At 48.0% G+C, this 57423-nt stretch carries 57 protein-coding genes and 1 pseudogene (1 of these 58 only partly in view); 25 read left to right on the top strand and 33 right to left on the bottom strand.

The window, feature by feature from the left end:
* Positions 1 to 168, bottom strand: partial view of a radical SAM protein gene (locus tag JRI46_00590; protein MBW2038088.1) — the beginning only. 933 nt of this gene lie to the left of the window's left edge; only the first 168 of its 1101 coding nucleotides appear in the window; its start codon is at positions 166 to 168; its stop codon lies off the left edge, out of view.
* Between the two features lie 305 nt (positions 169 to 473).
* Between JRI46_00590 and JRI46_00585 the strand changes: the two genes are divergently transcribed.
* The 10 genes and pseudogenes from JRI46_00585 (at position 474) to JRI46_00540 (ending at position 10657) form a co-directional block, all read left to right on the top strand.
* Positions 474 to 1619: a 2-oxoacid:acceptor oxidoreductase subunit alpha gene (locus tag JRI46_00585; protein MBW2038087.1), complete on the top strand. Its 1146-nt coding sequence runs from the start codon at positions 474 to 476 to the stop codon at positions 1617 to 1619.
* The gene (locus JRI46_00580) at positions 1619 to 2386 is read left to right on the top strand and encodes a 2-oxoacid:ferredoxin oxidoreductase subunit beta (GenBank protein MBW2038086.1); all 768 of its coding nucleotides are present in this window, start codon (positions 1619 to 1621) and stop codon (positions 2384 to 2386) included. Before JRI46_00585 ends, JRI46_00580 begins: the two co-directional genes overlap by 1 nt.
* Positions 2373 to 2945, top strand: a complete 573-nt coding sequence (locus JRI46_00575) for a 2-oxoacid:acceptor oxidoreductase family protein (protein MBW2038085.1) — start codon at positions 2373 to 2375, stop codon at positions 2943 to 2945. The genes JRI46_00580 and JRI46_00575 overlap by 14 nt, the downstream gene beginning before the upstream one ends.
* Positions 2909 to 4303, top strand: coding sequence for an FAD-dependent oxidoreductase (locus JRI46_00570; GenBank protein MBW2038084.1), 1395 nt, complete (start codon positions 2909 to 2911; stop codon positions 4301 to 4303). The genes JRI46_00575 and JRI46_00570 overlap by 37 nt, the downstream gene beginning before the upstream one ends.
* Positions 4304 to 4308: 5 nt before the next feature.
* Positions 4309 to 4620: a 4Fe-4S binding protein gene (locus JRI46_00565; protein ID MBW2038083.1), complete on the top strand. Its 312-nt coding sequence runs from the start codon at positions 4309 to 4311 to the stop codon at positions 4618 to 4620.
* A gap of 111 nt (positions 4621 to 4731) precedes the next feature.
* On the top strand, positions 4732 to 5712 hold the full coding sequence (locus JRI46_00560) for a tripartite tricarboxylate transporter substrate binding protein (protein ID MBW2038082.1): 981 nt from the start codon (positions 4732 to 4734) through the stop codon (positions 5710 to 5712).
* A gap of 79 nt (positions 5713 to 5791) precedes the next feature.
* On the top strand, positions 5792 to 6253 hold the full coding sequence (locus tag JRI46_00555; protein MBW2038081.1) for a tripartite tricarboxylate transporter TctB family protein: 462 nt from the start codon (positions 5792 to 5794) through the stop codon (positions 6251 to 6253).
* A 23-nt stretch (positions 6254 to 6276) separates the two neighbouring features.
* On the top strand, positions 6277 to 7779 hold the full coding sequence (locus JRI46_00550; protein ID MBW2038080.1) for a tripartite tricarboxylate transporter permease: 1503 nt from the start codon (positions 6277 to 6279) through the stop codon (positions 7777 to 7779).
* Between the two features lie 74 nt (positions 7780 to 7853).
* Positions 7854 to 9227, top strand: coding sequence for an FAD-binding protein (locus JRI46_00545; GenBank protein ID MBW2038079.1), 1374 nt, complete (start codon positions 7854 to 7856; stop codon positions 9225 to 9227).
* A gap of 227 nt (positions 9228 to 9454) precedes the next feature.
* Positions 9455 to 10657: pseudogene (locus tag JRI46_00540) on the top strand (aminopeptidase).
* Between the two features lie 55 nt (positions 10658 to 10712).
* On the opposite strand, the gene JRI46_00535 reads toward JRI46_00540, so the two are convergent.
* A complete protein-coding gene (locus tag JRI46_00535) occupies positions 10713 to 12974 on the bottom strand; it encodes a VWA domain-containing protein (GenBank protein MBW2038078.1) in 2262 nt (753 codons plus the stop codon).
* On the opposite strand from JRI46_00535, the gene JRI46_00530 reads away from it, so the two are divergent.
* The 5 genes from JRI46_00530 (at position 12952) to JRI46_00510 (ending at position 17938) form a co-directional block, all read left to right on the top strand.
* Positions 12952 to 13158, top strand: a complete 207-nt coding sequence (locus tag JRI46_00530; protein ID MBW2038077.1) for a hypothetical protein — start codon at positions 12952 to 12954, stop codon at positions 13156 to 13158. The genes JRI46_00535 and JRI46_00530 overlap by 23 nt on opposite strands.
* A 389-nt stretch (positions 13159 to 13547) precedes the next feature.
* The gene (locus JRI46_00525) at positions 13548 to 15212 is read left to right on the top strand and encodes a hypothetical protein (GenBank protein ID MBW2038076.1); all 1665 of its coding nucleotides are present in this window, start codon (positions 13548 to 13550) and stop codon (positions 15210 to 15212) included.
* Positions 15213 to 15599: 387 nt separating this feature from the next.
* Entirely contained in the window at positions 15600 to 15887 is a 288-nt protein-coding gene (locus tag JRI46_00520; GenBank protein ID MBW2038075.1) for a hypothetical protein, read from the top strand.
* Positions 15888 to 15974: 87 nt separating this feature from the next.
* Positions 15975 to 16958: a TRC40/GET3/ArsA family transport-energizing ATPase gene (locus tag JRI46_00515; GenBank protein ID MBW2038074.1), complete on the top strand. Its 984-nt coding sequence runs from the start codon at positions 15975 to 15977 to the stop codon at positions 16956 to 16958.
* Positions 16955 to 17938: a TRC40/GET3/ArsA family transport-energizing ATPase gene (locus JRI46_00510; protein MBW2038073.1), complete on the top strand. Its 984-nt coding sequence runs from the start codon at positions 16955 to 16957 to the stop codon at positions 17936 to 17938. The genes JRI46_00515 and JRI46_00510 overlap by 4 nt, the downstream gene beginning before the upstream one ends.
* 386 nt (positions 17939 to 18324) lie before the next feature.
* Here JRI46_00510 and JRI46_00505 read toward each other — a convergent pair whose 3' ends face one another.
* The 5 genes from JRI46_00505 to JRI46_00485 form a co-directional block, all read right to left on the bottom strand.
* Entirely contained in the window at positions 18325 to 18585 is a 261-nt protein-coding gene (locus JRI46_00505) for a transcriptional regulator (protein ID MBW2038072.1), read from the bottom strand.
* Positions 18586 to 18760: 175 nt separating this feature from the next.
* The gene (locus tag JRI46_00500; GenBank protein MBW2038071.1) at positions 18761 to 19033 is read right to left on the bottom strand and encodes a hypothetical protein; all 273 of its coding nucleotides are present in this window, start codon (positions 19031 to 19033) and stop codon (positions 18761 to 18763) included.
* Between the two features lie 266 nt (positions 19034 to 19299).
* Positions 19300 to 20496: a DUF4388 domain-containing protein gene (locus JRI46_00495; GenBank protein MBW2038070.1), complete on the bottom strand. Its 1197-nt coding sequence runs from the start codon at positions 20494 to 20496 to the stop codon at positions 19300 to 19302.
* 236 nt (positions 20497 to 20732) lie between these two features.
* Positions 20733 to 22136, bottom strand: a complete 1404-nt coding sequence (locus tag JRI46_00490; protein MBW2038069.1) for an MATE family efflux transporter — start codon at positions 22134 to 22136, stop codon at positions 20733 to 20735.
* A 373-nt stretch (positions 22137 to 22509) separates the two neighbouring features.
* Positions 22510 to 22968 carry a DnaJ domain-containing protein gene (locus JRI46_00485; protein MBW2038068.1) on the bottom strand — a complete coding sequence of 153 codons (459 nt, stop codon included), beginning with the start codon at positions 22966 to 22968 and terminating at the stop codon, positions 22510 to 22512.
* Between the two features lie 112 nt (positions 22969 to 23080).
* Between JRI46_00485 and JRI46_00480 the strand changes: the two genes are divergently transcribed.
* Positions 23081 to 23560 (top strand): hypothetical protein, encoded by a 480-nt coding sequence (locus JRI46_00480; protein ID MBW2038067.1) that lies wholly within the window; start codon positions 23081 to 23083, stop codon positions 23558 to 23560.
* Between the two features lie 273 nt (positions 23561 to 23833).
* Here JRI46_00480 and JRI46_00475 read toward each other — a convergent pair whose 3' ends face one another.
* From JRI46_00475 to JRI46_00465, 3 genes are all read right to left on the bottom strand, one after another.
* Positions 23834 to 24190 carry a hypothetical protein gene (locus JRI46_00475; protein MBW2038066.1) on the bottom strand — a complete coding sequence of 119 codons (357 nt, stop codon included), beginning with the start codon at positions 24188 to 24190 and terminating at the stop codon, positions 23834 to 23836.
* Positions 24191 to 24213: 23 nt separating this feature from the next.
* Positions 24214 to 25026 (bottom strand): hypothetical protein, encoded by an 813-nt coding sequence (locus tag JRI46_00470; GenBank protein ID MBW2038065.1) that lies wholly within the window; start codon positions 25024 to 25026, stop codon positions 24214 to 24216.
* Between the two features lie 480 nt (positions 25027 to 25506).
* Complete coding sequence (locus tag JRI46_00465) at positions 25507 to 25713, bottom strand: cold-shock protein (GenBank protein MBW2038064.1); 207 nt, start codon at positions 25711 to 25713, stop codon at positions 25507 to 25509.
* Between the two features lie 245 nt (positions 25714 to 25958).
* On the opposite strand from JRI46_00465, the gene JRI46_00460 reads away from it, so the two are divergent.
* Positions 25959 to 26153: a hypothetical protein gene (locus tag JRI46_00460; protein MBW2038063.1), complete on the top strand. Its 195-nt coding sequence runs from the start codon at positions 25959 to 25961 to the stop codon at positions 26151 to 26153.
* A 283-nt stretch (positions 26154 to 26436) separates the two neighbouring features.
* Here the strand turns inward: JRI46_00460 and JRI46_00455 are convergent, their stop codons facing one another.
* From JRI46_00455 to JRI46_00415, 9 genes are all read right to left on the bottom strand, one after another.
* Positions 26437 to 26646 (bottom strand): DUF2281 domain-containing protein, encoded by a 210-nt coding sequence (locus JRI46_00455; protein ID MBW2038062.1) that lies wholly within the window; start codon positions 26644 to 26646, stop codon positions 26437 to 26439.
* 216 nt (positions 26647 to 26862) lie between these two features.
* Complete coding sequence (locus tag JRI46_00450; GenBank protein ID MBW2038061.1) at positions 26863 to 27804, bottom strand: site-specific DNA-methyltransferase; 942 nt, start codon at positions 27802 to 27804, stop codon at positions 26863 to 26865.
* Positions 27801 to 28694: a hypothetical protein gene (locus JRI46_00445; GenBank protein ID MBW2038060.1), complete on the bottom strand. Its 894-nt coding sequence runs from the start codon at positions 28692 to 28694 to the stop codon at positions 27801 to 27803. Before JRI46_00445 ends, JRI46_00450 begins: the two co-directional genes overlap by 4 nt.
* Positions 28695 to 28963: 269 nt before the next feature.
* Complete coding sequence (locus JRI46_00440) at positions 28964 to 29458, bottom strand: hypothetical protein (protein MBW2038059.1); 495 nt, start codon at positions 29456 to 29458, stop codon at positions 28964 to 28966.
* 20 nt (positions 29459 to 29478) lie between these two features.
* Complete coding sequence (locus JRI46_00435) at positions 29479 to 30753, bottom strand: AAA family ATPase (GenBank protein ID MBW2038058.1); 1275 nt, start codon at positions 30751 to 30753, stop codon at positions 29479 to 29481.
* 80 nt (positions 30754 to 30833) lie between these two features.
* Positions 30834 to 31376 carry a hypothetical protein gene (locus tag JRI46_00430; GenBank protein MBW2038057.1) on the bottom strand — a complete coding sequence of 181 codons (543 nt, stop codon included), beginning with the start codon at positions 31374 to 31376 and terminating at the stop codon, positions 30834 to 30836.
* A gap of 8 nt (positions 31377 to 31384) precedes the next feature.
* The gene (locus tag JRI46_00425; protein ID MBW2038056.1) at positions 31385 to 33529 is read right to left on the bottom strand and encodes a hypothetical protein; all 2145 of its coding nucleotides are present in this window, start codon (positions 33527 to 33529) and stop codon (positions 31385 to 31387) included.
* A gap of 14 nt (positions 33530 to 33543) precedes the next feature.
* Complete coding sequence (locus JRI46_00420) at positions 33544 to 33765, bottom strand: hypothetical protein (protein MBW2038055.1); 222 nt, start codon at positions 33763 to 33765, stop codon at positions 33544 to 33546.
* A 492-nt stretch (positions 33766 to 34257) separates the two neighbouring features.
* Positions 34258 to 36273, bottom strand: a complete 2016-nt coding sequence (locus JRI46_00415) for an ATP-dependent endonuclease (protein ID MBW2038054.1) — start codon at positions 36271 to 36273, stop codon at positions 34258 to 34260.
* 416 nt (positions 36274 to 36689) lie between these two features.
* Between JRI46_00415 and JRI46_00410 the strand changes: the two genes are divergently transcribed.
* Both JRI46_00410 and JRI46_00405 read left to right on the top strand, forming a co-directional pair.
* On the top strand, positions 36690 to 36935 hold the full coding sequence (locus tag JRI46_00410; GenBank protein MBW2038053.1) for a CopG family transcriptional regulator: 246 nt from the start codon (positions 36690 to 36692) through the stop codon (positions 36933 to 36935).
* Positions 36932 to 37333 (top strand): putative toxin-antitoxin system toxin component, PIN family, encoded by a 402-nt coding sequence (locus tag JRI46_00405; GenBank protein MBW2038052.1) that lies wholly within the window; start codon positions 36932 to 36934, stop codon positions 37331 to 37333. Before JRI46_00410 ends, JRI46_00405 begins: the two co-directional genes overlap by 4 nt.
* Positions 37334 to 37407: 74 nt before the next feature.
* Here the strand turns inward: JRI46_00405 and JRI46_00400 are convergent, their stop codons facing one another.
* From JRI46_00400 to JRI46_00350, 11 genes are all read right to left on the bottom strand, one after another.
* Complete coding sequence (locus JRI46_00400; GenBank protein MBW2038051.1) at positions 37408 to 38139, bottom strand: DUF4197 domain-containing protein; 732 nt, start codon at positions 38137 to 38139, stop codon at positions 37408 to 37410.
* 20 nt (positions 38140 to 38159) lie between these two features.
* Entirely contained in the window at positions 38160 to 38627 is a 468-nt protein-coding gene (gene sixA, locus JRI46_00395; GenBank protein MBW2038050.1) for a phosphohistidine phosphatase SixA, read from the bottom strand.
* A 305-nt stretch (positions 38628 to 38932) separates the two neighbouring features.
* Positions 38933 to 39418, bottom strand: coding sequence for a tRNA (N6-threonylcarbamoyladenosine(37)-N6)-methyltransferase TrmO (tsaA, locus tag JRI46_00390; GenBank protein ID MBW2038049.1), 486 nt, complete (start codon positions 39416 to 39418; stop codon positions 38933 to 38935).
* A gap of 91 nt (positions 39419 to 39509) precedes the next feature.
* Complete coding sequence (gene rsmB / locus JRI46_00385) at positions 39510 to 40856, bottom strand: 16S rRNA (cytosine(967)-C(5))-methyltransferase RsmB (GenBank protein MBW2038048.1); 1347 nt, start codon at positions 40854 to 40856, stop codon at positions 39510 to 39512.
* Positions 40856 to 41707 carry a zinc metalloprotease HtpX gene (gene htpX, locus JRI46_00380; protein ID MBW2038047.1) on the bottom strand — a complete coding sequence of 284 codons (852 nt, stop codon included), beginning with the start codon at positions 41705 to 41707 and terminating at the stop codon, positions 40856 to 40858. The genes rsmB and htpX overlap by 1 nt, the downstream gene beginning before the upstream one ends.
* 159 nt (positions 41708 to 41866) lie before the next feature.
* Entirely contained in the window at positions 41867 to 42805 is a 939-nt protein-coding gene (locus JRI46_00375) for a methionyl-tRNA formyltransferase (protein MBW2038046.1), read from the bottom strand.
* Between the two features lie 5 nt (positions 42806 to 42810).
* Entirely contained in the window at positions 42811 to 43350 is a 540-nt protein-coding gene (gene def / locus JRI46_00370; GenBank protein ID MBW2038045.1) for a peptide deformylase, read from the bottom strand.
* Positions 43351 to 43354: 4 nt separating this feature from the next.
* Positions 43355 to 44116, bottom strand: a complete 762-nt coding sequence (gene lgt / locus JRI46_00365; protein ID MBW2038044.1) for a prolipoprotein diacylglyceryl transferase — start codon at positions 44114 to 44116, stop codon at positions 43355 to 43357.
* A 1-nt stretch (position 44117) separates the two neighbouring features.
* Positions 44118 to 44612, bottom strand: coding sequence for a signal peptidase II (lspA, locus tag JRI46_00360; GenBank protein ID MBW2038043.1), 495 nt, complete (start codon positions 44610 to 44612; stop codon positions 44118 to 44120).
* Positions 44609 to 47377 carry an isoleucine--tRNA ligase gene (gene ileS, locus JRI46_00355; GenBank protein MBW2038042.1) on the bottom strand — a complete coding sequence of 923 codons (2769 nt, stop codon included), beginning with the start codon at positions 47375 to 47377 and terminating at the stop codon, positions 44609 to 44611. The genes lspA and ileS overlap by 4 nt, the downstream gene beginning before the upstream one ends.
* 179 nt (positions 47378 to 47556) lie before the next feature.
* On the bottom strand, positions 47557 to 48387 hold the full coding sequence (locus JRI46_00350) for a thermonuclease family protein (protein ID MBW2038041.1): 831 nt from the start codon (positions 48385 to 48387) through the stop codon (positions 47557 to 47559).
* A 168-nt stretch (positions 48388 to 48555) separates the two neighbouring features.
* Here JRI46_00350 and JRI46_00345 point away from each other — a divergent pair, with 168 nt between their 5' ends.
* From JRI46_00345 to JRI46_00330, 4 genes are all read left to right on the top strand, one after another.
* Positions 48556 to 48843, top strand: coding sequence for a hypothetical protein (locus JRI46_00345; protein ID MBW2038040.1), 288 nt, complete (start codon positions 48556 to 48558; stop codon positions 48841 to 48843).
* A 104-nt stretch (positions 48844 to 48947) separates the two neighbouring features.
* Positions 48948 to 49472 (top strand): hypothetical protein, encoded by a 525-nt coding sequence (locus JRI46_00340; GenBank protein MBW2038039.1) that lies wholly within the window; start codon positions 48948 to 48950, stop codon positions 49470 to 49472.
* A gap of 7 nt (positions 49473 to 49479) precedes the next feature.
* The gene (gene thrC, locus JRI46_00335; GenBank protein ID MBW2038038.1) at positions 49480 to 50679 is read left to right on the top strand and encodes a threonine synthase; all 1200 of its coding nucleotides are present in this window, start codon (positions 49480 to 49482) and stop codon (positions 50677 to 50679) included.
* A gap of 18 nt (positions 50680 to 50697) precedes the next feature.
* The gene (locus JRI46_00330) at positions 50698 to 52104 is read left to right on the top strand and encodes a radical SAM protein (protein MBW2038037.1); all 1407 of its coding nucleotides are present in this window, start codon (positions 50698 to 50700) and stop codon (positions 52102 to 52104) included.
* A gap of 65 nt (positions 52105 to 52169) precedes the next feature.
* Here JRI46_00330 and JRI46_00325 read toward each other — a convergent pair whose 3' ends face one another.
* Positions 52170 to 54161, bottom strand: a complete 1992-nt coding sequence (locus JRI46_00325; protein ID MBW2038036.1) for a chloride channel protein — start codon at positions 54159 to 54161, stop codon at positions 52170 to 52172.
* Between the two features lie 239 nt (positions 54162 to 54400).
* On the opposite strand from JRI46_00325, the gene JRI46_00320 reads away from it, so the two are divergent.
* A complete protein-coding gene (locus tag JRI46_00320; GenBank protein ID MBW2038035.1) occupies positions 54401 to 54742 on the top strand; it encodes a phage holin family protein in 342 nt (113 codons plus the stop codon).
* A gap of 223 nt (positions 54743 to 54965) precedes the next feature.
* Here the strand turns inward: JRI46_00320 and JRI46_00315 are convergent, their stop codons facing one another.
* Both JRI46_00315 and xth read right to left on the bottom strand, forming a co-directional pair.
* A complete protein-coding gene (locus tag JRI46_00315) occupies positions 54966 to 55508 on the bottom strand; it encodes a hypothetical protein (GenBank protein MBW2038034.1) in 543 nt (180 codons plus the stop codon).
* Between the two features lie 68 nt (positions 55509 to 55576).
* The gene (gene xth / locus JRI46_00310; protein ID MBW2038033.1) at positions 55577 to 56362 is read right to left on the bottom strand and encodes an exodeoxyribonuclease III; all 786 of its coding nucleotides are present in this window, start codon (positions 56360 to 56362) and stop codon (positions 55577 to 55579) included.
* A gap of 536 nt (positions 56363 to 56898) precedes the next feature.
* On the opposite strand from xth, the gene JRI46_00305 reads away from it, so the two are divergent.
* A partial coding sequence (locus JRI46_00305; protein ID MBW2038032.1) for a class II glutamine amidotransferase occupies positions 56899 to 57423 on the top strand: 525 nt, incomplete at its 3' end.

Genomic DNA, 57423 nt, shown 5'->3' with positions numbered 1-57423 from the left:
AGAGGATCGAGGCGGCTCCGTAGGCAGGTGGTCTTTTAATCGGTTGCGGATGTGGATCTCTCTGATATCCTGCTCAAGCTCGGCAAAATGGGACCTGATGCAATCAACGCAGTACCCGATGGTTTGAGAGATCAGGTGGGAATCCTTCTGGCAGAGGTGACATATCATCTACGAACCCCTTCTCCCATTTTTAAACAATTTTAGCATAAAATTTTTATATTTTCCTATCTTTAACAATGTATTTGTTACAGATGGGGTAGTTTGACAGATCTCGGGAAAAGAATTATTGTATTTAAAAGGTTAACTTCCAGTTGTTGCTTGCCCTTAGTATTTGGGAATGTTTGAAGATGCCTCCAAAGCGATAATTCTCAACAATAAGGGGCTTATCCTGAGGGATATCAGTGAATTGCTGCTAGAAGTTCTTTAACTGTGACGTTTGATGAACTAAGTGAAATTTCTTAAGGAGCTGCGCGATGAGGTATAGGGTTGTACAGAGTATTTTTCCTCCTGGCAATTACTATTTTTCTGGGAATGAGGCGGTAGCAGAAGGGGCGATTGCTGCAGGTTGCAGGTACTATGCGGGGTATCCGATAACACCTTCTAGTGAGATTATGGAGCGGATTTCGGTGCGGTTTCAGAAGGGTGGTGGGGTGTTCATACAGATGGAGGATGAGATAGGGTCTATTTGTTCTGTGATCGGGGCCTCTTGGGCAGGGGCGAAGGCCATGACTGCTACCTCAGGTCCTGGATTTAGCCTCATGATGGAAGCCATTGGATATGCGGCCTTTACGGAGACTCCAATCGTTGTGGTAGATATCCAGAGGGCAGGGCCGGGGACAGGTCAGGCCACTCGGGTGGGAAGTGGAGACGTCATGCAGACCAAGTGGGGTTCTCATGGGGATTATCAGGTTATTGCTCACTCACCATGGTCAGTGCAGGAGATGTACGATTTCATAATCAAGGCGTTTAACATGGCAGAGCAATATCGGGTCCCCAGTTTTGTGCTTGCTGATGAGGCTGTGGGACACTTGAGGGAGAAGATTGTTATTAAGGAGACAGTTGAGGTATGTGATCGTGTGAAGCGGCCCGGAGCTGCTCCTTTTGATACGGAGGAAGAGGGTGGGATTCCACCCATGCCGTCGTTTGGTGAGGGGGAGAGGCTTTTGGTGACAGGTTCCACGCATGATGCATATGGTTTCCGAAAGACAGATGATCCTAATGTGCATGCGCGGCTGGTGAGCAGACTTCACAAAAAGGTTATGGACCACCGGGATGAGATTGTGGATGTAGAGGGGTACTATCTTGATGATGATCTTGAGGGATTGGTTGTCAGTTACGGGTTTACTGCGCGCAGTGCCCTTTTTGCAGTGCAGCGGTTGCGGTCGGATGGTGTGCGGGTTGGGATGATGCGGCTTAAGACCCTGTGGCCTTTTGCTGACAGGGTGGTAGCGGAGGTGAGTAAGCGGACAAAAAAGATCTTTGTTCCCGAGATGAACATGGGGCAGGTAGCTGGTGAGGTGATGAAATATGCCTGCTGTGAGGTGATCACCTACAATCAGACCAATGGAGAGGTCATCCACCCCCATACCATCCTAGAGGAGATGAGGAGGATTCTCTGATGGCGAGAGATCTTGAGGAGTACCTGCGTCCTGAGGTGCAGACAACCCCTTTCTGTCCCGGCTGCGGTCATGGAATCCTTATGGGGTTACTCTTGAGGGCTGTGGATGAGCTGGCTTTGGATATGGATAGAGTGCTTTTTGTTTCGGGTATTGGTTGCGCTGCCTGGATACCCAGCCCTCATTTCAATGCCGATACCCTCCATACGCTTCACGGCAGGGCCATACCCTTTGCTACTGGTGCAAAGCTCTTTAACCCTGAGTTGACCACCATCGTGGTCAGTGGTGATGGGGATTTGACCTCCATTGGGGGCAACCATCTCATCCATGCCGCACGTCGGAATATAGATCTAACTGTGATCTGTGCCAACAATATGATCTACGGCATGACCGGTGGCCAGGTAGCCTCCACCTCCCCCTTGGGCGCTTTAACCTCCACGACCATGGAGGGCAATATATATCGTCCCTTTGATCTCTGTAAGCTGGTGAAGGCAGCTGGGGCGGCCTATGTGGCCAGGTTTTCCGTAACTCAGCCCCTTTCTGTAATTTCCGCTATCAAAAAGGGCATCAACACTGAGGGGTTTTCCTTCATAGAGGTCTTATCACCCTGCCCGATCCAGTTCGGCAGGAGAAACCGTTTGGATACTCCGGCAGCGATTGTGGAGAGGTTGCACGAGCAGTGCATCAGTTTGGAGGAGGCCGGTGTACTCAGTCCGGAAGAGTTGGAAGATCGGATTATAACAGGGGAGTTCGTCCATGGTGGAGCTTAAGCAGGTGCGTTTGTGTGGGTTTGGGGGCCAGGGGATCATCTTGGCCGGAGTAATTTTGGGCTATGCCGCTATCAGTGACGGCAAGTGGGTTGCAGGGTCGAGCTCCTATGGAGCTCAGGCCAGAGGGGGATATGCCCGGTCTGATGTGGTTATATCAGAGGAGCCAATTGTGTTTCCCCATGTCATAGAGGCCGATATCCTGATTGCCATGGCTCAGACAGCCTATGAGAGATATATAGAGGATTCGACTACAGATGCGGTGGTCCTCTTTGACGAAGGGATGGTTTCACCCCGAACATTGGACGGTGTGAAGCAGGTAGGGATTTCTGCGACCTCCTGTGCTATTGAGGAACTGGATCAGAAACAGGTAGCCAACATAGTAATATTGGGTGCTGCGGTAGCAATAACTGGTGTGGTTAGCAAGGAGGCCTTGGTTTCGGCCATCAAAGAGAATGTGGATGAGAGATTTCGCGATCTAAACCTCAAAACTGTTGAGGCGGGTTTCGCTTTAGGGGGGGAGCGATGGCGGTTGTTGGAAGGACGCACAGGCCAGTCGTAGACAGACAGCGGTGTCAGCGGTGCAGTGTGTGTGAGAGGGCATGTCCTGCTGAGTTTTTGCCTGATCTCAGGACCGATGAGGATACCATACGGGGTTATGTCTACACGAATACTGATTTAGTGAGCAGGGAGGTCCTTCCTCCATGTGTTGGTGCATGTCCTATTGGTCAGCAGGTGCGAGATTATGTACAGTTGCTCGAGGCAGGGAAGGTGAAGGAGGCCCTGTTAGTGATACGTCAGGACAACCCGCTTCCGGCAGTTTGTGGTTATGTGTGTCATCACCCCTGTGAGCAGGCCTGTATTGGTGGCAGTTGGGACGATCCGGTATCTATAAGGGAATTAAAGCGGTATGCGGTGCATTATGAGATGGATCATCGTGACGAGATTTTGGAGATGCTTAACGAGCGCAAGCAACCTGCTCGGGGGAAGAAGGTGGTTGTTGTGGGGGCTGGTCCTGCGGGGCTTGCGTGTGGGTTTGAGCTAGTTATGCATGGGTATATAGTAACTATTATGGACGACCTTGAGCAACCTGGGGGCATGTTGAGAGTGGGTATTCCGCCTTTTCGTCTACCGAGGGATGTAATCGATCACGACGTTGGTGTTATAAGATCGCTAGGGGTTCAATTTATCAACTCGGTTCGTATTGGCAAGGGTATACCCTTAGAGACCTTGAAGAGTGAAGGTGCAGATGCTGTAATATTGGCCGTGGGAGCTCACAAAGCGGTCACACTCGGCATACATGGGGAAGGGGGTGAGGGGTATGTGGACTGGCTGAGTTTTTTGCAAAGGACAAACACGGGGCAAAACGTTGAACTACGGGGTAAAACCCTAGTGATTGGAGGAGGAAACGTAGCAATCGATGTGGCTCGCTCTGCATTGAGGGTCGGTGCAAAAGTGGTGGAGGTGCTATCTCTGGAAAAAGAAGAAGAGATGCCGGCTGATCCCCTGGAGGTAAAAAAAGCGAAGAGGGAAGGGATTAAAATCAGGTTTCAGTTGGTCCCGATTGCTGTGTTAAAGACAAACGGAAGAGTAAAAGGGCTTAGATGTGTCCCTGCTCACTTGGGGTGGGATGAGTTAGGGAGAAGGACGCCAATGCTTGTGGAAGGAGAGCCTTTTGAGGTAGAAGGTGATTTTATCATTTCTGCCATAGGACAGCGTTCGGAACTTTCATTTCTGAATGCAAAAAGCGTATCAGAGAGGGGGACAATTGCTCTTGGCAAAGATGGGCAGGTAAAAGGATATGAGGGGGTTTTTGCTGCAGGAGATGCGGTGAGCGGTCCCTCTACAGTGGTTGAGGCCATGGCATCTGGAAAAATTGTGGCACAGCAGGTAATGAGCTATCTTGAGGGGGGTGCGTAGCAGAGATGTTGAATCTAAACTGTGTGAGAGAGACGGAACCTAGGGGAACGCGGGATGAGGAGATCAGGATTGATTTTGAACGTCATGATCCCTTGCTGACGCCCGAGGAGGCTAAATACGAAGCGTCCCGCTGTTTGGGGAATGTAAGCTGTGAGGCATGTGATGTGTGCAGGCTGCTGTGCCCGGATCTGGCGATTACCCGTGATAAAGTAACAGGGGAGATTATTATTGACCTGGACTACTGCAAAGGGTGTGGTATATGTGCTGCTGTGTGTCCAAAAGGTGCAATCACAATGGTTTTGGAAGAAGGCACCTGATATATATAATGAAAGGGGGTGATACCCATGAGATACTATCATAAATAGAACTTTGGGGGAAAGTTCAATTAGTCCAACGATGTCACTATCAAATTTATGAGGAGGGACAAAATGAAAAGCAATAAAATTCTGCTCACCGCTTTACTAATTGTCTTTGCCATAACAGTGCTTTTTACCTTTCCATGCCTGGCCGAACCTGCAAAGTTTCCCAAAAAACCCATCACTATAATAGTTCCTTATTCGGCTGGAGGGGGGACAGACCTTCAGGCCAGAGCTATTGCCTCTGTGGCCGATCAGTATTTCAGTCAGCCAGTTGTCGTCGTTACCAAATCGGGTGGCGGAGGGGCAGTAGGAACGGCTTATGTAGCCCAGTCGAAACCTGATGGGTATACCCTTCTGTACGCCGTTCCTGCGGTTACGGTTATTAAGCCCTATATGGTAAAGACTCCCTACAAGTTCGAAGACCTTGAACCTTTGATCAGGGTAAGTGATTCCCCGAGGATCCTTGTTGAAGGCTCCCAGCAGCCTTGGAAGAGCCTGGATGAACTCCTTGATTACGCTAAGAAGAACCCTGGTGCCATCAAGTACGGAAGTGCAGGTCCTGGAACGAGCACCCATATCGCTATGGAGGGTTTCGCCTATGCATCTGGTGTAAAGTTGACTCACGTTCCTTTTAAAGGTTGCGCCAAGGCAACAGCCGCTGTTCTCGGCGGTCACGTGGCCTTGTTCGGGGCCATCCCCTCAGAATGTTATCAATACATAAAACCAGGAAAGATGAGGCCTCTAGCAGTATTTGCAAAGAAAAGGCTCCCTGAACTACCTGATGTGCCCACGTTAATCGAGAAGGGCATCAATTTCTCTGATAGTTCTACTCGTGCGTTCTTTGTCCCAAAGGGAACTCCTCCGGAGATAAAGGCGATCCTTCATGACGGTTTTAAGAAGGCTATGGGAGACAAATCCTTTATAGCTCTGTTCAAGAAACTTGGAGAGCCGATTTCGTATATGAGTGGCGAGGATTTTCGGAAAATTATGGAAGAACAAAAGGTCTTCTATGGGGAAGTCTTGGAGAAAGTAGGGTTGAGAAAAAAGTAAGTAATTGTTCGGGGAGGAGGATTCCTCCTCCCCGATTTCGTGTTTTGCATTAACAGCATCGTGAAGTGTTAGGAAAATAATGAGGACACGGTTCACCTATGATCAACTGATTGGTGTTATTTTATTCGTCTTCAGTCTTGCCCTGTATTTTATAATCATTCCCTATGAGGTGGAACAGATCAGTGAACGTACCAGTACTGGCCTGAATCCGGCCTTTATGCCCGAGCTTACTGCCTTTGTTCTAGCATTTCTCAGTTTGCTCCTCATCGTGAAGAAAAGAGAGGCATTACAGGAGCGAGTGAGGCTTTTTCCACTTCGTGTTATTATCACCATATTGTTGTTTATCGCCTATATGGTTCTCACTCCGTTGATAGGATATCTACCTGCAACATTCCTAATTTTGCCAATATACCTGTTGTCTTTTGGCATGAGAAGGTGGAAGACCGTTGTCGTGTTGTCAATCATTTTCCCTTTTATTCTGTATTTGTTTTTTGCGAAGGTCATGCTTGTCATGTTACCCAGAGGGGTCCTCTTTAACTAAATTTTAGTAAAAAGAGGTAAGGGATGTTGGAGCAATTCCTCATAGGGTTACAACTGATGCTCACATGGCAGAATGTAATGTTTGCCCTGTTAGGGGTGGCTGTGGGTATTGTTATAGGCTCCATACCAGGTCTTACCGTCACGATGGCGACAGCCCTCATGGTACCCTTAACCTTTAAAATGGATCCAATCCCCGCCATCGCTATGCTTTTGGGGGTTTATAAGGGAGGGATGTTTGGTGGATCAGTCTCGGCCATACTGATAAACACTCCGGGAACTCCAGCCGCCTCGGCCACAGTTCTTGATGGTTTTCCCATGTCTCAGAAGGGCCAGGCCCTCAAGGCCTTGAAAATGGCCTTGTACTCCTCGGTAATGGCGGACACCTCCAGTGATATTGTTCTTATCCTTGTAGCTCCTCCCTTAGCCATGCTCGCATTGAAATTCGGCCCCCCTGAGATCTTCTCCTTAGTCTTATTTTCTCTCACCATCATCGCTGCTGTTTCGGGCAAATCTCTACTCAAGGGGTTTGTTGCTGCTACACTGGGGATACTTTTCGCCACTGTTGGTATGGACCCAGTAGCTGGCACTTCGCGGTTCAGTTTTGGTTACATAGAAATCCTGAAGGGGATTGGTCTAATACCCATGTTGATAGGGCTTTTCGCCATCTCTGAGATACTCGTGAGGGTAGAGATCAAAGTAAAAGACAAGCTCCAGCAGATGGCACTCAAATACTCAGATCGCCCAGAGGACAACAAGATATCCTGGTCAGAAATGCGTGGGTGCTTACACACTATATTTCGTGGAACAGCATTAGGTACTTTTATTGGTGCCATACCAGGGCTTGGGTCCACCATAACCGCCTTTTTGAACTATGGAATGGCCCAGAGGGGATCAAAACATCCCGAAAGATTTGGTGAGGGAGAACTAGAAGGAGTTGCAGCCGCTGAGTCGGGAAATAGTGCCGTTTGCGGTGCCACCCTCATTCCCCTTCTTAGCTTGGGCATACCGGGAGACATAGTAACAGCGGTCCTTTTGGGTGCCTTTATGATCCAAGGTATAGCGCCTGGCCCCATGCTGTTTCAAGAACACGGGAATATCATATATGCCCTTTTCATTGGATTGATGGTGTGTAATCTGGGCAACCTGGTCATCGGCAGCCTTTCAATAAGGGCAGCCAGAAACATCTTCAAAGTCCCTGAGGCCATTATCTACCCTATTATCCTTCTGCTGTGCTTTGTCGGAACGTATGCCGTCGATAACAGCCTTTTCGACGTGCAAGCTATGTTCTTTTTCGGAATCCTGGGCTATGTGATGAGGAAATTCGACTACCCTCTAGCCCCTCTACTTATTGCCTTTGTACTGGGGCCTATGCTGGAAAACGCGCTGCGACAGGCACTGATTATGTCTGATGGAAATGTGAGCATTTTTTTGACCCACCCTATTTCACTTGGGTTTTTGATCGTTACGGTCATAACCATTATATTTATAGTGCCCAAAGTTCTTAAAAGACCGCCCAAGGGTATATAAATATGCTGCGATCCCGCATAGAATACACCGCAGGTTATGTCCTTTTACTATAGAATTTTCATTGAGGATCTTTTATGTTGTCAGAGGGGGTTATTAGGGAGATAGAAAAGGTGATCGGTTCAGAAGGTGTCATGTGGGCCGAGGAGGACAGGGTCTGTTACTCCTATGATGCCAAGACTACTGGCCCCCTGCCCGATCTGGCGGTCTTTCCCCGCACCCCCGAGCAGGTCTCCCGGATCATGGTCCTGGCCAATGAGCACGGCTTCCCGGTGATTCCCAGGGGGGCGGGTTCTGGGATGACTGGGGGGGCCACTCCGGTGGCAGGGGGTGTGGTGGTAGTTATGACCAAGTTTGATAAGATCCTGGAGGTTGACCTGGATGAGTTGATCGCTGTGGTGGAACCCGGAGTGATCAACTACGATCTTCAACAGGAGGTGGAGGGTCTTGGCCTCTTTTTCCCTCCTGATCCAGCCAGTTATAAGTACTCTACCATAGGAGGGAATGTGGCTGAGTGTGCTGGTGGACCTCGGGCCGTGAAATATGGGGTGATGAAGGACTATGTCCTGGGTCTGGAGGTGGTACTGCCCACAGGAGAGATCATCGAAACAGGTACCCGGACCATGAAGGGGGTGGTGGGTTATGACTTGACCAAGCTCTTTGTGGGCTCAGAGGGGACCTTGGGGATTGTGACCAAGGTTATCCTGAAACTCCTTCCCTTTCCTGAGGCGAGGGGGACATTGCTGGCTATCTTTGAAAAGATAGAGGCGGCTGCCAGTTCTGTGGCGCAGATCATCCGCTCCCGGATCATCCCCAGCGCCCTGGAGTTCATGGATAATTCTTCCCTGCGCTGTGCAGAGGCCTATCTAGGGGCTGGCTTGCCCACAGATGCTGGTGGCTTCCTCTTGATTGAGGTGGATGGTCCGCAGAAGGCCGTCGATGATCAGGTAAAGATGATAGAGGAGATTTGTTGGGCCCAAGGAGCACGAGAGGTGAGGGCGGCAGAGAATCTTCAAGAGGTGGAGAGGCTGTGGGAGCTTCGGCGCTGTCTCTCCCAGGCCTCTTATGCCCTGAACCCTGTCAAGGTAAACGAGGATGTTACCGTCCCCCGGAGCAAGATACCTGCCTTGGTAAAGGGTGTGGAGGAGATCGCCCGAAGGGAGGGTCTGCAGATCATGTGTTTCGGCCACGCGGGGGATGGCAACATCCATGTGTCCATCATGATTGGTCGGGGGGAGGAGGAGATGAGGAGGGCTGAAGGGGCAGTGGAGGAGATCTTCAAGTTGACCTTGGACCTAAAAGGGACCCTGTCAGGAGAGCACGGGGTGGGAATTACCAAGGCCCCATACATCGGTATGGAGATATCTCCCGCGGCCCTGGAGGCCATGAAGAGGATTAAAAAGGCGTTGGACCCTAAAGGGATTTTGAATCCGGGAAAGATCTTCCCTTGACAATACTGGCTGTATCTTTTTACTCGTCTTTTCGGGGTCACCTTTTTTGACGCAAAGGAGATGCTAGACTCAAGTATCCACATAATTGCGGTGACACACTGAACGTGTTTTGTAAAACCCAATTTTCAGAAATTGAGCGAGGAGGCCCGGCAGGAATTGAAATTCAAGGGCGTTGACATCGTGACATGCCAGCACGCTTTTGGCTGGGTGGAACTAGGAGATCCTAGATGGCGCTTACAGAAATACAACTAGAGAGATACGCAGACGTCCTGTTGTGGGGATTAAGGACTTCAAGGAGAGAAAAATACAAAAAGAACGACATCATTTTGATCAGATTCGATCCACCAGCGATAAAGCTAGCCGAGATCCTGAACAGGCAGATTCTTGATATGGGGAAGAATCCGGTCTTGCGTATAGGTCTAACGGCTAAAATGGAGCGGGATTTTTTCGAGAAGGGCAATAACAAACAACTTGTCTTTCTCGCTCCAGGTGAAAAGGAATTGTGCGAACAGTTAAATGGAAGCATCTATCTATATGCTCCGGAGTCTCTCATCCACCTGAGCGAGATAGATCCGAAAAAAATAGGCAAGACGTTGGTGGCGAGAAAAGTGCTGCGAGATATCTTGACGAAACGAGAAGAAATGGGGAAATACGGTTGGACCCTTTGTACCCTGCCAACCCCTGAACTGGCAAGACAGTCTGGGCTTACCCTCAGGCAATATAGCGCTCAGGTTACAAAGGCCTGTTACCTAGACAAAGGTGATCCTGTTGAACAGTGGGAGACCATATTCAAAGATGCCATGGCCATTAAGAGATGGTTAAACAGCATGGAGGTCAAAGAATATCACATCCAATCAAAGAATATCGATCTGCTAGTAACCCCAGGGAGACAACGAAAGTGGATCGGGATCTCCGGGCATAACGTCCCCAGTTTTGAACTCTTTCTATCTCCAGATTGGAGGGGTACTGAAGGGATCTATTATGCGGACCAGCCCTCCTTCAGAAGTGGTAACTATGTGAAAGATATTTGGTTGGAGTTCACAAAGGGCTCTGCTACGAAGATAGAAGCTGAGGAGGGAGAAGATTTCCTCATCAAATAGCTATCCCTGGACAGGGGCGCCAATAGGATCGGGGAATTCTCTTTGACTGACAAGAGATTCTCCAGGATTGATAAATTTATGGCCAACACCCTATTCGATGAGAACTACGGCGGCCGTTACGGGAACTGCCATATAGCTTTGGGGGCATCCTATTCAGACACTTACGCCGGAAATCCAGCAGAACTCACAAAGGAAAAGAAAAGGAAGCTGGGGTTTAACGACTCAGCCCTCCACTGGGACCTTGTAAACACGGAGAAGAAGAGGGTAATAGCATGTCTGACCTCGGGGAAGAGGGTGACCATATATGAAGATGGGATATTTATGTATTAAGGGTCACCTCTGAAAATGTCAAGATTTCCTAAACCTTGGGGATGTTATTTGTTCATTAAACGTATATCAGTTCCAGCTCCATTGTGCCTTTTATGGAGGGAGAAAAAACAATCTTTTGTAAAATCTTCTCCAGAACTTCTTTTTTGTACGCTTTCCCATGGTAATTTTTTACTTGGATACTCCTTGTTTTCCCTCCTTCAATTTTCAAAAGCACAACTACCTTTTTTAGGCCCCATTTTTTAAACACCCTCTTCAAATCGTCCTTCAACGGAGACAATATATTCTCCACCTCTTCCATAGTAATTCCAGGAGGAAGCTTTCCTCCCATTATACAGATTCGGGAAAGCTCTCTTTTCTCCTCCTGAGGAGGATAATACCCTGCCTCTTTCGCCGCTAGTGTTTTTACAAAACCAGAAGATAGAGGAGCAGCAACCTTGCCTCTATGATTACCTACTGCATAATCGCTTACCCCTTCAGGTAAAGGCAAAGGCTGTTTTACAGTAACTACCTCTCCAGTATCTCTCACTACGGTATCCACAGCTACAAAGGAGGTATATTGAGTCATGAGGTGGTATCGAAGACCGAGACCTTTCACCTCTTCCTCTACTTTTGCTCCCACCCTTGCGTAATCAGAGAGGCGGGCTATTCTTTCCCTGGCCCAGAGGTATTTAAGGGCTATGTTATCCTCATCTTCCAACAAAGAACTTACCTCAATCCTTTTGTTATACGTACCCCAGGCTGTCTTCCCTCTCACCCTCATTTTTCCTTCAGCATTTTTATATTTCCCAAAGATAACGAGTGGTCTTCGAGCGAATAGGTCAGGTAGAGAAGGGGGTTCTACCTCATAAGCATCAAATCCCTGAAGTTCTACCTCAATATCGGTAAGGAGAGGAGATCTTATATAGTCAGAGAACCTTTCTGCTACCTGTGGTGCTTCCGCTTTATTACATACGACAAAAGGATTTCCTCTCCCTGCTCTGGCCATTCCCTCGATGAGATACCGGTTTACACTACTCCCTATTCCAAAGGCAAAGAAGTTTGCCTCATTCAGCCTTTCCCTCATCAGGTCAAATACCTCTTTCTCCACCGCTACATATCCATCAGTAGCTATAACTATGATGCGGGAAAGTCCTTCCTTTTTCTGTAAGGAAAGCGCCCTTTTTAAGGCAGGTAAAATCCTTGTTCCTCCCCCTCCTCTCTGTTCTTCCAGCATAGCTAGCGCCTTACCCTTATTCTCCTCTGTAGCAGGAAGAGGATGGGGAGAAAGAACATTCGACCCACCAGCAAAGAATAGGATATTGAAGTAATCTTTTCCCCTTAATTTTTGAACTATCTTTCTTATAAGGGCCTTAGAGACCGCTAAGGGGAATCCATGCATAGAGCCGGAAACATCTACAATGAATACATATTCCCGAGGAGGGACAGCGTTCAACGTTACCTTTTCTGGAGGTTGTAGCATAAGGAGAAAAAATTTCTCCTTTTTCCAAGGGTAGAGTAATAGGCCGCTCTGTATCATCTCCCCTTGTAACGTATATCTCAGGATAAAATCTCTATTTCCTCCTTTTTCTTCCTCAGGAGATAGATTTATCTCTGCTTTATCCATATGCTGTCGTACCTTCACTTTATGGGAAGGAACCCATACTTTTCCTAATGAAATTCCTGTCCTTATGTTCACTTTTATGTCAAACGTATAAGTAGGTGCTTGGCCTTCATGCAGATATGGGGTCTTTACCCATGTATCGTGGTCTTTTGTCTCTTTCTCTTTTTTCTCACAATACCGTGACCCTACCACCGTAGGGAAGACAAACTCATATATCCCTTTTTCGGGGACTAAAAGTTCTGTATAGTTAACCATCACCTCTATTACATCTCCTGGCATTATGTTCGCTACCTTCATTTGGAAGACATTGGGTCTTTCCTGTTCCAAGAGAGAAGCCGTTTTACCTTCTTCTTTTGCCCTCTCATAGATCATTTTGGCCATTGCCCTTTCTTCTATTTGAGCCTCAACTATTCTACTGCCTATCTTCATCCTCATGGCGTGTATAGCTGATCTTATCCCCAGGGGGAATACATATATCGCTTCTATGGTTCTGTTGCCTTCATTTTTATAAACCTGAGTAAGTCCTATCTCAGCTATCACTCCGGCAATATTTACCTCTACCTTCGTCTCTAAAAGAGGAAAAGGGGCAAGAGAAGCATCATCGCTCTGGACAAAGAAGTAAGGAGAAAGAATTTCCCCCTTCTTCTCTCCATAGGAAGAAGCAAGGGGAAGCATAAAGATGAGAAGACCAAAAATGAAGATTAACTTTTTCATCATTCCACCTCCATTTTCTTATTCTTTTTCTATTAGACAAAAAAGTGCTGGGGAAGTTCCCGTCTTTTTAATTTTTCTCATTATCAAAGAGACCACTTCATGTGCCATTGGTTGGGAAAAAGCTCTACCTGACCAAATCTCTGAATTGGAGGTGGGCGATGGTTATATGGATGAATTTAATTTGTAATCCCTCAGCCTTGAGGGGATGGGCTTCAAAGGGCCTCTTGCCCCCGAGCGAAGTTGCTGGGAGCGATGGGGCACCCACCGAGGGTGAGCAGGAAGGGGAAAGCCCCGCCTTTAGAGCGGGGAAGGGGCAAAGATTCCCCGCCTGCGAACCCCGAAAGGGTCACAGCGAAAGATCTGAAGCGAGGGGATAAGGGGTCCTCTTTCCTTGATAACTGAGGCATTACCCTTTTTTGGGGAAATTCCTTGACTTTTTAGACTTTAGAGTATAAAAAAAGATCCAGGATGGATGCGGCAATAATGATTTTTGTTACTCTAATGGGGAAAGGAGGTGGGGAATAATTTGTCCTTTAAAGGTAAACTATAACCTTTAGGCAAAGGAGGGAAAAGGCCATGAATTCATTATGGGTACTGTTGTTTTGGGTAATAATTGTTGGCATTGGCTACTGGGTATATGCCAGGTGGGCTGCTAAAAACGTTTTTGAGGTTGATTCTGGCAGAGCGACCCCTGCCAAGATGTACATGGACGGTGTAGACTTTATGCCGGCAAACAAAAATGTACTCTATGGGTTCCAGCTTAACTCAATAGCAGGGGCTGCCCCGATCATAGGCCCCATTGTGGCCATTCAATGGGGTTGGTTGCCGGCATTGCTATGGTTGGGGCTGGGGGTTTTCTTCATCGGATGGCTGCATGACTTCTCAAGTGCTATGGTATCGATAAGGAGCGACGGGGATACCTTCGGGGCTATTAGCTATAAATTGATATCGCCTAGGGCAAGGAAGATACTCCTTACCTTCGTCTACTTTTACCTGCTGCTGATAGCAACGGCCTTTGGTCATGTAATTACCAAGGGGATAAGCGGAAATCCAGCACTCCCCTTTCCCTTGCTGGTGGTTATTGGAGTGGCATTTCTGGTCGGTCATATGATCTATAAGGCACGGGTAAACATCATCACAACTACCATCCTTGCCATCGTCGTGATCTTTCTCTCTATCTGGTTAGGTACCGTCTGGAACATTAAGCTTTCCTATACGACTGTGCTTATATGCGTCTTGATATTCGGTTATTTCAGCTCGATTCTGCCAGTATGGAGGTTCATCCAGCCCTACAACTACTCCTCAGTATACGTTGTATACTTCGGGATCATAGCAGGGGTTATAGGGATAATCATAGGCCATAAGCCGATGACGCTCCCTGCCATTACTAGCTGGAGTATCGGAATTGGACCCTTGTGGCCGCTCCTTTTTGTTACTATTGCCTGCGGTGCGATCTCCGGGTGGCACAGCCTGGTATCCAGTACCGCCACATCACGGCAGCTTGAAAACGAGCTGGACGTCAGACCAGTAACAGCAGGGGCAATGTTTGCCGAGTTTACCATCTCTATCATTGCCGTTATCGTATGCGCAACGGCATTTTCTAGTACGTCGGCTTACGTTGCCAAGGTCAGTAATCCTGTAGGGATCTTTGTTGCTGGCCTTGGAGGGGCAATTACCTCCATTGGGCTTCCAGTATCGTATGCCAAGGCCCTAGCAGGTATGATGATCATCATTCTTGCCCTTACCATTATAAACTTGGTGTTCCGCTTTATGAAGGTGGCAACTGCTGAGCTCCTAGGCGATGCAGTGGGCATTGCAAAGAACCCACATGTAGCGACCATTGTGGCCCTTATCATCACCTATGTACTGGTGAAAACAGGCACCTGGCTCTATGTATGGGTGCTTTTTGGCGGCGCCAATCAGTTAATGGCATCCCTTGCCCTTCTCCTGGCAACCCTGTTTCTGGTCCAGAAGGCCAAAAACTATAAGATTGTCATCTACCCGATGTTTTTCATGTATGCCACAACGGTGAGCGCCCTGTTTTACACGGCCTTTTTCAAGCTGATCCCGGGTGCATTGGCAGGGAAAAAGGTGTTCGGAAATTTCTTTGCTGCGGGAGTAGCCATTCTGCTTATAATCCTGGCCCTTATCCTTGCCTATGATGGCTGGAAGGCCTTCAGGAGATATCGAGCAGGTGAGGCGGCAGCGGCCCCGGCTGAGGCTAAAAAGGCACCAGCATAAGGGCAGGTTTTAGTGGTGTTTTAAGAAAAGGGGATATACTACCCAGGAGCACATCATGCGGAGCTGGGAGTGTATCCCCCTTTTGTTCTTTGCGTAAAAAAGTGAAATGCTCTTGGATACAAACAGTAAAGGATTATCTAAAAGGTTTTTTTCTTTATAGCCTGATAGAGGGGGCATACACAGAAAAACGTTGCCTGGACGATCTATTTATGGTAATTCTACTTGGAAAGGTAATTGGGTTTCCCGGCCTTTTTAACTATTATCATTTGAGGCTTTTCCCTTACTATGTAAGGCGACTTGGGCCATGGAAGAGGAGGGTTTTAAGGGAAAGGGATCTTTTTGACCACATAAGGGATTAATTTAAAAAATTTAAAAGAGATCGTAGCCATGGAAGAGAAAAAGAAAGAGAAAAAAAAGAAAAAGGCAGGAGGCATTATAGGTTTTGTAAGGGATTTCACGTATGGCATGGCAACCCATGGAATGGCACGGCACGCACTGAAAACCCGCTCCAGCATGGAGCACCTTTTTATCCTTATCACCATGGGCGACATGCTCGGCATTCCCATACTCCCGCCTTATTATTCACTACGTTTGCTCCCCCATGTTGTGCCTCAGATCACCACATGGAAGCGGAGGATGCTGAGGGAAAAGGATTTCATGGAGAGCATGTATTAATGTTTGTTGAGTTCATTGAGTTCGTAGGGTTTTAACACAACAAAACCAAAAAACCCGAGAAACTCAATAGACTATAAAGGAGGGCTTATGTCTCTTGCTGATTTCTTTATACGGTATCCCAATAGAAGATACCTCATGTACGGAGGAAAGGGAGGACTTGGAAAGACAACCTTTTCGGCGGCAACGGCCTATTATCTTGCGAAGAAGGGGAAAAGGGTGCTCGTTTTCTCCGTTGATCCTCAGGCATCGCTCAGTGATATCTTCGAACGCGATATCTTTGGCAAGGGAAACATTAAGATAATGGAAAATCTGTTTGCCTGTGAGGTCGATGCTGACAAAAGGATTCATGACTATCAGGAAGAGATACGGCAAAAGATTATCTCAATGTATGGTATGAAAAAGATTCCTGAGGAAATAGAGAGTTATATAAAGGCCTCATCGGCTGAACCAGCCATGGAGGAAAGCGCCATCTTCGATGCAGTGGTCGACATCGTCGTTAAAGGGGATTTCGACTACTATATTTATGACCTTGTGCCCCTGGGCCATGCACTTTATTATTTGAGCATGGCGTCTGTCTATGATGCCTGGCTGGAGAAGATAACAAGCCTGAGGGAACAGATGAGAGAATATGACAAGGCTATTGCCACCATGAAACGGGAGGAGGATATTGAGCAAGATGAGATATATAATGAATTAATGTACATAAAGGATCGGATAGGAAGTTCCTCGAAGATCATGACAGATACTGAAAAGACTGCCTTTTTCTTTGTGCTCACCCCAGAGGAAATGACCATAGTGGATACTGAAAAGGCGGCACAGCTCTTTGCTAAGTATAATGTACCCCTTTCGGGATATATAGTAAATCGGGTCATTGATAGAGAATTGTTAAAAGATAACATACCAGTATATCTGAAAAACAGGATCGAGATGCAGGCCAGTGCCCTCGAGATGATAGACCAGAAATTTGGCTCTTCCGTGCTTTCAGCTGTTCCGGAATTCGATTCCGAGATAAAAGGGCTTGATGTGATTAGAAATCTTGCAGAAGTGATGTTTGAGGAGAAGTTATCATGAAAACTACCATGGAAGATTTTTTTAAGACGCATCCCCAGATGCGATATATCTATTTTGGTGGAAAAGGGGGAGTTGGCAAGAGTGTTGTTGCAGCATCTGTGGCACTATGGATGGCGCAACAGGGCAAAAAGACGCTTCTGGCCTCTACCAATCCTGTGCACAGCCTCTCAAACCTTTTTAAACAGGACGTCTTCGGAAAACCCGTGTTGATACCGGGGGTAAAAGGCCTTTTTGTCCAGGAAATAGATACAAAAGATACCATAAAAAGATCAAAGAATGAGATCAAGGAGAAGATAAGCTGGTTTCTCAAGTTTGCCGACATTCCCACAAAGGCTGATGACTTTATGGAGTCTGCCACCATGAACCCAGCCTTTGAAGAGTCGGCGATGTTCGAGAACATGATAAATATTATGTTTGAGGATGCCTTTGAGTTTTATGTCTTTGATACCGCTCCCACAGCAAACGCCAGAAGACTTTTAGGCATGTCCAAGGTCTATACCCTCTGGGTGGACAAGATGTACAAAAGCCGGCAGGAGGCTACAGCCATGAGGCTCAGTCTTTCCTTCCGAAAAAAGAAGGTAACAGAGGAAAGGGACCCATTAATGGAGTACCTCACCACCTTTAAGGATAGAATAGAACATATGAGGGTCCTCTTAACCGATGAGCAAAAGAGCGCCTTTTTCTTTATAACCCTTCTTGAGTCTCTTCCCATTGCAGTAATACGCCGCTTCATTGGCTGGTTCGAGGACTTTGGAATCCCAATAGGCGGTGTCATTATCAACGAGGTCATCGATAAATCTGAAATAGGAAAGGATTCCGCTCCATTCATACTGAACCGGATCAAAATGCAGGACAGGTATAGGGAAGAAGTGTATCAATCCTTTGAAAATGTCTGTGGTGAGATTCCTCTTTTTGAAAATGAGGTTAGAGGCGTAGATATGGTAAAAAAGGTGACTCAGGCCTTATTTCCCTCCCCCTGATAGGTAACTCTAACGTTTGGCAGAAAAGAGACCCCAACGAGAGGCAGAGAGGTCCCTCCAGCCATCAGGCACTTTCGCTCGACTTAGCCCATATCAACAATGGGCCTAACGGATGGATATAGGACCAGGGGTAACAGGTCAAGCCGTAAGAATCTGTCTCTTAGCCCTTTGATTACATAGGATCAAAGCAAAATTTCCCAGAGTATACACCTTGCAAAGCAAGGAACAAGGGTTATGTTTTTAATATTAAAAGGGGTTGTGCCCACAAATCTTATCAGGGAGAGATTAGAGATGAAGCCAATAGAGCTTGAGGTGGTTGCTCCCATGCTTTGTCCCATGGAGATGAGTTGTAGGTGTAAGAGAGGACAAACAATGCAACTTATTCGCTAACAGATCCGGTACGTTGGCTCTTGAATGTGCGACCTTTTGCAATGCGGGCAGCGTCCAGGGCGGGTGAAGCGCTTGCGGTCTTGAAAAACATATCCACACGCCAGACACCGGAAGGGTCGGATAATGAGCCTTTTCCTTTGGGCCGCTGCGGAGCGTGCAATATGGGGAAGATGCTCATAGACCTCTTTTTCCCGGATTCCCATCGCCTGGGAGAGTTCCCTGGCGCTCATATCCTTTTTGCTCAAGAGGTCGGTCATCTGCTGACGAATCGTTTCCACGTCATCTCTGTGTTCTTGTTACTTCATTTAAGATCTAAATGGAAACAGGTCTTGCATTATAGCATTCCTTCTTTATAATTTTCGTGAAGAGGTTGTTGCATTGCAAGACCTCGATCCCTCACCTTGATTGGGTTAAAGAGAGATCAGGGGAATATCACGAGGACCTCCGGGCCTTCTCCAGGATTTCTCTGATATAGGGGAAAAGATAAACCTCCTCTGTGTCGAAAGAAGAGAGTGCTCGGGCCAGGATTTCTATTTGGTCCTCCATTGGTTTAGATCGGTCTATAAAGATCTTAAAAGTTCCTTTGACCTTACACAGACCTCCCCTGACGAAAAACTCTTCCTCTCCCAGTTTTTCATAGACAATCTCAACACCGAGCCTCTCAGCAAGATCCTCAAGATATTCCAAAACCTGTCTGGACTGCATTTAGATTAGGGACACTTCCCGTATTTTTTACTTCTTCCCCAAGGATGGGACCCGCCGCATAGCGAGCTCCTGTCTGGACCCGGTGCTTGATGCGATCCCGGAGGTGCAGCCGGTGAACATAGGTCTCTTTGCAGGAGTGCTGGACTACAGCAAGCTTTCCTTACTGCAGCCACTTTAGTCGTTTCCTGTGTTTGACTGTATTATGTTCCTCTAAAATATTGAGGGTGGATATATGGGTTGATGATTGATTCCTGCCCTACCTTTATTTACCCCTTTGCTTCCTTTTTGTCCTCAATCCTGTGATTTAACTCTGCTATAATCTTCTCAATCTCATTGGCAATCTTTATCTTTTCAGCCGAGTCCTTCTGATATTTTTTCACATAAGAGAGGATCAGTTCGATTTCCTTCATTGTTCCCCGGGTGATTTGTAAACCAAGGATCTCAGCCTCTTTTTCTAAGATGGCTGGCAAAAGGGCATTGAAGCTATGGAGGAGAGAGATGCTTCCTTTACGAAGGTCTTTAAAGGCATTCATGGCTTCCAATATAGCCTGCCTGTTAATGTCGGCATCCTTCCTCAGGTCGAAACCCTTGAGAAGTCTTTTTTGTTTGGGTGGCAACTTAGCCTTGCATTCATCGAATATAGTGAATGCCATAGTTCCAATTTCAGTTTTGAGGATATTCTGGATGACCTGAAAAACATCATTAAAGATAGTCATAGCATCCACATAATCAACGAAATCTCTCTTTTTTTCGTGTACTTCTCCAATTTTTTCTAAAAACCCTGACATCATCAATGAGTATATGATTTTGTAAACCGAAAACTTATCGTAATCGCTCTCGTTGACCACGTGCCTCACCGTCCGAGTGCCATCAATCAAGGAGAGGATGCGCCATTCTTTTTTATTGAGTTTGACTTCATCTGTATCTCTCATTCTCTCTGAGATCTTGAAGACCAGTTTATCACTCGTAATCTGGTTTGTTATGGTTGACAATTCATCTATCCGCCGCGATGCTTCCATAACAATCTCTGTGGTATTCAACGGGATAATCAATTTCCCTTCAACATTTAGAGGTATATCCTTGTACTCGAACTCTCCGGTTTTCCACAGGAATAGATTGTATAAAATCTCCTTGGCTTGATAGTGCAGAAAATTTTTCAAGCTATCCGCCGAAATATATCCTTGTTCCACTAAAACCCTACCCAACTGCTGGCCTTTCTCTTGAGCTATTTGCAGACATCCCTGGAGTTCTTCATCGGAGAGTACTCCCTCGGCTTTCAAAAAATTACCCAAGCGAAACTCCTTTTGTGAACTCGTGGCATAGACAATAACACCATCTTTCATAAATATCTCGATTCTACTTTCGCCATCACTTACTTTTAGAACACCGGTCTTCTGGTCAAGGGATAACAACTGTAAGAGGTTACCAATATTAAACGTTTCAAGTTTGCCTTTAAGTGCCATAGGATAGCAGCCCTTTTATGATCCTATAATTCCCGATATCACGTAACTTGCATCGGTCAGATAAAGGACACTTCCCCTATTTTTTACTTTTTTGGGCCCTCCTGTTTTTTATTCTAGCATACAATATTGTGGATGGATAGATGAATTTGATCGGTTTTGGAGAAGGACAGGGGCATCTCTATGGGTTAAGGGATAACCTCCAATTAAGGCGTAACTTTGGCATCTGGAGGTGCGGATTATTCAGGAAGCAGGTCTCCCCTCGGCTGCTCGATCACCCGCATGGTCTTCCACTTGCCACCACGGAAGCGAAAGTAGAACGCAAAACCGAGGATGATGGCGTAGATAGACGCAATGACCCAGGCAACCATCAGGCCGTATCCGAGCAGGACAATGGTCACGTAGGCGGGGATTACCAGCGCAAACACCGGGATGAACAACATCATGACCATGACAAAGCGGGTGTCCCCAGCCCCTTTAATTGCAGAGGCGAAGATGATGTTCATGGTATCAAAAACAGAGTAGATCGCCACGAATCGCAAAAGGATCACGGCAAGCCCGTAAATGTCAGCAATCCCTTCAGGGTTTGCCCGGGCGGCAAAGGGGGCCACAAAGAGATCCGGCACGAGCACATATGCTGCGGCAATGCTCGTCATGTAGAGAAAGGTCAGGTGGAATCCGGAATAGGCGCTTCGCTCAGCGAGGTCCGGCCGATCGCTTCCCAGATACTGACCAACCAGCACTGATACGGCTATTCCGCACCCGATCATGGGCATAAAGGCCAGTGTATTGATATTGAAGGCAATATTCGTGGCCGCAAGATTGACGGTCCCGAGACGGCCCACCAGGAGGATAAATAGGGTAAAGCCTGTCATATCTAAAAAGAACTGCACACCGGAAGGAAATCCAAACCGCAGAAGCCGCACAAATAGTTCTCTCTCCGGCCTCCAGCCCTTGAGGGTATGGTAGGTTGTGGCATGGGTCCTTTTGGATATAAGGGCCACGTATACGAGAAATGAGAAGATACCTGAGAGCACGGTGGCGATGGCCGCGCCCTTGATCCCCAGCTCATGAAACCCCCATTCGCCGAATATCAGGGCGTAGTCCATGACAAGATTCACGGCAGTGGAGAAGGTATTGACCCACATCACCGGCCAGGGTCTGCCCCTGCCGGAAAAGAACCCCGCCAGGGCCGAAGAGGCGATAAACGGGCCGCCACCAAGACAGAGGATTTGAAAATACTGTACCTCACAGCGCTGCACAAGCGGGTCATGCCCCACGAGGCGAAAGATGGGCCATGCAAAGGGGATGAGGCAGATCAGGACAAGCCCTCCGAGCAGCGATACATATACCCCCTGCCAGAGGACAGGGCCGATCCTGGCGAATCGTCCGGCACCGTAGTACTGGGCGACAAAGGTGCTCACGTAGCTGGCCGTGCCAAGAAAGAGGCTCATGACGGTGAAGTTGACCATACCTGCAGGCATGGCAGCCGCGATGGCCTGAGGCGAGTACCAGGAGAGAAACATCCTGTCGACAAAGTGCTGGACAGACCAGGCCCCTGTGCTCAGGATCAGGGGGGTCGCGATGACAAGGACCTCCCGGTAGCCCCCCTCAGCCCTCCAGCGTTGTTTCAAATTCTGCATGGTCTTCCTTCTGGTTTTTCTTTGGAGAAGGCAGTATAAGGGAAAGTCACCGGTATGTCGAGGGGGAACCATGATATGCACCTTTTGCTTTTGCCGGTGTGCAACGTTACCCTGTTACGCTAACATTTGGAGGGACAGAGAGGAGTTGCGGTTGGTTTTGGAAGAAGGGAAGACTATTCTCAGTGCTTTTAGATGAACTTGACATCAAAAATGCTATATTGCAACCTGTCCCCGCTTTTGTTCTCTAAGACATCAAAATAAGTATTATTATGTCCCCAGAATTTCTGCCCAGAAATTCCGAAATGGTTCGAATAATCCCGATCGATGTATCATGGGGCTCCGTTAAAGTGCAAAAGCATCGCAAGCCACATCATCAACCACCTCTGCCCATAAGTTTTTCATAAGCTTCTTGAATCTCGATAAACTTTTTCTTGGCCAGCTGCTGCAGTTCCGGGCCGAGATGAGAGACCTTATCAGGGTGGTACGCCTGAGCGGCTCGGCGATAGGCAGATCGTATTTCCTCGCGGCTGGCACCGGGCGCAACACCGAGAATCTCATACGGATCTTTGGAACCGGCCTGCGTCTCCCGTTCTCGTTCGAACCTGCCCGCGTCCTCAGACCGTCTCTGTTGATCCTGATCAGCCCCTGAGGGCCGTCTCCACCAGGAGAAAAAGGCCGGCAGCCTCCCCCGCTTGAGGTAATAGATCAAAAGCGCTAAAAGGGTCCCGTCGTCAAGCCAGCCCCAAGGGATAAGGACATCGGGAAGCAAATCAACGGGGCTGATAATATAGAGGATGGCAATAATAATTAGCAGGATTTTCAGAACATTCATACCCTGAACAACTCCGTTATTACCTCATTGTAGCCAAAGACACACATCCTGCCAACCTCCTTGTGCGCGCATGTCAAGGCCTGACCTCGCGTTTGCTCCTCGATGGGGTGTTTTGACATCCTCGAGTCGGTTTGCTATAAAGGCTCAAACAGCTTTTGGGGAGGTAGATATAAAGAGGAGCAAAAGCGCAAAAAAGCGTACCACACGAACGAAGAAAAAAAGCACCCGCCGTTCCGGCCTGACCAAAAGACAACTCCTCACAGCGGCAGCGGTCGTGCTGGGCATAATCCTCACCGCCGCTTTCCTACTGCACACTTACCCCGTCGGAAAAGTCGTGAAAAAGAGGACGGCCGCCAAGGAAATCGGCCCCAATGCTGTCTATGGAAAGATTATCGGCGTCAACATTGAGGCGATCCCTCGGGGAACGATATGGGTCAAAAGCTTTAATACCGGCAAGAGATATACCTTTTGGGTGGGATGGCGCACCATCTACCAGCCCCCTCGGTACCCCTATAAAGGTGAGAAGGTCACCGTACATTACGTCTATGACCGGGGTTATCTGAAGGCAACACAGATAATCAAGCACCGATGAGCATTCACCCTACCCCTTCCCCATTTTTTAGTGGTATTTGGGTTTGGAAAAGGGGATGGGCAGTAAAAAAGCCCCTTGTGCGGGGCTGGTCTATCACATCTATTTTGTTACAAGATTAGGTAATTCCTACACATTTGGTACTGGTTTGACTAACAATTTAGCGATAAGGATAAAGAGATCTTGGTCCCTGTGAATGTCCTCTTTGTCTTGGGAGATTATATGATCGATAGCTGTTGTAGGGATACTCCTCTGGCCGTTCCGCAATGCTTGCCCTCAGTGGATTGAGATATACATCACGGCTGAGCTCCAATACGTAAGTATCACAGCCCACGACAATGGCCTTGTATCTCCCCTGAAATAGGTGGTCCCTTTGTGTTCCCTCCAGCGTTCCTCTTTATGCTGCGCTGTTCCCCTTCTCCCATTCTCCTTTTTTTCTCGATGAACGGGTATGAGCTTATTGACGGTTATGATGAGAAGCGAGGCAAGGAAAATCACGCCGAACGTGAGAAGGGATTTCAAGACAACGTAGCTTTTTTCGACAACGCCCCAAATCGCCAATATAGAGATCGTCGTTCCGGCAACAATACAGACCAAACATATGGCAAAGCAGATGAGATTAATCGAAGCCAACTTTGTATTCCCACGCCCCCGAATCATTTGAACTTAAATTTTTCTTTTAATCCTTTGGTGACTTCCTCTTCAACTTTTTCTGCCGCCTCCTCTTTGGTGGTCTTCTCTAGTTCTTTTAACTCCTTTTGTCCTGCTTCTGTCACCCCACTCACACCCTTTTTTAAAGTATCGCTCACATCTGCCCTGAGCGTGCCTAAATCGAAGTTGGCCAGTTGGGCAATACCGGTTCCTTGAAGTGCTCGCACGATGATAAGATTGACCAATTTTTTAGGGTCGGTAATATTTCTAAAGACCTCATGTACTCCGATATTAAATGTTTTTGTGAATGGAGTTTTCCCCCATGAGTAATCTTTATAAGTGACTTTTCCAATTGTCAGAATCAGTTTATCAATGGTGACTTCTGGTGGTGTTTTCTCTTCCTTCTTTTTTTTAACAGGCTTTTTCTCTTTCTTCGTCTTTTCACTCACCGATTTCAAGGCAGAGATGTTGAGCTTTCGTTCCCTGTTCCGTACCACTATAAGCTCTTTGAGATTTAATTCCACGGTTTCAAAATGTGCTCTACCTTTGAAAAACGAGGCAAGTTCGAAATCTACAAGGAACTTAGCTATGTTAATCATGACCTTATCGGGGAATCCTGCGGGATTAAGCAATTTCATGTCAGTGATATCCACCTTGGACGCTAACAACCCCACATCCATATCTCCTATGGCAAGTTCTAACCCTGTTACCTTTTTTGCCCCTTTCTCAACACCCATCTTGATGAGCATGTTTTTAAAAACCAAGAGCAAAACAAAAACACCAACAATTATCACAACTGCTATGCCCAATTTTTTCATAATATTATCCTTCTTTCAAAGTTAACATCTGTGATTTTGGAGTTGAAATGAGAATCCCACCTGCGAAAATTTTATCAGGGTGACCATGCTCGTGCAATAAAAAAGTTCCTTCGTGGGCTTTTAATATAGCATTTCAAAAATCAAGACCTGAGCCTCTATTTATTGGAAATAGTCAACAACGCCCCCCCATTTCCTCCCGGGACGGATTTGTTTTTCAGATCATATTAGTAACACTTTCCGTATTTTTTACTTCTCTTGTTTGGCCATCCCGCCTTCTTTGTTTTAGCATAAAACTTTTGGGATGGATAGATGGATTGGTGATTAGGTTTGGAGAAGGAGAGGGGCGTATCTAAAGGTATTTTAAAAGGACTTGCCGTCAACATGTCGTATTATACAACTATCAGACAATACATGGATGGTTTGACAAAAAAGGCAGAGTCAAAGTCCCCCTTGCTCAGCAAGGGGGACTTTGACAGTCGATTACAGCTTCTCTACATTGATGGCGCTGGGACCTTTAGGACCCGTTTCAACATCAAAGCTAACTGTATCACCTTCGGCAAGGGACTTAAATCCATCACCCTGGCCCTGAATGGCAGAATAGTGGACAAACACATCGTTACCATCTTCGCCTGTGATAAAGCCGTAACCTTTGGAGTCATTGAACCACTTCACAGTTCCATTTAACATCTCAGGTACCTCCTTTCTCATAAACTAAAGTCCCAGAATAACCTTTCCCCTAAGGAAAAAGGCCACAAAGCTCAAAGTCTTTGTGACCTTTTGGTTACAAAAACTCCTGCGACTCCAATATATATTTAACATAGTTGATAATAAAAAGTCAACAACTATTAAACACCTCTTATATCTTTGAGGAAAAATGGTGCCTGCCGATCACCGAAAATATCTAGCATTCCCCCTCTGCTTCGTGATAACATATCTTATCACAAACCAAGGAGGATGCATTGGCAAAGCGAACTGGAACGTATAGAGGGGAAAAACGGAGAAAAGAGCTGTCCCGCAAGAAAAAGCAGGAAGAGAAAATACAGCGGCGATTTAATAAAAGAGACAGTTCCCAGCAGGACACCGAAAAGATAGATGCAGAAGACACAGATGCAGAACCGGAAAATTAAGTCGGGACGGATTTGTTTTTCAGATCATATTAGTAACACTTTCCGTATTTTTTACTTCTCTTTTTTGGCCCTCCCGCCTTCTTTGTTTTAGCATAAAACTTTTGGGATGAACAGATGGGGTGGTGATTGGGTTTGGAGAAGGAGAGGGGTATATCTAAGGGTATCTTAAAAGGGAGTTGCCATCAAAAAATTGTATTGCAAGACCTGCCCCCGCTTTTGCAGATTTCTCGCTTTTCTTGAGTTAGTAGTACCTCTAAGAAGACATTAGTGTCTATGAGATACATTATCTCCACTCCATTGCCTTATGTTGGAGCTCAACGGATGTGTATTTCTCCTTCAATTCTGATAGACCACCCTCCCAATCGAATTCAAATCTTCCTCTTTTTGCTCTTTTGCCATATTTTTGTAGCAAAAAATCAATGTAATCTAAAACTTCTCTCTTCAGGCTCTCAGGCAGATCCTCTAATTTAGCTTTGATTACCTGGTCTTTCATTGTTTTCCCTCCATATTCTGAGATACGAAATTCCTCAGGTCATTTTTTATCACAAAGGCTTAAATCTGAATTATCTTAGCATAAAATATCTTGGATGGATAGAGGGGTTTGATGATTAGTTTTGGAGAAGGAGAGGGGCGTATCTAAGGTTATTTTAAAAGAGAGTTGCCATCAAAATGTTGTATTGCAAGGCCTGCCCTGCTTTTCCATGGCTAGTTATTTACCTCTTTTCTCTTCCATGAAGTCAAATAACTTGGGGGCATTGAAACTCAGTTCAAATTCCTCGATCCGCCTTTGGGCCAACTTTACATATTCCTCCTCTATCTCATAACCTACATAATGCCGCTTTGTCTTTATGGCAGCTATCGCCGCTTGTCCGCTCCCCATGAAGGGGTCCAAAACCACCTCACTCTCAAAGGTGTAAAGCTGAGTTAATCTATAAGGTAGTTCCACAGGAAAAGGTGCGGGATGGCCAACCTTTTTTGCCGGCTCCGCAGGGAATCTCCAAACACTTTTAGTAAATTCCAGGAATTCTTCTTTGGAAATCGACCCTTTTCTTTTATAAGGATTTTTCCTAGAGAAGGTATCCTTGGCGAAGACCAAGATATACTCGTGAATATCCCTTAAAGTTGGATTGGCAGCTGAAAGCCAACTACCCCAAGCAGTAGAAGGACTAGAACTTGATGCCTTGTTCCATATGATTTCCCCCCTCATCAGAAATCCCAAATCCAGCATATCCTCTACTATAAAGGCATGAAGGGGGATATAGGGTTTCCTCCCCAGGTTGGCGATATTGATACATACTCTACCACCTGGCACAAGAACCCTATATACTTCAGCCCATACCCTTTTTAAAAAGGCCCTGTATTCTTCTAGGGTAAGGTCCTCATCGTATTCCTTACCTACATTGTAAGGGGGTGAAGTAACCATCAGGTGAATGCTATCGTCAGGCAATTCCTCCATATTCTCGCTTGATTTGCAAAAGATCTTATCAAGAAACTCCGCGGGAATGGGGTTTTCAAGATACTTTATCCTCTTCTCTTGAGGTAGGCCTACATAAAGTCTGCTTGTATAGAAGGGGGTGGAATCGTGGTTGATCCTGCCCGGCACGCCAAAGGAACTTGTCTGTGTCCCCCTTTTCTTTCTGGAATATTTCAATCTTCTACCTCTCTCAGTAGCTGCAAGAACCTTTCTGCCTTCTTCTCGTATGTCGGTTCTTGACTTGCCATTTCTATAATTCTTCCCAAGTCAGACTTTGTCTTCTTTCCGGAGAAAAACTCCCTTTCTTCCTTCAGAAGAGAAAGTAAGATCTCTTTTAGCTCAGAGAAGGTGTCAAATCGTAAGAATCCTCTCTGCGGTGTACCTTTAATGTTAGTGGCTCTTTTTGGGTCGTCCAATGGATAAGGATTTACGGAGAAGAAACCCTGAATGATACCAGCCCTTTTGAGATGGTCGACTTTTTCGTAGTAATTCTTAGTAATAGGTGTATTCCCAAAGACAATAATGGGGATTTTTGTAGCCTTAACATCGGAAACCTTGATATTTATACTCTTTCCACCGGCTTTAAGCATGGTATCTGAGCGTAAAAGACCGGGATTGCCCTGATGGGAAGTGTAATCACCTATAGATATAATTCTCTGAGTGTTTATATCATATTCCCAGTTCCACACAACCGACATCTTGACTTCGATCAGAAGTAATATGTTTTCAGGTTTCTGAATAAGACCTCTGTTTTTGCAGATAGCCACATCCGCTGGTGATCTTTTCGTAAGTCCTATCTCTTCACAGATTACGCCTTGGACCGGAAAACCGCCAACTTCGTCTGCTATGGGTTCTATCAATCGACTTATCCATCTCTCCGTATAAGAACCTATGAAGGCATTTCTGCTTTGAAGGGTCGTTTTAACCCCTTTATATCCCTTGGGCCAATATGCGAGATACCTGCCATCTTCAGTAACATAGAAAAGTTGCTCAGGAGTAGCTATTTCCAAGGTCTTCCTGAAGAATTCCTCCTCTTCCTGTTTGTCCCACAAACGATCCTGTTTCATGTATTTCTCTTCATAATATTCTTACAAAACGGAAAGTAATCAAGCTTAATGAATAAAATAGCCTAAATTTCAGCATTGTATTACTAATAACCTATGATTCTGGTCTCTTTGATTATTTTCATCCTAGCATAAAATATTTTGGATGGATAGATGGGTTGGTGATTGATTTTGGAGAAGGAGAGAGGGCCATGTTTAAGTGCCTTTTGAAAGGAAATTGCCATCAAAATGTTGTATGCAAGACCTGACCATGCTTTTGTTTCTTTGGGCTTTTATTCCAATGCTCTGAAGAGCTTTTCAAGACTTTGACACGATTTTCTTAAACTAAAGTTTACCTTATGCAGTTCATATGCGATTTTTAAATACAGTCCTAAGGGCACACGAGGAATTTCGTCACGAGGTCTCTTTAAATCCTTACACCACCATTCTCCAAGGTCTTTTTCACCTTTGGAAGCACAACATGTTTCACATGCATAAACTATATTGTGCATACCTGGTTTAATACCAAAAGACCTTGATACTATATGTGTTATTTTACAATTAGCGCTCCTGGATTCACAAAAAGCACATATATTTGGCACCTCAGCGATATGTAAAAGTTCCCGCTCGTAGTCCGACATTCGAATCTCGCCAGATTTTAAACGCTTGTAGGCATCAATAATAAACCCGTAGTTTCCACCGAATCCTGCTGAAGGTGCAATAACTAACTTAGCGTAGTAGTAGAAAATGATGTCTTCTACTCGTCGAGGTACGGAGGGGGGTGGCATGGTAATTCCTCCTATTTAGATTATTTTCCAGCCGTAATTAAAAAAGGCCAAAGGTGGTGAAGAAAAGAATCTAAATCCCTCACACCACAAACTTCTACAAGGTCGCCAACCTTTGGCATACCCTCCTGCGGTTGCATTTGCTTAAACTCATCAGCCACTTTTTCAGACAAATAGATAAGTTTTATTCTTCCTGGCTGTGATTCAACAAGAACTTCTGCTAAGGCAGCTAAATACGTCCTCTCAGGTGGCCGAATTTGCTTTGTAAGATCGACTTCTCCTATGAATAGAGTTTGGTTATCCACTCGTTGATGCAAGTACGAACTTAAAAGGGCCACTATAATAGGTAGGTCAAGCACTATTGCATACCCATGTCGGCCAGGGATAAAACAACTCACATCGTAAGATAGGTCAACCACATCAATATCTTTAAGAGTACCCAAAACTTTCAGAAGCTGTTTAATCTTTTTACTGGGAAGGAATGGAGCACTTAACCCTGGAGGGGAACCATATCTTGGTATAGTGACAGAAGCTTGCGCTTCAGCGAAATCCTCACCTATGCCACTATAGCCCAATACTGCGCTAGCCTCTGCTGTTATGTGGGGCGATTCCTTAAGACCTTGCTCATCCATAATCAAGACAAGAGGATCAAGCATGGCTGGGCCAAACCTGTTCTTCGGAACAAAAAGGGGTCGTAAACGAAGCGCTCTTCGAATGTAAATTATACAGTCAACTGCATGTTCAAGAGCTTTTGGCCCAGCAATTTCTCCGCTCTTTGTCACATGGTTCACAAATAAACAACTAATCCCGGTTCCTTTTGCAGTATCTACAAAATCAAGAAGAGCCTTATACTTCTCCCCAACCCCTGTGGACAACCCGCCTCCTTGAAGAGAGTCTATAACGATAATCTCGCACCCGTAGTATTCTCTTTCAGGGGGTAGAATTCGATGGTTTAAAAACCAAGGTAGCATTGCCAGATCATCAATAGTATCAATATACAAGTTCTCACTAATTGATGATCGAACTTCGTCCGATTCTAAATCATATATTCGATTTACTACTCGCTTTATATCACTCATGCTCTGTTCAGTTGGTATATATAAGACTTTCACGCCTTGCCTGCTTAGATCTCCCAATATCTGGAGAGCTAAAGTGGTTTTACCAATTCCAGGTTCACCTGCCAAAAGATATATTCCTCCCTTGATGAGATCTGAACCAATGGATTTTTTGAGCCAAGGCAAATGAGGAATGGCTAACCTCTCCTTGCCTTTGTCTTCGATATCGCTTATTTTAGGCATAACACACCTCCGAATATGGATTTGCATAAGCCCACTAAAGGCGGGTGAAACGAAAATAAGCTGCAAGGCAATACATGGTATCAGACAGATCTATCATTGCAATTTTTCTTTTCTATTTCCAACTTCAGCAATCTGTCAGCAACGAATTGTGCTTGACCTTTGGTAGCTGATAAAATTTGGTTTCCTAATTCCTTTACTATAGATGGAAAGTTCTTGTTTACATCATTCTGTAACGGCAAAATTCTTTGAGTACTAAACCTGCCGATGCGAACAGTACCCGATTTGATATTTCCGCTTGAGGCTATGATCCAATCAGATAATAAACTAACCTTTAAAATTGCATAACCAGTTGCTCCTCCATGTAGTAGCTCGCATTGCTTCAAGCCACTAACATCTTTTTCTCCTATGATGACTTCATCTTTATCAGTCGTTTTAACCTCAAGCCAGTATTTTAATCCCTTCTTAACTGCTTCTATATCCACATCTTGGACACTGCGTTCCTTTACTTCAAAACATAATCGGCAAAGCACAATCCCAAGAAGCTTTTGTGCAATTTTGCCAAATTCACTAGGCCCGTGTTTGTCCCTTATCCGTTTAAGAGTTTGAAAGATAATTGCTTCCATACCTATTATTAAACCTCCCCAGGCTTCGCGCCCTCTATATCAGACCATGGAGCAAAATTGTAACGTTTCTTTTTCCTTATTATTTTGGTTAGAATCAAATCTCTAAGGTCAGACTCAGAAGTAGAAACCAAAATTTGTTTATCATCTGGTATAGAGTTCAAGATGCTAACAAGATTTTCCTTGTGGGTACTATCCAAGGTTTGCGATGGATCATCCAAAATAATGAAGCCAAGGTTGTGTGATAATTCCTGTGCTGCTCCCAGACCGAGAAAAACACTTAGACCAGCGCAATTTAAATCGCCCTGGTTGAAAATTGACAATGCTGGAATTTTTTCACTTCCTTTGACTGCAAGAATCTCAAAGCTATTCGGATCAATTTCTATTTCCGAAAAGTCAGGTCGGTTTGCTAAGGTCTTAAACATATTGGCAATGCTATCTTTTGCAGCGCCCAATTTTGCCCTGGCACTTTCTTTAATCCTTTTCTCTATAATTTGACTGATTAAGTCAATATCTGCTGCAAACTTCTCAAGTTCTAATTTCGTTTTTTCTACTTCTTTATACTCTTCTGTTTCTTTTATCTTCAACAAATCTTCGATCTCTACTTCCAAGTCCAACACCCTTAATATCTGCTCTAATTTTGAAATATCGTCCTCAATAGCATTTAGTTTCTGGTTGCTTTCTTTTACTGCACTTTCAAGTTTTTTGAGTTCCTCTTGGATCTTTTCGATTTCCTTTCTCAGAACAATAACAGGATCCTCTGTCTCTTTTATTTCATATCCAAGCGCGGTTTCTATATCTGATTTACATTCTTTAAGCAGTTCAGTTTTACTGCTTATCTTTCTGTCCAAATCATTTAGGCCTTTTATTAAATGCTCCAAACGCCCAATTTCTTTTTCGTATTTTTCAATCTCTTCTCTAATTGGCGCTAAATCCTTATCCAAATTCGCCCTCAATGCTTTTAGATGTGTTCGTAAGTGCGCTACGTCATCAATGGGTTTATTGCAGACAGGACAAGGCTGCTTTTCTGTGGGAGCACTGAGAGCCTCAAAGTATTTAATAGCTTCTTCAATCGTACCCGCTCGCCTATCAATCTCGTTCCGTCTGGTTTTTGCGTTAGTTAATTTAGAATTCAATTCTTTTATTCGGGATTGTATTTCCCCCCGATCACCCTCAGTTTCGTAGATACGCTTTCTCTCTTGCTGAAGATTTTGATGTTCACCTAAAAGTTCCCCATAAGATTGTTGTAACTTTTGCAATTGACTTTGTTTTTCAAGCAACTCCTTTTGTCGTTTTAGGTCAGGCTGTTCATCTCGAAGTTTTCTAAGCGACTGCTTAGCTGAACTGGTAAGGATATGTTGTTCATCTACAGTGCCTGCCAAAGGTAGATCGGGAATAGTTAAACCAGCTTGGTTCGCAAAATTAACAAGCGTAGTTTTTACCGTCTCACACATCTGTCTGGCACCAGTTTCTGAGAAATTATCAGATGTAAGACCTCTCTGAATGCCTATCTCTTTCTCTCTTTGAATATCAGCCTGTTTGCTTGTCATAACAGCATTTAGTTTGGTTTCAATTAGTCCGAATCTATCATCAACATCCTTGAGAGTTTCCGAAATCTTCGCCAATTTTATCCCCTCAAGAATATTGCGCAATTCAGATAGTCCCAATAGTCGATCGAGTGAATCCCGTCGGCTCCTTGGTTCTTCGGTTAGAAGCGCTCTTATGATTTCTTGGTGTAAGTGGACTGAACTGAAGTAGTCCTTAGGTTGAATCCTAAGTACCGCTCGTAGCTTCTCTTCGTCCGTGTCCTGAATCCCGTTCAATTCAAAATAGAAATCTGGACTTCCTCTTCTTTTCTTGTCTGAACGAACAATCTTAAGAATGCCTTGTCCATTCTGCAAAACCATTTCGACCCTAGCTTCATCCGAGTTGGTGTTCCGTATTTTCCAGCCCCTTCGTTCATCAATTCCAATGGCTTTCTTCGCGATCTCGTCGCCAAATAGCCCCCACTCTATAGCAACTAATGTACTACTTTTCCCCGAACGCTGAGGACCATCAAAAAGGGTAAAAGGTCCTGAAGTTATGAAGGTTTTTGGTTCAACAAAACCTCTAAATCCACTTATTGTTATTTCTTTTAGGATCCAATAGCCTGCCATTTTATGTACCTCTACTATATGCCCATTTTCTTTAAAAGCATATTATGTGCATCATCAAACTTAGTTTTTAAGGGACTGATCTTCCCTTGCAGAAATAAAGATGCCGCTTTTGCAGATCCTTTATTGTATTCCTCAAAAATCTCATCGCAAATGCTGCGCAAAAGTTTCTGTTCTTCTACGTCTCTGTCTTTAATCTTCTTTTCCAATTCTTCTATGATTTGCTCTTTTTCAATCATAAATCTACCTCCTGTTCGTGGCTTGCATTGTGATATTACCGTTTCGGCTAACGTTTCAGCGGCTTGCAAGCTCGGATGCACGAATACGCCAAAACCGCAAACGCGTGTTAGGCGCACATTGCGTCTTCAGCCGGATCGATATGGCTGGTTACACATTGCAATAGATGGTCGTCATTGCCGAATCAGAAGGATTGTATCTGGGCCTTCTGCCCTCAAACACTTCGTCAGTAATTGTCAGACTGGACATATCATCCACCCGAAATAGTTTCCAGCCCTGTGACTCGCCGGACTCACTATAGCCGCCGGTTTGCCAGCCTCTCAAAATGTCATGCCCGGCCGTACTTATTCCATGGCAGAATGGCTCTACCGTACGGAAGCCACCGTTGTAATAGAATCGGATGACTTTCCGATCACGGATGGCGTTGCAAATTCTGGCATTCATGGCCTTACCTTCTCTCTGAAGTGATGCGCATTGAGCCTAACGTTTTGCGGTTATACAAAGCCAGCCTTGTCCTCTTTTTCATCGCTACATAATTTAGTAACTTTTTCGATGATCTCTTCAAGAATTGGTACTCGATGTTTCTTTTCGTAGATGAGTTCTATAAGGCGTGCAGCACCCTCAATATTTTTGCTTACACGTTCTGGGTCATCATATCCTAATTCAAAAGCTACCTCTTTTTGGATGGATAGAAATGTATCGTCATCAAGTTCTTTTTTTAATATTCCTTCAAGAGTATCCTTAAACACTGCCCAAGTTTTACGAACTTGAGTGTCCGGGAAATCTTCTATTGGTACACCAGCTAAACGAAGATATCTATGATTGCGATTTTTCGCATCTTTTTCCTCTCTTCCTTTACCAATGAGATGTGAATCTGCATCAAAGATGAAATATGTAGGGATAGAAAGACCCCGAAAAATCACTGTAGGACGGTCTATATTGTTCTTTCCACCCGCTGGGACTACGACTACTCCTAGTTGAGACCAATTCTTTTTCATGATCTCTTGGATCTTCCATAATGTGCCCACTTCAGATAGCCCTTCCACCACTACAACTGCATCTGCAAAAAAGCCCTCGCTCACAATAGTATTCATAACAGGCATTGCACGTGCTCTAAAGCTATCCCTTGTGAAATCAGTGGGATCGACATTACACACTCTTGCTAGCACCTCTGCTGCCTGGTTTAGAGAGAAACGCGTAACAACGCTCTGTGGCACAAGTGAATCTGGTGCGGGCACTTTTCTTACTAATCGAGTTTGGTCAAAACGATGGAGATCTACGAAATATGGTGAATGGCTTGTATAGATAATTTGGTTGCTGGCACCAAGGCCGACTCCTGGACTCTCAGCAAGTTGAAGCAAAAGATTAGCTAAGTAACGGCATCGCGACGGATGGAGATATAGCTCTGGTTCTTCAATAGCTAAAATGAGGTCAGGCCCTCGTGATGATTCAATGCTTTTAGGTTCTGAAACGATAGCTTCTTCGACTGACCCCTCGGTGGTTAACTCCACAGGAACTATCATAGCTAAATGTTGAAGTAAAGTGACAATTAACGCTCTTTGGAGACCATGGCCTTTTCGGCTTATTTCACCCTCAAAACTATCTTCGACTAAAGTTGCTCTTGCTGCAGGAAGCGGAACTTCAGGTGGTTTAACCTCATTCCATCCTAAGTTCAACTCAGAGCCAGGAGCGAACTTTTTAAGTGTTTCGGAAATTGAAGCCCCAAGTTCAGGTAGCTCTGTGAGATTTTCAGAGCTATAGAGTTTTCTGACCCTTTCTTCAAATTCGGACTTGAATTCTTGTATGTCTTTTCTAGCATTAATCTTTCTCAAAACGATCATATCTAAAATCTGATAGATTGCTCCTTTTTTACCAGTTACTTCATCTGAAGCCTCACGAACTGCAGGAACTAAAACATACTTTGTGAATTTGTCAAGCTTGCCACCTCCAATATTTCTGGGACCAAAGAACTGTTCTTCCCGCTCAATCGGTTTCATAAGCTCTGGATGATTGACTTCATATTCACTCATAAGCCGCTCAACTTCATCCGCACTTCGAGCCTTTCCATCCAAATCGGATAACTCACCACTATCAACCAACTCATTCCAAGCATTAACTCGATGTTTTTTACCAGACTTTGCCCTTATCTCAGCAAACTGCGGTATCTGTAAAGCTGCAGCATAATAACGCTGTGTTATACGACCATTTTCGCTCGAAATGCGCTTTGTAACAATCAGTCTATCGTCTCTTATGTATGGACTGAACTCTTCTTTTTCATCCTCACGAAGATCATCATAAGTTACACGAATTTCTATAGGAGAGCCTATATCTCGATCAAAGAAATCTTCTTCAGTTATCGGTGCTGCAATGTCATAAAAAGTATCTATAGCATAAAGGAAAGAGGATTTTCCAGCACCATTCCTTCCTACAATGGCTGTAAGATTATCGCAATCTAAATACGCTTCTCGAATTGACCGAAAGTTCTTCACCTCAATACTTTTTATAAGCATGTGATTCAGCCTCCTTTGTCATCTTACTGGCTGGTTTCGGACAACTCGTTCATATCCGAACTGGTTCGGATATACCACCTCTGGTTGAAAAAATCCTTCAACCTACCAAATTCTTTGTGGCTTTTAAAACACACAATATCTTATTATAAAAATTCTCAAATGTCAAGAAAAAAATGCCATTTTGCACTAGAATATCATAAATGGAGGTTTATGTCTTACTCAGTCGGGTACCGCAGAAGTTATCGGTGCTGTGGGGGAGGGTGAAAAGGTATACCCGCGGGCATCCTCAAGTTACCGCGATTTGTTCCCGAAGACCTCCTTGAGCATAAGTAATAGGCGATACCAACCTATTCTGATCTTGCACATTTCTGAGATATATTGTATAAACAGTATATCAACATCATTGGAGGTGTACAATGGCGACTCAAATGATAGTCCGAATCGATCCTGAACTCAAAACCAAGGTCAATAGCCTCGCCAAGGCCGAGGGTAAAAGCGTTAGCGAAGTTGTCAGGGAATTGCTCGAAGATTACGTCAGGAATCGAGACATAGGCTCATATATTGATGATCTGTGGAAGCGCATCGGTACTAAGTTGACATCTCGCGGGTTTGGTCCCGAAGATATTCAAGGTATCATTCAAGAAGTGAGAGCCAGGAAGTGATCAAGGTTGTGGTTGACGCAAATGTTTTCGTCTCCTCTTTCTTTGGCGGTAATCCTCGGAAGATCATAGACCTCTGGAAACTCGGTCAAGTCACTCTATGCCTATCCAAACCCATCATCGACGAATATATTGGAATTCTTAGGCGTCTTGGACTAGAGAACGAACGAGAGCTAGGTGAATTATTGGGTCTTTTCTCGCGTGGTTTTCATGTCCTTTTCTCTGCAAAGACACCCGAATTGCATGTAGTCGAAGAAGACCCAGATGATGACAAGTTCATCGAATGTGCTGTAGCCTTGAAGGCTGACTTTGTCATTTCAGGAGACAAGAGCCTCACAGCAATACAAGATTATATGGGTATAAAGATTGTTACTCCCAAAGAATTCCTCGGTAGTTACTGAGGGACACTTCCCATATTTTTTCGCCGCCTCTCCACAGAAAAGCGGAAAAAGGGGAGGGCAACGTCCTCCGCGCGTCAGCGCTCTTTGCTCCCGAAGACCTCCTTGAGCAGTTCGGTCACCCGTGCTGAGGGATCTCGGCGGATCTTTCGTTCCTCCTCAGCCACCATAGAAAAGAGGCCATCCAGGGCCTTATCGGTCACGTAGCCATTTAGGTCGAGGTTCAAGCGGTCGGCAAAGGGGATGCTGCGCACCTTGGCCTCGAGGTCCTGATACGTACGGGTAACGCCCACCTTGGACATGGCCGTATGGATGATCGGTTTGAAGATCTCATGGAGTCGATCGTGAGTCTTGTCCTTGAAGTAGAGGGTGGCCTCATTGTCACGACCGTTCAGGATCTTGCGGGCATCTGAAAAGGTCATCTGTTTGATGGCGTCCCAAAAGAGGGCCTTGGCCTCAGGGGCTGCCCGCTCTGCTGCCCGGTTCATACTCAGCTCGAATTCATCCACCTTGGGGCCGTATCCCACAGCCCTGAGGACCTTTTCCACCTTCTGGACCGCCTCAGGAAGCGGGATCCGGATCTTGGGGTTTCTGTAGTACCCATTCTTCTTGGAGATCGTCTTGACGGCATTGCCTGTGCCGATCTGGAGGGCCTCCTTGAGCCCCTGGATGATCTTGCTCTCAGAGAGCTCTTCTCCTTCTAAGGCCTTCTTGATGCCTTCGAGGAAATCCCCTAAACCGGCATGGGCCGAAGGCGTCTGGATAATGGCCAGGGTTATCAGGAGCACTATGGCGAAGAGTTTGCGCATTTTTTATTGCTGGTCTTTATCTAAGCTAGTATTTGTGGAATCACCATCCAACGGACTGACCAAATGCCTGATTCATCTCTTCCAAGGCAGACAATCCCACCCATCTGAAAATTTACTATCCTCTTATTTTCATCTTGACACAGCAGATGAGCTGACAGTTTACTCAGGTGAGGCAAATGACCTACCAACATGATATCTTCCTTTGTTTCAGCTAGACGCTGTGCCCACCTCGAGGGATCGGCAAGGGATTCCAGGCCCTCGGCCTCTTTAACCCCTTCAGGAGGATTTAAATGCTCTGCCAGAGCCTCAGCTGTCTGTCTAGCCCTGGTCTTTCCACTGTGCATAATGCTGATCACTTGGATATTCGTATGCTCAACGATAAAGGCCGCCACCTTCCCGATATCAGACCATCCCTTTTCTGAGAGAGGCTTCTGGGGATCTTCTTCCTCCCGCTTTGGCTCAGCATGCTGCACCAAATACAAGTTCACCTCCATCACCTCCTTATCGCAACTAGATTATACAAAAATTTTAAACTATTTGGTAATACTTTTGGATTCCTTTTAGACCGCCATCTCGCCTAAGGGTTTCGGGCTTTGTGAAGTGCAAAGTCGCCCATTACTATTACTCTTTTAAGAAAGTATATGTTCTTTTGCCTTTTCTCGATAACCTAAACAACCCTCTATTTGTTACCTTAGACACTATTTCATTTTCTTTCATGTGATGGTCATTGCAGGATAGGATTCCATAGTAATCTCCTTCTATTATTTTTTAAAAGGCGATTTCGCACAGCAAATCATTCTATGAATCTCCCATCATCTTTTGATGCTGAAAGTCTATGCACATTTTTCTCAAGCCACCCTGTTTTCTTTGCCTCTCTTGTGTCGAATTCTGGTACATAAGGCTTGATATCCAAAAGGGGAGTCCCATCTACAATATCTACATCTTGAATATGGAGTATGTTCCCTTCAATCCTGACAAGACGCACCACCGAGATGCCTATTGGATTCGGTCTACTTGGGCCTCGCATTGCAAAGACTCCGTGCACTTCGCTGTCCATAAATGGCTTCACTGTTAAGGACACCCCCTTAGATAAATGAAAGTGGTATATCAAAATAAGGTGAGAAAATCCTTCAACATCTTTTAAGCCTTCAGCATATTCTGGAAACACCTCAACTCTTCCATCGATACCCTCGGCACCTGCAGGTTGTATAGGTGTTCCTTTGGGTTCTTTAAAAGGAGAATGAATGACTCCAATTGGCTTGTACGTTATCTCATTCATAATTTTATCCCTCTAGACATGCAATTTCCGATAACTCGTTCATATCCGAACTGGTTTATATATACCACCTTAATATCATAAGTGCGAGATTTTATTCCCTCCTCATCCGGGCGGCAAAGAAGCCGTCAGTACCGTGGCAATGGGGGAGGGTAAGGAAATATTCTCTTTCATCCACCAAGCTCTCACAGCCAGAGGGGAGAAAAGGGGAAACACCCTCGATGCGAAACTCCTTTTGATCGGACAGAAAGGGTTCGACCACCCCTTTGTTCTCCTCCGGGGTGAGTGTACAGGTGCTATAGACCAAGACCCCTCCTTTCTTTACCATGGGGGCTGCCTGTGTCAGGATCTTCCTCTGGACCTTCTGCAGGCGGGGGACGTCTGCCTCCTTGACCCTCCACTTTCCATCGGGGTTCCTCCTCAGGGTCCCCAGACCCGTGCAGGGGACATCGACCAAGACCCTATCGAAGGACTCAGGGGGGAAGGGGAGGGGAGATGCCGCGTCCAGGGCCATGGCCTTTATCATGGAGATCCCCAATCGTCGGCAGTTCCCTTGCAGCAGTGAGAGCTTGGCTGAACTTACATCCACGGCCACGATTTCCCCCTGATCCTTCATCATTTGGGCCAGGTGGGTGGTCTTGCCCCCGGGGGCGGCGCAGATGTCCAGGGCCCTCTCCCCGGGTTGAGGGCCCAGGATGCAGGAGACGAGCTGTGAGGCCTCATCCTGGACCTGAAACCAACCCTCCTGAAAGGGCCCCCATTTGGCCAGGGGAGGAGGATTGCTGAGGATAAGACCCATTGGGCAAAAGGGGGTGGGTCGTGCCTCCACCCCCTCGCCCTGCAGCCGTTGGATGGCCTCTTTACGGCTTCCTTTTAAGGTATTGACCCTTATTGTAAAAGGGGGGATCTGATTATTGGCCTGGCACAGGGCGATGGTTTCCTCCACACCCCACTGATTGATCCATCGGCGCACCATCCAGCCGGGATGGGAGTAGTAGAGGGAGATATGGTGTAGGGGGTCGGTCTTAAGATCTGGAAAGGAGACTTCCTTTCTGCCCTCGGCGATCCCCCGCAATATCCCATTGACAAAGGGAACGAGGTCTTCTCTCCCCATCTCCTTGGCCAGCTTCGCCGCCTCATCGACGGCGGCGTGAGAGGGGACCCGATCCATGAACAGCAACTGATAGATCCCCATCCTCAGGATGCAGATCACGGCACGCTCTATTCTTTGGGGCCTGATGCGGGAATAGGCCGAGATAATCCAATCAAGCCTCCCCTGCCACCGCAGCACCCCGTAGACAATCTCCCGCACAAAGGCCTTGTCCAGATCCCTAAGCAGGGGGTCCTCCATCACCAGCCCATCAAAGAGGGGGTCCATCAGGGACCCCCTCTTCTCCCAGCGGATCAATACCTCTAGGGCCTTTGTGCGCGCTCGATCCATTAGCGGCCGGCCATCGCCTCCAATCTCCTGATGCGCTCCTCTATGGGGGGGTGGGTGCTGAAGAGTCTCTGAACCCCGCCACCCTTTAAGGGGTTGACGATAAGCATGTGGGCGGTGGAGGGGTTGACCTTCATGGGGATTCTCTTGGCCCCAGCGTCCAGCTTGGCCAACGCCCTAGCCAGGTAGAGGGGGTTGCCGGCAAGCCGGGCCCCTCCTTCATCAGCGTGGTACTCCCTGGATCTGGAGATGGCCATCTGGATGAGGATGGCGGCGAAGGAGGCGAGGGTGGTGAGGAGCAGGACGGCGATGAGGTTGGCCACACCTCCCCCCTCCCTGTCATCGCCAAAGCCGCCGAAGATGGCGCTCCAGCGGGCCATGCTGGCGATAAAGCTGATGGCCCCAGCGATGGTGGCGGCAATGGTCCCGATGAGGATGTCCCGGTGGCGGATGTGAGAGAGCTCATGCCCCAGGACCCCCTTCAACTCATCCTCGTTTAACAGCCGCATGATCCCCGTGGTCACTGCTACTGCTGCGTGTTGGGGGTTTCTCCCCGTAGCAAAGGCATTAGGGGCATCGTTTGGGATGATGTAGACCTTGGGCATGGGAAGCCCGCCCCGCTGGGCCAGCTCCCTCACTATCCTGTGGAGCCCTGGGACCTCGGCCTCTGTCGCTTCTTGTGCACGATACATCTTGAGTACGATACGGTCGCTGAACCAATACACACTGAAGTTCATCACAGCGGCCAGGATCAAGGCGAAGATGGCCCCGTTGCGCCCCCCCAGCAGACTCCCAATCCAGACCAGGAGGATGGTGAGTAGCACCATTAGGACATAAGTCTTCACCTGGTTCATACCTTTTACCTCCTTTCCCTTAGATATGGTTTTAGGCTTTTCTCCAAAAAAGTTGCTAAAAAGGCTTCAAGGATTCGAAATGAAGGATTCTAGGATCCTAGTGCATTTCACTCGACCACTGAACCCCTTGGCCCCTGGAATCTTCAGATCTTTTTCATTTTACCCCAATCTCTCCCCAAGGGTCAATCGGTGGCCCCGGGCAAACTCCTTCCACCCCATCCTCCTGCCCCCCTCTATTTGGAGCTCCTCTATGAGCAAAGAGCGCTTGCCGCAGGCCACCTCTATCCCAACATCCAGGGATATAATCTGCCCTGGGGCACCCTTGCCGTCCCCTATCCTTGCCCCGTAGATCTTCATCCTCTTCCCCCCCAAAAAGGTAAAGGCGACGGGCCAGGGGATCATCCCCCGTATCTGGTTCCTGATCTGGGGTGCCTCCCCCTCCCAATGGATCAGGCCGTCCTCTTTTTTTAATATAGGGGCATAAGAGGCCTCTTTTTCATCTTGGGAGGTCGGCTGCAGGGCTCCTTCCTTCAGCCCTTTTATGGTCTCCAACAATAGTCCCCCCCCCAATTCGGCCAGCCTCTCGCCGAGCTCCTGGGCCGTTTCGTCCCTTCTGATTTCCACCTCCTGGGCCATGAGGATTGCGCCCGTATCCATCCCCTCATCCATGAGGTAGGTGGTCACTCCTGTCCTGGTCTCTCCGTTGATGATGGCCCAATTGATTGGGGCAGCTCCTCTGTAGTTGGGCAGCAAAGATGGATGCACGTTTACGCACCCCAGGTGAGGTACCTCCAATACAGCAGGGGGCAAGATCTGGCCGAAGGCGGCCACTATAATCAACTCCGGCTGCAATTCCTCCAAAAGGGCGATAAAATCTTGCTCCTTCACCCGCTCTGGCTGCAGGATTGGGAGACCTAGATCAACGGCGTGTTCCTTTACTGGAGGGGGCAAAACCTTCCTCCCCCTCCCCCGAGGGCGGTCGGGCTGAGTAACCACTGCAACTACCTTTTCAGAAGCGGCCAGGGCCCTCAACGTGGGGAGGGCAAAGGGGGCGGTCCCCATAAAGACCACCCGTAACCTTTTTCCTCCTGAGTCCATTCTTCCTAGAATAATCTATAATCCCCTTCCCCGGTCTTCAGACCCTTCCGCATCATCTTGCGCATCTTCCGCTGGATGATCTCCTTCTTCAGGCGGCTAAGCCTGTCGATAAAGAGGATTCCCTCCAGGTGGTCGATCTCATGCTGCAGGGCAACGGCCAGGAGCCCCTCGGCCTCGATCTCCCTCTGTTGCTCATTGGGGTCATAACCTCGCACTAGCACCCTCTCGGCCCTGGTGACCTTCTCACTGACCCCGGGCACGCTCAGGCAGCCCTCCTCCCCAATGACCTTTCCCTCCACCTCCAGGATCTCCGGGTTGATCAAGGTGATGAGCTCCTTTTCCCCCTCTGGGTGCCTGACGTCCACGATGATGAGTCTTTCGGACACACCCACCTGCGGGGCAGCCAGACCAACGCCAGGGGCGGCGTACATGGTCTCCGCCATCTCCTCGGCCAGGTGGACCACCCGCCCATCGATGTTCTCGATCTTTTTGGCCTTGGCCCGCAGGATCGGGTCAGGGTATATGACTATCTTGGCGACGGGCATCTCTCTATAGACCTCTTTTTCTTAAATATAATAACATAAATACCGAGATTCCAGCTAAGGGAATCCCGATGGCCTGGGTGGTGGAAAGCAGCCCTCCAAGCACGCTGCCACGAGGGTCGCCCCGCAGGAACTCCAACAGAAAGCGCACGATAGAATAGACAAGGGTATACGACCATAAGATCTCCCCGTGAAACTTCTTCCTGCGGCGCAAGAAGATGAGAAAGGCGAAGATCAAAAAGAGGGTTACGGAGCTGTAGAGTTGTGTGGGGTGGAGGGGAATTCCCAAAGGGGCCAGACTTTGAGGGTCTTTGAAGGTAACGGCCCAGGGTAGTAAGCAGGCATTACCATAACAGCAACCTGCGCAGAAGCACCCTATCCTGCCGATGGCGTGCCCGATGGCAACAGAGGGGGCGAAGATATCTGCTACCTGCCAGAGGGGAAGTCCGATCCTCTTGATATACCAGAGACCTATTGCCACGGCAGGCAGGAGACCACCGTAAAAGACCAATCCCCCCTCCCATATCTTGAGCGCCTTTATTGGATCATATGAGTACTCCTGGAGGTTCATGAGCACAAACAGGAGGCGAGAGCCGATCAGGGCGGCCAACAGGACGTAAAAGGCGATATCGATGATCTTGTCTGGGTCGATCCCCTCCCTTGCTGCCTGCTGCCTCGCCAAAAATACCCCTATCAAGAGACCGAGGGCGACCATGACCCCATAGGTGTAGATATGGAATCTCCCGATAGTTAGGAGTACGGGATGCATTTCATCCCTCTCCTTTGGCGGCCTTTTTCCCTCCCCACAGGATCTTTAGAGCCAGCAAGAGTACCCCGATGGTGATGGAGACATCCGCCACGTTAAAGGCGGGCCAGTGCCACCCTTTGTAATGGAAATCGAGGAAGTCTACCACGCCCCCGAGACGAAAGCGGTCGACCAGGTTTCCCATTGCCCCTGTAAAGATGAGGGAGAGGCAGAAGGGGGCCCACAGGTCCCCCTCTTCGATCCTGCGGAAATAATAGAGGATGAGGACCATGGCCACAAAAGAGATGATGACAAAGAGGTAGGAGAAACCCTGGCGGTCTGCCATCAGGCCAAAGGCGGCCCCCCTGTTCAGTACATGGGTGATGTTCAGGACCCCCTTGATGGCCTCCCTGGGTTGATGGAGGGGGAAATGGCGCTCGATATAGAGCTTGCTCCCCTGATCCAGGGCGAGGAGGAAGACAAAGACAACCAATAGGATCCGATACTTCCTCTTCATCATTCCTCGCCCTTGATTGTCCGGAGGCAGCGCTGGCAGATCTCAGGGTGTTCTTTGTTCGTCCCCACGCTCTTATCATAGACCCAGCACCGCTGGCACTTTTCTCCGTCTGCCCGCCCTACCTCCACCGTCAGCTCGGCGGAGCCCCTGTCGCCAACCAGCTCCACCTGTGAGACGATAAATATCTCCCTCAATTCAGGGCCAAATTCCCGGAGGAAATCATAGAGCCTTTTTGGTGCCTTCAACCTTACCTTGGCGTCCAGCGGGTGGCCGATCACCTTCTGCTGGCGGGCCTTCTCCAAGGCCTTGGTCACCTCCTCCCGCACTTCCCATAACCTCTCCCACCTCTCCTCGATGGTCTTGTCGAGGATCTCTTCCACCGGTTTGGGGAAGCTCGCCAAGTGCACACTCACTTCCTCTCCCCCCTCTTTGGGGAGGTGTTGCCATACCTCCTCGGCGGTAAAGGAGAGGATGGGGGCCATCATCCTCACCATCCCTGTGAGGATGTGATAGATGGTGTTCTGGGCCGACCTCCTCTTGCGGGAGGACGACGACGAGGTGTAGAGGCGGTCTTTGAGGATGTCCAGATAGAGGGAGCTCAGGTCTACCACGCAGAAGTTGTGTACGGAGTGATAGATGGTGTGAAACTCAAACTCCTCATAGGCCTTTGATACCCTCTTCACCAACCTCTGAAAGCGGTCCAGGATCCATCTGTCGATCTCCAGAAGTTCTTCGTAAGGCATGGCGTGGAGGTGGGGATCGAAGTCGTAGAGGTTGCCCAGCATGTACCTCCAGGTGTTCCTGATCCTCCGGTAGGCCTCAGTGAGTCGGTCAAGGATCTCCTGGGAGATCTTTATATCGTCCCGGTAGTCCTCCGCTGCCACCCACAACCTCAGGATCTCCGCCCCGAATCCTTGGATGACCTCGTCGGGGGCCACCACGTTCCCCGCCGACTTGGACATCTTTTTCCCCTCCCCATCTACCACAAAACCGTGGGTGAGAACACTGGTGTAGGGAGGAACCCCCCTAGCCCCTACTGCGGCCAGCAGCGACGAGTGGAACCACCCTCGGTGTTGGTCGCTCCCCTCCAGATAGAGGTCGGCTGGGAACCTCAGATCGTCCCTCCTCTCCAGGACCGCGGCCCAGCTCACCCCCGAGTCGAACCAGACATCGAGGATGTCCGATTCCTTCCGGAATTTCTCCCCCCCGCAGTGAGGGCACGTGGTCCCCGGGGGCAAGAGCTTTTGCGCAGACTCGTCAAACCAGATGTCCGCTCCCTCTTGGGCAAACCTATTGGCCACAAAATCTATGATGTCCTTCTTCAACAGGGTCTCACCGCACCCCTCGCAGTAAAAGGCCACAATGGGGATCCCCCAGACCCTTTGGCGGGAGATACACCAATCAGGCCGGTTGGCCACCATACCGTAGATCCTCTCCTTGCCCCATTGGGGGATCCACTTGACCTCTTCGATCCCCTTGAGGGCCTTTTCCCTGAAGCCGTTGTGATCTATGGAGATGAACCATTGCTCGGTGGAGCGGAAGATGATGGGGTTTTTGCACCGCCAACAGTGGGGGTAGGAGTGTTCCATCTCTTCCTCCTTCAGGAGGGCCCCTACCTCGGCCAGCTTTGCGTTTACATGGGGATTGGTATCGAAGACGAACTCCTCTGCGAAGAATTCCACCTCTGGGGTGAACTTGCCGTTGTCGTCCACCGGGGCATAGATCTCTAACCCGTATTTCAAACCGCTCTCATAGTCCTCCTGGCCGTGTCCTGGGGCGGTATGGACACAACCCGTGCCCGCATCGAGGGTGACGTAATCGGCCAGGATGATGACCGACTCCCTGTCGAGAAAGGGATGGCGGCACTTCAACCCTTCCAGCTCCCCTCCCAGAAAGGTCTCCAGCACCTGGTAGTCCTTGATCCTTAGGGTGTCCATCACGATGTCCGCCAGGCCCTCAGCCACTATGTAGACCTCTTTGTCCACCTCGACCGCCACATATTTGTAGGTGGGGTGAAGGGCGATGGCGAGGTTGGCCGGGATGGTCCAGGGGGTGGTGGTCCAGATGATCACCGAGACCTTTTTCCCTTGCAGGGAGGGGTACATCTCCCCTAGATCGGAGACCATGGGGAACTTGACGAAGATGGAGGGGGAACGGTGGGGGGCATATTCCACCTCAGCCTCGGCTAGGGCGGTCTTGCAGGTGGCGCACCAATAGACCGGCTTCTTTCCCTTATAGAGATAACCTCCCTGCACAAACTTCCCGAATTCCCGCACAATGGTGGCCTGGTATTCGTAGTTCATTGTGAGGTAGGGGTTGTCCCATTCTCCAAGGACCCCCAGCCGCTTAAATTCTCCCCTTTGGATATCGATGAATTTGGTGGCATAATCCCGGCAGAGCCTCCTGATCTCGGATTTGCTCATCCCCTCTTTGTCTCCCCCCAACATCTTGTCCACCTCATGCTCCACCGGCAGACCATGGCAGTCCCAACCAGGGACATAGACGCTGTCAAAACCAGCCATGAATTTGGCCTTGACGATGATGTCCTTCAGGATTTTATTAAGGGCGGTCCCCATGTGGATGTGCCCGTTGGCATAAGGGGGCCCATCATGGAGGATATATTTTTCCCTCCCCCTGGCGGCCTTGAGAATCTCGTCATAGAGCCTCTTCTCCTCCCAACTCTTGAGGATCTCGGGCTCCCTCTTTGGTAGGTTTGCCTTCATCGGGAAGGGGGTTTGGGGGAGGTTCAAGGTCTTCTTATAGTCCATACGGCTTCTCCTGTCGGACTTTGTGCGTCGAAAACAGAAAAACAAAAAATATCACAAAGACCGCTCCATATCAATACAATATCAATGGCTTTTTGTCTTTTTCCTTGATCCAGAGATACCGAAGCTCTTTACTGACCTTTACGATCTCATCTCCGGGTCCCACTTTTTTATAGTATTCTCTAATGGTAACGCCTTTTTTTGTATACAAAGGTATCTGTCAACCTCCCCTGGGGGTCCCTGAGCGAAGCGATATCTCCTTTGTTGTTCCAGATGGGATAGCTTGAGCCCCAGTACAGGCGCAGTTGATCCACCCCTTCCACCATATCCCTCCCCGCTCCGGTAAAGAGAAGTAAGGTGTAGCCTGGCCGGAGGATGGCTCGGGGGAAGGTGTACTTGTGTCCCTCTCTGTCAAAGAGGGAAAAACCCATGAGGTTTAGATACCTCGGGGATATGTTGCATATCCTTACATACTCCCCGTTGAGATTGTACCTGTCATCACCTTTGGCATCGGCGTTAAGGCGGGTGATCTTGAGGGGCCCCTTGGGCCCACCTCGGCCCCAGATCCTCAGTCCCTTTGCCCTGGCCTCTTCTTGGAGCCTGCGGAAGTAACGGTAGTGCCGTATCGGCTCGAGGACAAAGAGGTGGGCCAAACCCACCTTCAGGAGCTGGGCATTGGTCATCTCTCCTCCAATGTAGACATAGGCCAGGGTGCGCCCATATTTATCTTTTTTGATCTCCCCAAACTCCAACATCACCAATCTCCCCTTCACCATTCGGGCATTGTAATCCCTAGCCTCCTTCCAAAAGGGCTCACCGCGCTCAGGGGTATTTATCCCCAGATAACGGAGATGACGCCCATCTTCTAAAACTATTGTATCCCCATCTATCACCCTCTTGACCAGAAAGGGACCCTCTAGATCTTGGGAGACCAGGGGGCATACCCAGATGATGCCAGCCAGAGAAATTAAAAACAGAAATAATAAAAAATTACCTGCCTTTCTGCACATCATACGTCTTCCCTGGGCAAGTAAGGATTTAGTAAAAAGTCTACCATATTTCCCCTCCTCGGTAAAACCAAAAGCCCAATACACATTGATCCTTAGGTGGAAGGAACAAAAAATATTGACAAATACTATTTTTAGTATTATAGTGTAAAAAAAACAAAACGGGAGGTCCAAATGTCTTTGAGAAAGGGGATGGTCATAGTAGTTGCCGTAACAATCCTCGGCAGCCTTTTTGGTACGCCCCATATGGTATGGGCCAAGGATGAACCGAGTGCAGAGGCGATAACCCTCGATTTTGTCCTCATCCGACCTGTTGGCGTATTGAGCCTGGCAGCGGGGACGGGCATTTTCATCATCTCCTCCCCCCTTGCCCTCATTACCGGTAGCACAAAGACCAGCGCCAAGAAGCTGGTAGTTGAGCCATTCACCTTTACCTTTGTTCGACCACTGGGGGAATATTAGATATCGTGCAGCCCCTCCCCTGCGGGCTTGGCGTGGGGAAAAGATAACCTTATTTTGTGATTAGAGTTGCCCCTTAGCGATTTCGGAGGGCATTCCAAAGCTCTATGTCCCCCCTTACCCACCTAGAGATTAGCTGGTTTGTGGCCAATATACCTCCGGGGGTTGAGCGATTCGACAGGGGCCTCATCGTCCTCTCCGGCATCATCGCTGACCTGGATGGGCTGGGGATATTCTGGGGATGGAGGTTTTACCAGAGGTATCACCACATATTTCTGCATAATTTTTTGGTGGCTGCCCTGGTGGGTATTTTACCCCTCCTTCTTCCTTTGGAGCACAAGTTCCTCGTCTCCATCTTGTGTCTCACCTCCTTTCACCTGCATATAGTCTGTGATCTTCTTGGCTCAGGCCCTGGCTGGCCAGTGAGCTATCTCTGGCCCTTGAACAGGAGGGAGTGGTATTGTAGGTACCAGTGGAATCTGGTCTCCTGGCAGAATTCTACTATCACCTTCCTGATGATCATCCCCATTTTATGGATAGCCCTTCACTATGGGCGTACCCCCCTAGAGTTCCTTTCACCGGCGATGGATGCCCGTTTGGTGGGTTTTATCCGCACTATTTGGCCTCAGTAGTGATGATATGTTAAAGGATCTCTATCAAATTTGCACAAATTGTAATACAAGATATCCGATTATCCAGGCCTATCCCCGGTGCAAAAGGTGTAACGAGCCCCTAGAGGTGGAGCTGATCACCAAGGGGATGATAAATAGGGGGGATATCTTGAAACAGACCATTTTGGCCAGATACAGGGATTTTTTACCCTTCGAAAGGATCGACGAGCAGGTGAGCCTTGGTGAGGGGTTTACCCCTTTGGTGAGGGCGGGGGAGATGGCCAAGCGTTTAGGGATTGATTCATTATTCATCAAAGATGAGACGCAGAATCCCACATGGTCCTTCAAGGATAGGGGTACGTTGCTCGGGGTGCAACACGCCATCGCCCTGGGCTATAAGAAGATTGGGACCGTATCTACCGGGAATATGGCCGTCTCTGTGGCGGCATATGGTGCCAAGGGGGGATTCAAGACATATATCTTGGTCAACTCTCAGCTTCCAGAGGAGAAGGTCGCCCCGATCACCATATATAACCCCGTCTTGATCAGGGTTGAGGGGGACTACGATGTCCTCTATTACCGCAGCATAGAGGTAGGTGAGGAAGAGGGGATCTATTTTGTCAACTCTGACGTCCCCTTCCGGGTGGAAGGGTCAAAATCCATCGCCTATGAGATCTGCGAACAGTTGGGCTTCGATGTACCGGACTATGTGATCGTCCCGACGAGTTCGGGGGGGAATTTGCGGGGGATCATAAAGGGATTTTTAGAATTTAAAGGGGCGGGATTGATATCAAGGATGCCCACGTTTGTGTGTGCCCAGGCAGAAGGGTGCAGCCCCATTGTAAAGGCGGGCCAGCAGGGTAGGGAAAAGATAGAGAGGGTAATCGATCCTCATACCATTGCCCACGCCATCGAGAACCCCAATCCACCCAGCGGGAACGAGATATTGAGAAAGATGAGGGAGTATAAGGGAATCTTTGTCGCTGTTTCAGATGAGGAGATATTGCAGGCGCAGAGGTCTTTGGCAGGGGAGGGAATCTTCGGCCAGCCAGCGGCGGCAGTCCCCCTTGCTGCCCTGCAGAGATTGATGGACAAAAAGGTGATAACGGGGGACAAAAAGGTTGTTTGCATCGTCACAGGCAGTGGGTTGAAAGATACCAAGGCCCTAGAGGGGCACAGTTTTCGGGTCACGAGCTGCAAGATAGATGAGTTGCACGCGTATATGTAAGGTTTAGCTAACAACAGGATGACGATCAGGGCCAAAAAGAGGATGGCCATCATTGCTAGCTACTTCGCCGGAGAGACCTATGGTCTGCTAGGGCCTCAGATGGCCGCCACTGTCATCCAAGAGAACACGCCCTATGATTGTATAGTCATCGCCGTGGCGCGAGAGGATGACAAGGCCCTCCTTAAAAAGGCCCTGGCCGATTATTTCGGGCAGGAGAGGCCCATTATCGGTTTCTCCACCCTGAGCGGGCGGGATGATCTCTTCTCCTTTGCCAAGGATCTTAAAGATGAGGGGGCCGTCACCATCCTAGGGGGGCCCCAGGCCGATGTGGATTACCTGGGGGAAAAGGGGTGGCGGGATCATCCCCACCGGTTCCGAGGCCTCTCAGCGAATTTCACCTTCTCCTTGCACGGGCCGGCCGAGCAGATCATCCATTTCTTACAAGACCCAGGTGGAAAGGGGTGGCAGGATACCACAGGATTGCTCTATCTCAGAGAGGATGCTGATGTGATCCAAAACCAGAAAAAGGTTTGGGAGGAGAGATTCTTGGGTAAGGTGAGGTGGGATAACATATACAGGGTAGGAAAAGCAGGGCTCATCCCCCTGAAGATCAGCACCGGACAGGTACTGCAACAGATAGGATGTCCATATGCGGCCCGGGAGAGTTGGGTTGAAATAGACTACCCTGTGTCCCTGCCCGTGAATGATGGACAAAAGGTCAAACTCCTCCTCAAGGGGTGTAGCTTCTGCGATGTAGCGGTCGATAAGGGGTTTTACGGGGAATTGGACATTGAGACGGTGCTGGATCAAATTCGCTGCCTTCCAGAATGGGGTGAGGGGAGGAAGATCCCCTTCGAGTTGATCAACGAGAATCCCCTGCCCGGGCTTCCACGCCTGTTAAGAGGAATTAGGGAGAAAGGGCTCAAGCCCTCGCAGATCAACCTTATCTTGAGGGCAGACTGGTTTCTGCGGGGGCAGGAGGCGTTAAAGGAGACCCTGCGGCTGGCCAGGTCTATGGGGGTGTGCATCCTTTTGGCCTCGGTGGGCCTTGAGTCCTTCGACGATCTGATATTGCGCAACCTCAATAAGGGGCTGAACGTCGAGACCAACCTGCAGGCGGTCCGCCTGATGAGGCAGCTCAAGAAAGAGTTCCCCCAGGAATGGGGATACTCCAGGCAAGAGGGGGCCATCCATGGGTTTATCCATCCCACCCCCTGGGACACCAAAGAGACCTCCGCCAATATTCACAGGGTCTTGCTCCAGTATGTTCTTCCCGCCGATATCCTCCCCGAGCATAGCACCCCTTTGATTGTCCATCACGCCTCTGGGTTGGGGGATTGGATTAGGGAGGTAGAGGGTAGGGAGGGGGTGAAGTTTACAAGATATGGTTCGATCATCGGGTGGTGGCAGCAAGAGAAAAAATGATGGCAGCAAACTAAATCCTTGAGGCGAGCCATTGAGAGTTTGGACCTTTGTTTAAGGATGGTCCTTTAACTACGCGGAAAGCGGGAGAGGTCCTTTTGCAAGCCGAAGACGACAAGGACATCCCCCTCCGTTATCAGGGTAGAAGGGGTAGGAAGGAGATAAGAGACTCGGTCACCCCCCTCTTTGGTTTCCCTTTTGATGGTCAAGACCGTGGCGCCGAAGCGCTCACGGAGCTTGAGCTCTGCCAGGCTCTTGCCCACAAACCTCCTGGGGGCGGAGACCTCCAGTATAAGAACTTCTCCCAGCAAGGCCAATCGTTCCGAGCGCATCTTCTGTTGTAGGCGAAAGGAAGTGGCCAAACCAGAGGCCATATCTAGTTTAAAGATCTCCCTGTTATAGGCCTCTATTACATCGCTGCGGCGGACCGTCCCGATCAACTCTTCCTTATCCACCACGGGGATCTCTTCCAGACTGAGTTTCCCAAAGAGCTGCATAACCATATCAAGGGACTCCCTAGGCTTCACCACTGTTACATCCTTGTCCATGAGATCAGAGGCGATGACCACGTCACTAACAGTTTCATAGTCCTTTAGGATAGGCCGCAAGGTCTCCAGGGAGATATGCCCCTGGATGCGGTTGCCCTTTGTAGCTACAAATAGGTGGGAAAGAGAACTCGCCATCATGCGGGTAATGAGCTCGGCCAGGGGTGTCGAGGGGGAGACCAATTCAATCTCCGGGCGCATCACCTGGGAGACCTTCAGGGACTTGAGTACGTTGAGCTCCTTTCCACCGTAGATATTTATCCCCCGCCGGACCAGTTTAAGGGTATATATCGACTCTCGGGAGAAACGGGCTGAGATCACTAGACCTATGGTACAAGCGAACATTAGAGGGAGGATGATGTGGTAGTCGGCGGTCATCTCAAAGATGATGAGCATGGCGGTAATAGGGGCCCGGGTAGTACCGGCGACCACCGCCCCCATCCCCACTAAGGCATAGGCACCAGGGGAGGCAGTGATTTGGGGGAAGAGGGTGTGGGCGAACTGACCAAAGGCACCACCTAAGGCCGCCCCCATAAAGAGGGAAGGTGCAAATATCCCCCCTGAGCCCCCTGAACCGATGGTGATGCTGGTAGCCAAAATCTTCGCCACCAAGAGCCCTATCAAGATGGCTCCTAGCATCTCCCCTCGCAAGACGGGAGTAATCGTCTCATACCCGACACCGAAGATTTGGGGAAAAAAAAGGCCGATGCATCCAATAATCGCCCCTCCAATGGCGGGTTTAACAAAATCGGGCAATCTCCATCGCTCAAAAAAATCCTCCATGCCGTAAAGAAGACGAATAAAGGCATAGGCTACCATTCCCGCTAAGATCCCCAATATCAGGTATAGGAATAACTCGCTATAGTGCAAAAGCTCATAAGGGGGGACCTCAAAGGCGGGGAAGTTGCCTAAATAGTGCCTGGATATGGCAGTAGCAATTACAGAGGAGAAAACTATAGGAATAAATTGGGATGCAGCAAATTCGCTGAGAATAATCTCTAGGGAGAATAGGGTACCGGCCATCGGGGCATTAAAGGTGGCGGCGATACCGGCTGCAGCACCGCAGGCCACCAAGGTCCGCAGGCGTTCCCCTGACACCTTCAGCCACCTGCCGATGACCGAGCCCATGCCAGAGCCGATCTGCACAATGGGACCTTCACGGCCTACCGAACCACCAGACCCAATACATATAGCGGAGGCAAAGGCCTTGGCAAAGAATACGCGGGTTCGCATCCGCCCATTCTTTAAGGCCACAGCCTCCATCACCTCGGGAACGCCATGCCCTTTGGCCTCGGGGGCAAAGAAATATACGATGATTCCCACTATCAGGCCACCTACTGCGGGGATCAGGATCTTTACCCAGAAAGGTGCGCCCAGGGCCATCACCAGCAGATCCTTTCCCTCCATCTGGGTGAAGTTCCCCCATCCCAATTGAGCAAATGTGGCAATTAACTTTCGAAACCCAACAGCCCCATATCCCCCTATTGCCCCCACAATCCCCCCCAGCACGATCATAAAAAGATGCTCTCGACGGGTAAGGGCAGTCGTTATTTGACCCCACCACTCTCTGATTCTGGAAAGTCGATCCTCTCTCATTTTAGACCTGTGTATATCATAACTTCTTTTATTTTAAATAATTGTTTAATGGGGGAAAGTCAACTTTTATTAAAGGATAGGGCCACCAAAGAAAAATCTTGACCTGAGCAGAAGGGTTGCCTTACATTAAGGTTGATGAATTCTCAGATGGGGGAATTATGGCCTTTATCATCCGTTTGCTGAGCAACATGGTGGCCATCCTGATCATCGCCTACCTCTTGCCGAGGGTGGTGCGTGTGGATAGCTGGATAGCGGCCTTAGTTGCGGCCTTCATCCTGGGGATCGTCAATGCGGTCATCCGCCCCATCTTGGTCTTCCTCACCCTCCCCCTCACTGTCTTGACCCTTGGGCTCTTTCTGCTGGTCATCAATGGGTTGATGCTCTGGTTGGTGGCGGCCCTGGTGCCTGGTTTCCACGTAAATGGTTTTTGGGGGGCGGTGTTTGGCTCGATCCTGATCAGCATCGTGAGCTGGGTATTGTCCAGCTTGGTGACCTTCTGAAGGGCCTCGAAAGGTAGGGTATCCCCCATCGGGGGTCCCACGGTCCACCCAGAGGGGAGTGGGACATTGGGAACTGGTTCAGTTGCCCCCTTTCTCTCTTGCTCCAGATGAAACAGGTAGATATCCTGGCGGTGGATCCCCAATTTAGAAATTCCTATTTTAAGGGAGCTTGAGGGACTTTGTCCCTCAAAGTAAAGTGAAGCCCTGCCCTGTGGGCGGGGCTTCACTGCAGATAATAAGGGGCCATTAATTCGTCGAGGTAGTAGACCATAGTAGCCTTATAGAGGATCTTTGCTTTGTTGGGAGCTTGGCCTGTAGGACCATGGAAATCGGCGATATGGCCGCAAAAGACTATATCCATGGTGACAAGGCTGCACTTTTGGTAATGTTTGACCCAGCTGAAAAACTCCTTCTCCTTTGGTTGTGGCCTCAATAACCCCTTGGGGATAAGGACTAAATCTCGAAACCCGGCCGGGCGGAAATCGGGGCCGGTCAGATCCCTGATCTCCCCGTTGATCAGCCAAATGGTGTCTCGGTGTTTTGGTGGGCCAAATTGATGGATGATTATCCCCTCTAAGTGATATACCTTAGACTCCTGTCGGAAATAGAGGGGGGGTTGGATCAGATTGATGGGTGTGGATTCTGACTTCAGGTGGTTTTCTCGGTCGATATCAGTTGGCGCAAGGGAGGTTCTGTACAGGAAATATGTGATAATACCCAGCAACCCAACTATGATGAGAAGCATTCTTGTATTGCTTATGGACACTTACCTCCCTCCTTCTCTATCCACGTGAGGATGAGGGAGCTAAGAGGGCGACCGGCCACCATGGCATCTTACACCTCGAATTCGGCTACCAAGATGGTATGGTCAGATGGTTTTTCCGCAAGTCTCGGTCTCATATCTATGTAGCAGTCTATGGACCTGTCAGCCAGTGAAGGGGAGGCCAGGATGTGATCCACCCTCCAACCCAAACCCCTCTCCACAGCCTTGGGGACCCTGTAGTCGAAAAAGGTATATTGTCCTGGTTCACCGGGGTGGTGTCTTCTGAACACATCCACAAATCCCCATGACTTCACCAAGGCAAAGGAATCCCACACCTCCGGGGTAAAGCAGACATGCCCAAGGAGCCTTTTTGGATTGTGCACATCTATCTCTTCCGGGGCCACATTGAGGTCACCACACCAACTAAGGGGCTCCTCGTGGGAGCAGTGTCTCGCAAAGAAGTCCCTCAGGCGTTTGAACCATTGGAGCTTGTATTTAAATTGAGGGCTATTCCTATCATACCCCTGTGGGACATAGGTATTGACCACGGTGATCCCCGAGAAGATCCCCTGTATCAGGCGATCTCCGTCTGCTGGCCCTCCATCATCGAGGCCGAAAGAGATCTCCTGCGGCTTCTCCAGGGATGCCAATGCCACCCCGTTGTACCTCTTTTGCCCCCTGAAGGCCACATAGTACCCTATATCATTAAACTCCTTAGCGGGAAATTTTTCGTCCTCCACTTTGGTCTCCTGCATGCAGAAGACCGTAGGACGGTTCCTTTGAAGCCACGGTATTATTATGTGGAGACGAGAACGTACGGAGTTCACATTGTAGGTGGCGATCTTAAAAGTTCCCATCATCCTCTCCTCTTTTTTAAGCTCATTTTAACACGAACATCTTAGAACTGTCCCTAAAAAAAGGGATAATGAGCGGGCAAGTATTGAAAAAAGGGCAGCCGAGCAGGCTCACCGAACCCAAGCCGCCGTTTTGAGGTTGGATAATACCCTTTTTAAAAGAGTATGGGGGGAGATTGTCCCATTTTTGTTTAAGGGCAGGAGAAAGGCTTGTCAGACAAGGATGTTTAAAGTTTGTGCATAACTAACAAGAGGAGTAATTTCGCCTTTCAAGTACTTTATTTAAAAATACCAACTTTATGTAACCTACTGTTTTTATTTGATTTTTTGTTCTGCTCATATAATAGGCATCTCTTCATTTATCCTTTAATATATGGGTGTTAAGTAGTTTTCCCCAAGGGTTTTCAACCACTTTTGAACAGAAATTGTTGATTTCCCCCGTTACCGTGGATTATTATGGCAAAACATTTTCCCTTGGACTTTTCCCCTCCACTTTGATAAAAGATATCTTGTTCTGCTAAATAATTAATGAGGTTGATATGGCCATCTCATGGAAGGAGGAGTGTGGGATCTTCGGGGTGTTTGGAAACCCTGAGGCGGCGAACCTGACCTATTTAGGACTCTATGCCCTCCAACATCGGGGACAGGAGAGCGCGGGGATCGTCACCTCCGACGGAAGGGGCCTGTACGCCCACAAGGAGATGGGTCTGGTCTCGGAGGTCTTTGACAAGGAGGTACTTAAAAGGTTACCTGGCCGTAGCGCCATCGGGCATGTCCGCTACTCCACGGCAGGGAGAAGCCACCTGAAAAATGCCCAACCCTTCGTCTTCGAATATTCCAAAGGGGGAATAGCCATCGCCCACAACGGCAACCTGATCAACGCCACAGCCCTGCGTGAGGAATTGGAAGGGGAAGGGGCCATCTTTCAATCTACCATGGATACAGAGGTGATCGTCCACCTATTCTCCCATGCCCATATCGGTTCCACTGTGGAGCGCGTCATCGCCGCCTTAAAAGAAGTAAAAGGGGCCTACTCCCTCCTCTTCCTCAACGAGAAGGAACTC

This window comes from Deltaproteobacteria bacterium (assembly GCA_019308925.1).
In the GTDB taxonomy this organism is placed as follows: Bacteria; Desulfobacterota; B13-G15; order B13-G15; family RBG-16-54-18; genus JAFDHG01.
Note: the sequence above shows the minus strand (reverse complement) of the source record. Positions and strands in the feature narration are given on the sequence as shown.

What these genes read in the sequence shown, in the direction of transcription:
- JRI46_00585 (MBW2038087.1), top strand. Translation starts at nt 474, where the DNA reads ATGAGGTATAGGGTTGTACAGAGTATTTTTCCTCCTGGCAATTACTAT.
- JRI46_00580 (MBW2038086.1), top strand. Translation starts at nt 1,619, where the DNA reads ATGGCGAGAGATCTTGAGGAGTACCTGCGTCCTGAGGTGCAGACAACC.
- JRI46_00575 (MBW2038085.1), top strand. Translation starts at nt 2,373, where the DNA reads ATGGTGGAGCTTAAGCAGGTGCGTTTGTGTGGGTTTGGGGGCCAGGGG.
- JRI46_00570 (MBW2038084.1), top strand. Translation starts at nt 2,909, where the DNA reads ATGGCGGTTGTTGGAAGGACGCACAGGCCAGTCGTAGACAGACAGCGG.
- JRI46_00565 (MBW2038083.1), top strand. Translation starts at nt 4,309, where the DNA reads ATGTTGAATCTAAACTGTGTGAGAGAGACGGAACCTAGGGGAACGCGG.
- JRI46_00560 (MBW2038082.1), top strand. Translation starts at nt 4,732, where the DNA reads ATGAAAAGCAATAAAATTCTGCTCACCGCTTTACTAATTGTCTTTGCC.
- JRI46_00555 (MBW2038081.1), top strand. Translation starts at nt 5,792, where the DNA reads ATGAGGACACGGTTCACCTATGATCAACTGATTGGTGTTATTTTATTC.
- JRI46_00550 (MBW2038080.1), top strand. Translation starts at nt 6,277, where the DNA reads ATGTTGGAGCAATTCCTCATAGGGTTACAACTGATGCTCACATGGCAG.
- JRI46_00545 (MBW2038079.1), top strand. Translation starts at nt 7,854, where the DNA reads ATGTTGTCAGAGGGGGTTATTAGGGAGATAGAAAAGGTGATCGGTTCA.
- JRI46_00530 (MBW2038077.1), top strand. Translation starts at nt 12,952, where the DNA reads ATGAAGATTAACTTTTTCATCATTCCACCTCCATTTTCTTATTCTTTT.
- JRI46_00535 (MBW2038078.1), bottom strand. Translation starts at nt 12,974, where the DNA reads ATGATGAAAAAGTTAATCTTCATTTTTGGTCTTCTCATCTTTATGCTT.
- JRI46_00525 (MBW2038076.1), top strand. Translation starts at nt 13,548, where the DNA reads ATGAATTCATTATGGGTACTGTTGTTTTGGGTAATAATTGTTGGCATT.
- JRI46_00520 (MBW2038075.1), top strand. Translation starts at nt 15,600, where the DNA reads ATGGAAGAGAAAAAGAAAGAGAAAAAAAAGAAAAAGGCAGGAGGCATT.
- JRI46_00515 (MBW2038074.1), top strand. Translation starts at nt 15,975, where the DNA reads ATGTCTCTTGCTGATTTCTTTATACGGTATCCCAATAGAAGATACCTC.
- JRI46_00510 (MBW2038073.1), top strand. Translation starts at nt 16,955, where the DNA reads ATGAAAACTACCATGGAAGATTTTTTTAAGACGCATCCCCAGATGCGA.
- JRI46_00505 (MBW2038072.1), bottom strand. Translation starts at nt 18,585, where the DNA reads ATGACCGACCTCTTGAGCAAAAAGGATATGAGCGCCAGGGAACTCTCC.
- JRI46_00500 (MBW2038071.1), bottom strand. Translation starts at nt 19,033, where the DNA reads ATGCAGTCCAGACAGGTTTTGGAATATCTTGAGGATCTTGCTGAGAGG.
- JRI46_00495 (MBW2038070.1), bottom strand. Translation starts at nt 20,496, where the DNA reads ATGGCACTTAAAGGCAAACTTGAAACGTTTAATATTGGTAACCTCTTA.
- JRI46_00490 (MBW2038069.1), bottom strand. Translation starts at nt 22,136, where the DNA reads ATGCAGAATTTGAAACAACGCTGGAGGGCTGAGGGGGGCTACCGGGAG.
- JRI46_00485 (MBW2038068.1), bottom strand. Translation starts at nt 22,968, where the DNA reads ATGAATGTTCTGAAAATCCTGCTAATTATTATTGCCATCCTCTATATT.
- JRI46_00470 (MBW2038065.1), bottom strand. Translation starts at nt 25,026, where the DNA reads ATGAAAAAATTGGGCATAGCAGTTGTGATAATTGTTGGTGTTTTTGTT.
- JRI46_00465 (MBW2038064.1), bottom strand. Translation starts at nt 25,713, where the DNA reads ATGTTAAATGGAACTGTGAAGTGGTTCAATGACTCCAAAGGTTACGGC.
- JRI46_00455 (MBW2038062.1), bottom strand. Translation starts at nt 26,646, where the DNA reads ATGAAAGACCAGGTAATCAAAGCTAAATTAGAGGATCTGCCTGAGAGC.
- JRI46_00445 (MBW2038060.1), bottom strand. Translation starts at nt 28,694, where the DNA reads ATGAAACAGGATCGTTTGTGGGACAAACAGGAAGAGGAGGAATTCTTC.
- JRI46_00440 (MBW2038059.1), bottom strand. Translation starts at nt 29,458, where the DNA reads ATGCCACCCCCCTCCGTACCTCGACGAGTAGAAGACATCATTTTCTAC.
- JRI46_00435 (MBW2038058.1), bottom strand. Translation starts at nt 30,753, where the DNA reads ATGCCTAAAATAAGCGATATCGAAGACAAAGGCAAGGAGAGGTTAGCC.
- JRI46_00430 (MBW2038057.1), bottom strand. Translation starts at nt 31,376, where the DNA reads ATGGAAGCAATTATCTTTCAAACTCTTAAACGGATAAGGGACAAACAC.
- JRI46_00425 (MBW2038056.1), bottom strand. Translation starts at nt 33,529, where the DNA reads ATGGCAGGCTATTGGATCCTAAAAGAAATAACAATAAGTGGATTTAGA.
- JRI46_00420 (MBW2038055.1), bottom strand. Translation starts at nt 33,765, where the DNA reads ATGATTGAAAAAGAGCAAATCATAGAAGAATTGGAAAAGAAGATTAAA.
- JRI46_00415 (MBW2038054.1), bottom strand. Translation starts at nt 36,273, where the DNA reads ATGCTTATAAAAAGTATTGAGGTGAAGAACTTTCGGTCAATTCGAGAA.
- JRI46_00410 (MBW2038053.1), top strand. Translation starts at nt 36,690, where the DNA reads ATGGCGACTCAAATGATAGTCCGAATCGATCCTGAACTCAAAACCAAG.
- JRI46_00400 (MBW2038051.1), bottom strand. Translation starts at nt 38,139, where the DNA reads ATGCGCAAACTCTTCGCCATAGTGCTCCTGATAACCCTGGCCATTATC.
- tsaA (MBW2038049.1), bottom strand. Translation starts at nt 39,418, where the DNA reads ATGAATGAGATAACGTACAAGCCAATTGGAGTCATTCATTCTCCTTTT.
- rsmB (MBW2038048.1), bottom strand. Translation starts at nt 40,856, where the DNA reads ATGGATCGAGCGCGCACAAAGGCCCTAGAGGTATTGATCCGCTGGGAG.
- htpX (MBW2038047.1), bottom strand. Translation starts at nt 41,707, where the DNA reads ATGAACCAGGTGAAGACTTATGTCCTAATGGTGCTACTCACCATCCTC.
- JRI46_00375 (MBW2038046.1), bottom strand. Translation starts at nt 42,805, where the DNA reads ATGGACTCAGGAGGAAAAAGGTTACGGGTGGTCTTTATGGGGACCGCC.
- def (MBW2038045.1), bottom strand. Translation starts at nt 43,350, where the DNA reads ATGCCCGTCGCCAAGATAGTCATATACCCTGACCCGATCCTGCGGGCC.
- lgt (MBW2038044.1), bottom strand. Translation starts at nt 44,116, where the DNA reads ATGCATCCCGTACTCCTAACTATCGGGAGATTCCATATCTACACCTAT.
- lspA (MBW2038043.1), bottom strand. Translation starts at nt 44,612, where the DNA reads ATGATGAAGAGGAAGTATCGGATCCTATTGGTTGTCTTTGTCTTCCTC.
- ileS (MBW2038042.1), bottom strand. Translation starts at nt 47,377, where the DNA reads ATGGACTATAAGAAGACCTTGAACCTCCCCCAAACCCCCTTCCCGATG.
- JRI46_00350 (MBW2038041.1), bottom strand. Translation starts at nt 48,387, where the DNA reads ATGATGTGCAGAAAGGCAGGTAATTTTTTATTATTTCTGTTTTTAATT.
- JRI46_00345 (MBW2038040.1), top strand. Translation starts at nt 48,556, where the DNA reads ATGTCTTTGAGAAAGGGGATGGTCATAGTAGTTGCCGTAACAATCCTC.
- JRI46_00340 (MBW2038039.1), top strand. Translation starts at nt 48,948, where the DNA reads ATGTCCCCCCTTACCCACCTAGAGATTAGCTGGTTTGTGGCCAATATA.
- thrC (MBW2038038.1), top strand. Translation starts at nt 49,480, where the DNA reads ATGTTAAAGGATCTCTATCAAATTTGCACAAATTGTAATACAAGATAT.
- JRI46_00330 (MBW2038037.1), top strand. Translation starts at nt 50,698, where the DNA reads ATGACGATCAGGGCCAAAAAGAGGATGGCCATCATTGCTAGCTACTTC.
- JRI46_00325 (MBW2038036.1), bottom strand. Translation starts at nt 54,161, where the DNA reads ATGATCGTGCTGGGGGGGATTGTGGGGGCAATAGGGGGATATGGGGCT.
- JRI46_00320 (MBW2038035.1), top strand. Translation starts at nt 54,401, where the DNA reads ATGGCCTTTATCATCCGTTTGCTGAGCAACATGGTGGCCATCCTGATC.
- xth (MBW2038033.1), bottom strand. Translation starts at nt 56,362, where the DNA reads ATGGGAACTTTTAAGATCGCCACCTACAATGTGAACTCCGTACGTTCT.